At 67.0% G+C, this 54386-nt stretch carries 56 protein-coding genes, 1 pseudogene and 1 riboswitch (1 of these 58 running past the window's edge); of the genes and pseudogenes, 31 read left to right on the top strand and 26 right to left on the bottom strand.

Annotated elements, in window-relative coordinates; translation table 11 throughout:
* Positions 1 to 397, top strand: partial view of a peptidoglycan endopeptidase gene (locus AC5Y4H_RS18680; protein ID WP_499983905.1) — the 3' portion only. 158 nt of this gene lie to the left of the window's left edge; the window shows 397 of its 555 coding nt (coding positions 159–555); its start codon lies off the left edge, out of view; its stop codon occupies positions 395 to 397.
* A 368-nt stretch (positions 398 to 765) separates the two neighbouring features.
* A complete protein-coding gene (locus AC5Y4H_RS18675) occupies positions 766 to 1089 on the top strand; it encodes a putative quinol monooxygenase (protein ID WP_499983903.1) in 324 nt (107 codons plus the stop codon).
* Between the two features lie 7 nt (positions 1090 to 1096).
* Here the strand turns inward: AC5Y4H_RS18675 and AC5Y4H_RS18670 are convergent, their stop codons facing one another.
* A complete protein-coding gene (locus AC5Y4H_RS18670; RefSeq protein ID WP_499983902.1) occupies positions 1097 to 1777 on the bottom strand; it encodes a guanylate cyclase in 681 nt (226 codons plus the stop codon).
* Between the two features lie 155 nt (positions 1778 to 1932).
* On the opposite strand from AC5Y4H_RS18670, the gene AC5Y4H_RS18665 reads away from it, so the two are divergent.
* Positions 1933 to 2097 (top strand): hypothetical protein, encoded by a 165-nt coding sequence (locus AC5Y4H_RS18665; protein ID WP_499983900.1) that lies wholly within the window; start codon positions 1933 to 1935, stop codon positions 2095 to 2097.
* Here AC5Y4H_RS18665 and AC5Y4H_RS18660 read toward each other — a convergent pair.
* Entirely contained in the window at positions 2094 to 2927 is an 834-nt protein-coding gene (locus AC5Y4H_RS18660; protein ID WP_499983898.1) for an adenylate/guanylate cyclase domain-containing protein, read from the bottom strand. The two genes, AC5Y4H_RS18665 and AC5Y4H_RS18660, sit on opposite strands and share 4 nt — an antisense overlap.
* A 121-nt stretch (positions 2928 to 3048) precedes the next feature.
* Between AC5Y4H_RS18660 and AC5Y4H_RS18655 the strand changes: the two genes are divergently transcribed.
* A complete protein-coding gene (locus AC5Y4H_RS18655; RefSeq protein WP_499983897.1) occupies positions 3049 to 4458 on the top strand; it encodes a glucose-6-phosphate dehydrogenase in 1410 nt (469 codons plus the stop codon).
* Between the two features lie 13 nt (positions 4459 to 4471).
* Positions 4472 to 5494: a phosphogluconate dehydrogenase (NAD(+)-dependent, decarboxylating) gene (gnd, locus tag AC5Y4H_RS18650; protein ID WP_499983895.1), complete on the top strand. Its 1023-nt coding sequence runs from the start codon at positions 4472 to 4474 to the stop codon at positions 5492 to 5494.
* Positions 5495 to 5536: 42 nt separating this feature from the next.
* On the opposite strand, the gene AC5Y4H_RS18645 is transcribed toward gnd, so the two are convergent.
* A complete protein-coding gene (locus tag AC5Y4H_RS18645) occupies positions 5537 to 6400 on the bottom strand; it encodes an alpha/beta fold hydrolase (protein ID WP_499983893.1) in 864 nt (287 codons plus the stop codon).
* A gap of 121 nt (positions 6401 to 6521) precedes the next feature.
* Between AC5Y4H_RS18645 and AC5Y4H_RS18640 the strand changes: the two genes are divergently transcribed.
* The 3 genes from AC5Y4H_RS18640 (at position 6522) to AC5Y4H_RS18630 (ending at position 9273) form a co-directional block, all read left to right on the top strand.
* Positions 6522 to 6995 (top strand): VOC family protein, encoded by a 474-nt coding sequence (locus AC5Y4H_RS18640; protein ID WP_499983891.1) that lies wholly within the window; start codon positions 6522 to 6524, stop codon positions 6993 to 6995.
* 111 nt (positions 6996 to 7106) lie between these two features.
* Entirely contained in the window at positions 7107 to 8015 is a 909-nt protein-coding gene (locus AC5Y4H_RS18635; RefSeq protein ID WP_499983889.1) for an alpha/beta fold hydrolase, read from the top strand.
* 31 nt (positions 8016 to 8046) lie between these two features.
* Positions 8047 to 9273 carry a WS/DGAT domain-containing protein gene (locus AC5Y4H_RS18630; protein WP_499983888.1) on the top strand — a complete coding sequence of 409 codons (1227 nt, stop codon included), beginning with the start codon at positions 8047 to 8049 and terminating at the stop codon, positions 9271 to 9273.
* Here AC5Y4H_RS18630 and AC5Y4H_RS18625 read toward each other — a convergent pair whose 3' ends face one another.
* On the bottom strand, positions 9274 to 9888 hold the full coding sequence (locus tag AC5Y4H_RS18625; RefSeq protein WP_499983887.1) for a MarR family transcriptional regulator: 615 nt from the start codon (positions 9886 to 9888) through the stop codon (positions 9274 to 9276).
* Complete coding sequence (locus AC5Y4H_RS18620) at positions 9888 to 11477, bottom strand: pyruvate, phosphate dikinase (RefSeq protein WP_499983998.1); 1590 nt, start codon at positions 11475 to 11477, stop codon at positions 9888 to 9890. The genes AC5Y4H_RS18625 and AC5Y4H_RS18620 overlap by 1 nt, the downstream gene beginning before the upstream one ends.
* A gap of 209 nt (positions 11478 to 11686) precedes the next feature.
* On the opposite strand from AC5Y4H_RS18620, the gene AC5Y4H_RS18615 reads away from it, so the two are divergent.
* Entirely contained in the window at positions 11687 to 12208 is a 522-nt protein-coding gene (locus tag AC5Y4H_RS18615) for a DoxX family protein (RefSeq protein WP_499983885.1), read from the top strand.
* Positions 12209 to 12244: 36 nt separating this feature from the next.
* On the opposite strand, the gene AC5Y4H_RS18610 is transcribed toward AC5Y4H_RS18615, so the two are convergent.
* Both AC5Y4H_RS18610 and AC5Y4H_RS18605 read right to left on the bottom strand, forming a co-directional pair.
* Positions 12245 to 12541: a hypothetical protein gene (locus tag AC5Y4H_RS18610; protein WP_499983883.1), complete on the bottom strand. Its 297-nt coding sequence runs from the start codon at positions 12539 to 12541 to the stop codon at positions 12245 to 12247.
* Between the two features lie 131 nt (positions 12542 to 12672).
* A complete protein-coding gene (locus AC5Y4H_RS18605; RefSeq protein ID WP_499983881.1) occupies positions 12673 to 14037 on the bottom strand; it encodes a flavin monoamine oxidase family protein in 1365 nt (454 codons plus the stop codon).
* A 384-nt stretch (positions 14038 to 14421) separates the two neighbouring features.
* Between AC5Y4H_RS18605 and AC5Y4H_RS18600 the strand changes: the two genes are divergently transcribed.
* Complete coding sequence (locus tag AC5Y4H_RS18600; RefSeq protein ID WP_499983879.1) at positions 14422 to 16161, top strand: DUF3556 domain-containing protein; 1740 nt, start codon at positions 14422 to 14424, stop codon at positions 16159 to 16161.
* Here AC5Y4H_RS18600 and metE read toward each other — a convergent pair whose 3' ends face one another.
* From metE to AC5Y4H_RS18560, 8 genes are all read right to left on the bottom strand, one after another.
* Positions 16162 to 18432 (bottom strand): 5-methyltetrahydropteroyltriglutamate--homocysteine S-methyltransferase, encoded by a 2271-nt coding sequence (metE, locus tag AC5Y4H_RS18595; protein ID WP_499983878.1) that lies wholly within the window; start codon positions 18430 to 18432, stop codon positions 16162 to 16164.
* A 154-nt stretch (positions 18433 to 18586) separates the two neighbouring features.
* Positions 18587 to 18751: riboswitch (cobalamin riboswitch) on the bottom strand.
* Positions 18752 to 18811: 60 nt separating this feature from the next.
* Entirely contained in the window at positions 18812 to 19453 is a 642-nt protein-coding gene (locus tag AC5Y4H_RS18590; RefSeq protein ID WP_499983876.1) for an SDR family oxidoreductase, read from the bottom strand.
* A gap of 41 nt (positions 19454 to 19494) precedes the next feature.
* Positions 19495 to 20337 carry an SDR family oxidoreductase gene (locus AC5Y4H_RS18585; protein WP_499983874.1) on the bottom strand — a complete coding sequence of 281 codons (843 nt, stop codon included), beginning with the start codon at positions 20335 to 20337 and terminating at the stop codon, positions 19495 to 19497.
* 93 nt (positions 20338 to 20430) lie between these two features.
* Entirely contained in the window at positions 20431 to 21711 is a 1281-nt protein-coding gene (locus tag AC5Y4H_RS18580) for a TetR/AcrR family transcriptional regulator (protein WP_499983873.1), read from the bottom strand.
* 138 nt (positions 21712 to 21849) lie between these two features.
* Positions 21850 to 22497, bottom strand: coding sequence for a nitroreductase family protein (locus tag AC5Y4H_RS18575; protein WP_499983871.1), 648 nt, complete (start codon positions 22495 to 22497; stop codon positions 21850 to 21852).
* Complete coding sequence (locus tag AC5Y4H_RS18570) at positions 22497 to 23600, bottom strand: acyl-CoA dehydrogenase family protein (protein ID WP_499983869.1); 1104 nt, start codon at positions 23598 to 23600, stop codon at positions 22497 to 22499. The genes AC5Y4H_RS18575 and AC5Y4H_RS18570 overlap by 1 nt, the downstream gene beginning before the upstream one ends.
* Positions 23597 to 24745 (bottom strand): acyl-CoA dehydrogenase family protein, encoded by a 1149-nt coding sequence (locus tag AC5Y4H_RS18565; RefSeq protein ID WP_499983867.1) that lies wholly within the window; start codon positions 24743 to 24745, stop codon positions 23597 to 23599. Before AC5Y4H_RS18565 ends, AC5Y4H_RS18570 begins: the two co-directional genes overlap by 4 nt.
* 107 nt (positions 24746 to 24852) lie before the next feature.
* Positions 24853 to 25827 carry an SDR family NAD(P)-dependent oxidoreductase gene (locus tag AC5Y4H_RS18560; protein WP_499983866.1) on the bottom strand — a complete coding sequence of 325 codons (975 nt, stop codon included), beginning with the start codon at positions 25825 to 25827 and terminating at the stop codon, positions 24853 to 24855.
* 82 nt (positions 25828 to 25909) lie between these two features.
* Between AC5Y4H_RS18560 and AC5Y4H_RS18555 the strand changes: the two genes are divergently transcribed.
* The 8 genes from AC5Y4H_RS18555 (at position 25910) to AC5Y4H_RS18520 (ending at position 35305) form a co-directional block, all read left to right on the top strand.
* Positions 25910 to 27676, top strand: coding sequence for a nitric oxide reductase activation protein NorD (locus AC5Y4H_RS18555; protein ID WP_499983996.1), 1767 nt, complete (start codon positions 25910 to 25912; stop codon positions 27674 to 27676).
* 50 nt (positions 27677 to 27726) lie between these two features.
* A complete protein-coding gene (locus tag AC5Y4H_RS18550) occupies positions 27727 to 28593 on the top strand; it encodes a CbbQ/NirQ/NorQ/GpvN family protein (RefSeq protein WP_499983865.1) in 867 nt (288 codons plus the stop codon).
* Between the two features lie 85 nt (positions 28594 to 28678).
* Positions 28679 to 29797, top strand: a complete 1119-nt coding sequence (locus tag AC5Y4H_RS18545; RefSeq protein ID WP_499983863.1) for an ABC transporter substrate-binding protein — start codon at positions 28679 to 28681, stop codon at positions 29795 to 29797.
* Positions 29798 to 29800: 3 nt separating this feature from the next.
* Complete coding sequence (locus tag AC5Y4H_RS18540; RefSeq protein ID WP_499983860.1) at positions 29801 to 30955, top strand: spirocyclase AveC family protein; 1155 nt, start codon at positions 29801 to 29803, stop codon at positions 30953 to 30955.
* Positions 30948 to 31952 (top strand): SDR family oxidoreductase, encoded by a 1005-nt coding sequence (locus tag AC5Y4H_RS18535; protein ID WP_499983857.1) that lies wholly within the window; start codon positions 30948 to 30950, stop codon positions 31950 to 31952. The genes AC5Y4H_RS18540 and AC5Y4H_RS18535 overlap by 8 nt, the downstream gene beginning before the upstream one ends.
* A 10-nt stretch (positions 31953 to 31962) precedes the next feature.
* Positions 31963 to 33180: a cytochrome P450 gene (locus AC5Y4H_RS18530; protein WP_499983855.1), complete on the top strand. Its 1218-nt coding sequence runs from the start codon at positions 31963 to 31965 to the stop codon at positions 33178 to 33180.
* Between the two features lie 114 nt (positions 33181 to 33294).
* A complete protein-coding gene (locus AC5Y4H_RS18525; RefSeq protein WP_499983853.1) occupies positions 33295 to 34779 on the top strand; it encodes an aldehyde dehydrogenase family protein in 1485 nt (494 codons plus the stop codon).
* Between the two features lie 286 nt (positions 34780 to 35065).
* Positions 35066 to 35305, top strand: a complete 240-nt coding sequence (locus tag AC5Y4H_RS18520) for a hypothetical protein (protein ID WP_499983851.1) — start codon at positions 35066 to 35068, stop codon at positions 35303 to 35305.
* Positions 35306 to 35427: 122 nt separating this feature from the next.
* Here AC5Y4H_RS18520 and AC5Y4H_RS18515 read toward each other — a convergent pair.
* Positions 35428 to 35582: pseudogene (locus AC5Y4H_RS18515) on the bottom strand (wax ester/triacylglycerol synthase family O-acyltransferase); the annotation flags it as partial.
* A 178-nt stretch (positions 35583 to 35760) separates the two neighbouring features.
* Between AC5Y4H_RS18515 and AC5Y4H_RS18510 the strand changes: the two are divergent.
* Positions 35761 to 36909, top strand: coding sequence for a thiolase family protein (locus AC5Y4H_RS18510; protein WP_499983850.1), 1149 nt, complete (start codon positions 35761 to 35763; stop codon positions 36907 to 36909).
* Positions 36906 to 37709, top strand: coding sequence for a crotonase/enoyl-CoA hydratase family protein (locus tag AC5Y4H_RS18505; protein WP_499983847.1), 804 nt, complete (start codon positions 36906 to 36908; stop codon positions 37707 to 37709). Before AC5Y4H_RS18510 ends, AC5Y4H_RS18505 begins: the two co-directional genes overlap by 4 nt.
* Here AC5Y4H_RS18505 and AC5Y4H_RS18500 read toward each other — a convergent pair.
* From AC5Y4H_RS18500 to AC5Y4H_RS18490, 3 genes are read right to left on the bottom strand one after another with little or no spacing between them, the layout of a single operon-like run.
* Positions 37706 to 38722 (bottom strand): NAD(P)/FAD-dependent oxidoreductase, encoded by a 1017-nt coding sequence (locus AC5Y4H_RS18500; protein WP_499983845.1) that lies wholly within the window; start codon positions 38720 to 38722, stop codon positions 37706 to 37708. The two genes, AC5Y4H_RS18505 and AC5Y4H_RS18500, sit on opposite strands and share 4 nt — an antisense overlap.
* Positions 38719 to 39219 carry an isoprenylcysteine carboxyl methyltransferase family protein gene (locus tag AC5Y4H_RS18495; protein ID WP_499983844.1) on the bottom strand — a complete coding sequence of 167 codons (501 nt, stop codon included), beginning with the start codon at positions 39217 to 39219 and terminating at the stop codon, positions 38719 to 38721. Before AC5Y4H_RS18495 ends, AC5Y4H_RS18500 begins: the two co-directional genes overlap by 4 nt.
* A gap of 20 nt (positions 39220 to 39239) precedes the next feature.
* A complete protein-coding gene (locus AC5Y4H_RS18490) occupies positions 39240 to 39404 on the bottom strand; it encodes a hypothetical protein (protein WP_499983842.1) in 165 nt (54 codons plus the stop codon).
* Positions 39405 to 39475: 71 nt separating this feature from the next.
* Here AC5Y4H_RS18490 and AC5Y4H_RS18485 point away from each other — a divergent pair, with 71 nt between their 5' ends.
* Together AC5Y4H_RS18485 and AC5Y4H_RS18480 are read left to right on the top strand one after the other, a co-directional pair.
* Positions 39476 to 40624: an NAD(P)H-binding protein gene (locus AC5Y4H_RS18485; protein ID WP_499983841.1), complete on the top strand. Its 1149-nt coding sequence runs from the start codon at positions 39476 to 39478 to the stop codon at positions 40622 to 40624.
* The gene (locus tag AC5Y4H_RS18480) at positions 40621 to 41343 is read left to right on the top strand and encodes a CPBP family intramembrane glutamic endopeptidase (protein WP_499983839.1); all 723 of its coding nucleotides are present in this window, start codon (positions 40621 to 40623) and stop codon (positions 41341 to 41343) included. Before AC5Y4H_RS18485 ends, AC5Y4H_RS18480 begins: the two co-directional genes overlap by 4 nt.
* On the opposite strand, the gene AC5Y4H_RS18475 is transcribed toward AC5Y4H_RS18480, so the two are convergent.
* Both AC5Y4H_RS18475 and AC5Y4H_RS18470 read right to left on the bottom strand, forming a co-directional pair.
* Positions 41306 to 42688, bottom strand: coding sequence for a DUF2867 domain-containing protein (locus AC5Y4H_RS18475; RefSeq protein WP_499983837.1), 1383 nt, complete (start codon positions 42686 to 42688; stop codon positions 41306 to 41308). The two genes, AC5Y4H_RS18480 and AC5Y4H_RS18475, sit on opposite strands and share 38 nt — an antisense overlap.
* Positions 42689 to 42783: 95 nt before the next feature.
* Positions 42784 to 43596, bottom strand: coding sequence for an enoyl-CoA hydratase (locus tag AC5Y4H_RS18470; RefSeq protein WP_499983836.1), 813 nt, complete (start codon positions 43594 to 43596; stop codon positions 42784 to 42786).
* Between the two features lie 119 nt (positions 43597 to 43715).
* Between AC5Y4H_RS18470 and AC5Y4H_RS18465 the strand changes: the two genes are divergently transcribed.
* Positions 43716 to 44810, top strand: coding sequence for a CaiB/BaiF CoA transferase family protein (locus AC5Y4H_RS18465; protein ID WP_499983835.1), 1095 nt, complete (start codon positions 43716 to 43718; stop codon positions 44808 to 44810).
* 48 nt (positions 44811 to 44858) lie between these two features.
* The gene (locus AC5Y4H_RS18460) at positions 44859 to 45611 is read left to right on the top strand and encodes a 3-hydroxyacyl-CoA dehydrogenase (protein ID WP_499983834.1); all 753 of its coding nucleotides are present in this window, start codon (positions 44859 to 44861) and stop codon (positions 45609 to 45611) included.
* A gap of 136 nt (positions 45612 to 45747) precedes the next feature.
* On the opposite strand, the gene AC5Y4H_RS18455 is transcribed toward AC5Y4H_RS18460, so the two are convergent.
* A complete protein-coding gene (locus tag AC5Y4H_RS18455; RefSeq protein ID WP_156655929.1) occupies positions 45748 to 45870 on the bottom strand; it encodes a hypothetical protein in 123 nt (40 codons plus the stop codon).
* A gap of 310 nt (positions 45871 to 46180) precedes the next feature.
* On the opposite strand from AC5Y4H_RS18455, the gene AC5Y4H_RS18450 reads away from it, so the two are divergent.
* A complete protein-coding gene (locus tag AC5Y4H_RS18450) occupies positions 46181 to 48502 on the top strand; it encodes an MMPL family transporter (RefSeq protein WP_499983832.1) in 2322 nt (773 codons plus the stop codon).
* 55 nt (positions 48503 to 48557) lie between these two features.
* Complete coding sequence (locus AC5Y4H_RS18445; RefSeq protein WP_499983830.1) at positions 48558 to 49187, top strand: class I SAM-dependent methyltransferase; 630 nt, start codon at positions 48558 to 48560, stop codon at positions 49185 to 49187.
* A 12-nt stretch (positions 49188 to 49199) separates the two neighbouring features.
* On the opposite strand, the gene AC5Y4H_RS18440 is transcribed toward AC5Y4H_RS18445, so the two are convergent.
* Positions 49200 to 49913: an NAD-dependent deacylase gene (locus AC5Y4H_RS18440; RefSeq protein ID WP_499983829.1), complete on the bottom strand. Its 714-nt coding sequence runs from the start codon at positions 49911 to 49913 to the stop codon at positions 49200 to 49202.
* Positions 49914 to 49950: 37 nt separating this feature from the next.
* Between AC5Y4H_RS18440 and AC5Y4H_RS18435 the strand changes: the two genes are divergently transcribed.
* Entirely contained in the window at positions 49951 to 50316 is a 366-nt protein-coding gene (locus AC5Y4H_RS18435; RefSeq protein ID WP_499983827.1) for an Rv1152 family transcriptional regulator, read from the top strand.
* Between the two features lie 58 nt (positions 50317 to 50374).
* Here AC5Y4H_RS18435 and AC5Y4H_RS18430 read toward each other — a convergent pair whose 3' ends face one another.
* Positions 50375 to 50896: a DUF1697 domain-containing protein gene (locus AC5Y4H_RS18430; RefSeq protein WP_499983824.1), complete on the bottom strand. Its 522-nt coding sequence runs from the start codon at positions 50894 to 50896 to the stop codon at positions 50375 to 50377.
* A 75-nt stretch (positions 50897 to 50971) separates the two neighbouring features.
* Between AC5Y4H_RS18430 and AC5Y4H_RS18425 the strand changes: the two genes are divergently transcribed.
* Positions 50972 to 51415 carry a PPOX class F420-dependent oxidoreductase gene (locus AC5Y4H_RS18425; protein WP_499983822.1) on the top strand — a complete coding sequence of 148 codons (444 nt, stop codon included), beginning with the start codon at positions 50972 to 50974 and terminating at the stop codon, positions 51413 to 51415.
* Between the two features lie 50 nt (positions 51416 to 51465).
* The gene (locus AC5Y4H_RS18420) at positions 51466 to 51690 is read left to right on the top strand and encodes a DUF5302 domain-containing protein (protein WP_499983821.1); all 225 of its coding nucleotides are present in this window, start codon (positions 51466 to 51468) and stop codon (positions 51688 to 51690) included.
* A 233-nt stretch (positions 51691 to 51923) separates the two neighbouring features.
* Here AC5Y4H_RS18420 and AC5Y4H_RS18415 read toward each other — a convergent pair whose 3' ends face one another.
* The gene (locus tag AC5Y4H_RS18415; RefSeq protein WP_499983819.1) at positions 51924 to 52457 is read right to left on the bottom strand and encodes a nuclear transport factor 2 family protein; all 534 of its coding nucleotides are present in this window, start codon (positions 52455 to 52457) and stop codon (positions 51924 to 51926) included.
* A gap of 90 nt (positions 52458 to 52547) precedes the next feature.
* On the opposite strand from AC5Y4H_RS18415, the gene AC5Y4H_RS18410 reads away from it, so the two are divergent.
* Both AC5Y4H_RS18410 and AC5Y4H_RS18405 read left to right on the top strand, forming a co-directional pair.
* Entirely contained in the window at positions 52548 to 53120 is a 573-nt protein-coding gene (locus tag AC5Y4H_RS18410; RefSeq protein ID WP_499983995.1) for an HhH-GPD-type base excision DNA repair protein, read from the top strand.
* Positions 53121 to 53148: 28 nt separating this feature from the next.
* Positions 53149 to 53295: a DUF1059 domain-containing protein gene (locus AC5Y4H_RS18405; RefSeq protein WP_066951537.1), complete on the top strand. Its 147-nt coding sequence runs from the start codon at positions 53149 to 53151 to the stop codon at positions 53293 to 53295.
* Between the two features lie 86 nt (positions 53296 to 53381).
* On the opposite strand, the gene AC5Y4H_RS18400 is transcribed toward AC5Y4H_RS18405, so the two are convergent.
* Positions 53382 to 54386 (bottom strand): Rv1157c family protein (locus AC5Y4H_RS18400; protein WP_499983818.1); only part of this gene is annotated, 1005 nt, incomplete at its 5' end.

Raw genomic sequence — 54386 nt, 5'->3', positions numbered from 1 at the left:
CACCGGAAACGAAGAAGGCGCATTGCTGGCGCGCGGCTTCCAATATGGAACCGCCCCCAACGCTGTGGTCATCGGCTGGAACGGTGGCCACACTGCAGTGACGTTGCCGGATGGAACGTCTGTCTCCAGCGGGGAGCGTGGCGGCGTGCACTTGGGCGGCGCGGGTGCCTACCAGGCCGGATTCACCCACCACATGTTCCTTCCGATGGCTCCGGACGAAGGCGCTCCGTCGCCGCTGTTCGCTCCGCCGCCCCCGCCGGACGCACCGCCCCCACCTGTGCCAGATGCGCCACCCCCGGCGGCACCGGATGCGCCGCCCCCTCCGGCGGACGCCCCGCCGCCCCCGCCGGCCGTTTTGATCGACGCCCCGGCGCCAGCGGACCCGCCGGGTGCCTGAATCGCCCTTTATCCCGGATACGCGAGAATTGCGGATCTATAACAAATAGAAAGCAATTTCTGCCGATTAAATGGGATCGGGAATTCCCGCGGTGCCGCGGGCGATCCGGCCCGTTCCGGTAGAAAAGTGAAATGCCGCCGCACACGACTATTTTGTGAGCTACGCCACGGGTATGGTGCGGCAACAGTGGGCTCATGTGTCGCTTGTGACGCATGAGCCCACTTTGCTCTAACCATTATTCAAGCAAACTACGTCCGCCGCTCGGCCGCTGGACGTCGTCGCCGCACCCACCGCGCGGCCGCTAGGCTGGCGCTGCCCGCGAAGACCGGGCGGGCGTAACTGGAAGCAGCGAACCGAGCGGGGCCGCAATGATCTTCATCGTCGTCAGGTTCGAGACCAAACCCGAGTGGACCGACCGCTGGCCGGACTTCGTCGCATCGTTCACCTCGGCGACCCGGGCCGAGGAAGGCAATCTGTGGTTCGAATGGTCCCGCAGCCTCGATAACCCGGCGGAGTACGTCTTGGTGGAGGCGTTCCGCGACGACGAGGCGGGCGGCAACCACGTCGGCAGCGACCACTTCCAGCGCTTCATGCAAGAGCTCCCGCAGGCGCTGAAGTCCACGCCCAAGATCATCAACCAGACCATCGACGCCACAGGCTGGTCGGAGATGGGCGAAGTGGCCGTCGACTAGTCCTCGACTAGCCGACCGCTATCTCGATTTCGTCGCCGAGAGCGTAGCCCGGTGTGAGCGGAAGCTTGTCACCGCTCCAGAACGAGCCCGGGTCGAAGAAGTTCGAATACTTCTCCGTGGCCAGCAAACCCATTTCCTCGTAGGTGATTGCCACCGTCTCCGCGCAGTACGCCGCTTCCAGGCCGAGTCGCTGGCGCTCCTTGCGTCGCTCCGTCGACTCCCGAACCCTTCTGTCCACCAGCGGGATTCCGCGCACCCAGTCGTAGGCATTCGGCAGCCGGCCACGCAGCCACCGGCCGGTCAGGCGCATGGTGGTCGGGAACGCGGTGCCGTCCATCCGCGCGATCACGCGCAGCAACTTGTTCTCTTGCTCGCGATTGGCCGGCGGAGTGAGCTGGCGTAGCCAGCATCGCTGGTGGTAACGCTGCGACCATTGCAGCACCGATTGCCCGAGATCGTTGAGTTGCACGCCACGATGATTGGTTCCCGTCCACAGGTCGACGAGCTTGTCACCCAATTCGGCGTGCCAGATCAACGGCGGCAAATCATCGATGGCCACCGTCATGCCGACGTGGTTCACCGGGCTGTTGGTCAACGTCTGGATGGCGCGGTCGGGTCCCGAACCGCCGCGAAACAGCCACAGATCGCCGGTCCTGGTCTCTTCGAGCGCTTGGTCCAAGGTGAGCATCTTCGTGTAAGCCCGTTCGCCGCTGCAGCTTTCGTCATATCGTCGCCATCATGCACCCGGGAAGCACGTCACGATCGGCGCGTCATCGTATGGTGCGGGCACACAAGTCAATCACAATCGAGGCCCTAGGACTCGGCGGCGCATAGCCTGGTGCCATGCGCAACGTGTGGAAGTGGGTGGGACTGGCCGGGGCGGCCGGCGTGGTCGCCGGGGGCGTGCTGGTGGTTCGCGACCAACGCAAGCGGCGTGCGTACACCGCGGACGAGGTTCGGGATCGCCTGCATCAGCGGTTGGCCGAATACGACGGGGAAGGCGCCTAGCTCGCATCGGGCTCGACCGGGGTCTCAACTGCAAACAACCGGTAGGTGCCCGAAAATCCTTTCAGCTCAACGTTGCGCCCATCGTCGAACCGGATGCCATCAGAATCGGAAAGCGCGTCTCGCACCGGCTGACTCACCAGAATCTGGCCACCGACCGCTTGAGCGGCGACGCGCGCCGCCATTGCGACATTGCGGCCGAACAGGTCATCGCCGCGACGCACCGAACGGCCCATATGGATGCCGATCCGAACGCGAATTTCCTCGCGGCGCTTGCGGTTTGCTTCCTTGCGCAATGCTTGCTGCAGATCCATCCCGCAGCGGACCGCTTGTTCGGCGCGCGCGAACGCGATCATGAATCCGTCGCCCTGACTCTTCACCACGTGACCGGACCGCCGCTGCACCAGGTCTGAGACCAGCTTGTCGTGCGAGCTGATCAGCTTGACCCACGCCCGGTCGCCGATCCGCTCGTTGAGCTTGGTGGACTCCTCGATATCGGAGAACAAGATGACCACCCGCCCGTCCGGGGTGACGCGGGCAAGGTCGGGTCGCTCGACTTCGGCCCAGTCCGCCAGGTCTTCGATGCTGCTGCGCACCGCCGCGCCGAAACCTTCCTTGCGCATCAGGTTGGCGGTGTTCCACACCCTTTTGACGGCCTCGCGACCCCCCGACAGCAGCTGAGTGCGGGTGTCGACCCGCTGTCGCATCTCATCGAGCTCCTGCTGGCTGTGCACCAGCATCCGCCACAGCACGATCAGCGCGACACCTTCGATCACGGCAATCCCGGCCAGGACATAGGCCGTGAGGTGCAGCGGGTCAGTCATGCCGGTCATCCTTTCAAGGCGCAGTCGACCCCGGTTGTCGGGTCTCTAAGCAGTGTCTAGTGTTGACTCCGCCAGCCGCGGGTAGTGATCTCAAGGGAGCCGGATCAGGTGACTTTCGGGAGGAGCGGTTTTGGCCGAGGACGACAGTAACCCATCTGACCTGCTGGTGATCTTCGGAATCACCGGTGATCTGGCTCGCAAGATGACGTTCCGGGCGTTGTACCGCCTCGAGCGCCGCGACATGCTGAACCACCCGATCGTGGGTGTCGCCAGTGACGACATCACGATCGAGCAACTGCAGGATCGGGCACGCGACGCCATCAAGGCATCGGGCGAGGCGTTCGACGACGCCGTGTTCGACCGTCTGGCGGACCGGCTGTCTTACCTGCACGGCGACGTCACCGACGCCAGTCTCTACAAACAACTCGCCAAGAAGATCCCGTCGGACTCCCATCCGCTCTACTACCTGGAAATGCCGCCTGCCTTATTCGCGCCCATTGTGGAGAACCTGGCGAAAGCCGACCTGCTGGAGCGCGCCCGCGTGGCGGTCGAGAAGCCGTTCGGCCACGACCTGGACTCGGCGCGCGACCTCAACGAGCGGCTGCGCGCGGTGCTCGACGAAGACCAAATACTGCGGGTGGACCACTTTTTGGGCAAACAACCCGTCGAAGAACTGCAATACCTTCGGTTCGCCAATCGAGGGCTCGCCAAGCTGTGGGACCGCGACAGCATCTCCGAGATCCACATCACGATGGCCGAGGACTTCGGCATCGAGGACCGCGGCAAGTTCTACGACGCGGTGGGCGCCCTTCGCGACGTCGTACAAAACCACCTGCTGCAGGTGCTTGCCCTGGTCGCCATGGAGCCCCCGGTCGGCGCCGGCGCCGCCGACGTGAACGACAAGAAGGCCGAGGTTTTCCGTGCGATGCCGGCGCTGGATCCGCAACGTTGCGTCCGAGGGCAGTACCGGGGCTACACCGACGTCGCCGGTGTGGCAAAGGATTCCACCACCGAGACCTATATTGCGCTGCGGACCGAGATAGACAACTGGCGCTGGGCCGGAGTGCCCATCTTTCTGCGGGCCGGAAAGGCGTTGCCGGAGAAGGTGACCGAAGTGCGGATGTTCCTTCACCACGTCCCCGGATTTTCGTTCCTGCCCAACCGCCGGCCGCCTGAGTGCAACCAGATCGTGCTGCGCATCGATCCCGATCCCGGGATGCGGCTGCAGTTGTCCGCCCAGGCTGGCGATTCGTGGCACGACGTTCACCTGGATTCGTCATTCGCCGAGGATCTCGGCGAACCGGTCCGTCCCTACGAGCGGTTGCTCTACGCCGCGTTCAACGGAGATCGCCAGTTGTTCGCCCGCGAAGATGCCATCGAAGAGACCTGGCGAATCGTCCAGCCGGTGCTGGACAAGCCGGGCCGGATTCACCATTACGACCAGGGCTCGTGGGGCCCCGAGGCCGCACAGGCGCTGGTGCGGGGTCACCACAGCTGGCACGATCCGTGGCTGCCGCGTAGCAAGCCCAACGAACAGTAAGGAGACACCCACGATGCAGCTTGGGATGATCGGCCTTGGCCGGATGGGCGCGAACATCGTCCGCCGCGTCGCGAAGGGCGGGCACGAATGCGTGGTCTATGACCACAACCCCGACGCGGTCAAGGCGATGGCGGGGGAGGAGAGGACCACCGGGGTGGGCTCCCTGCAGGAGCTCGCCGAGAAGCTGACGGCTCCGCGGGTCGTCTGGGTGATGGTGCCGGCCGGCACCATCACGACGGGTGTCATCGGGGAACTGGCCAAGACGCTGGACTCCGGAGACATCGTCATCGACGGTGGCAACTCCTACTACCGCGACGACATTCGCCACGCGAAAACGCTGTCGGAGAAAGGCATTCACCTACTCGACTGCGGCACCAGCGGGGGCGTGTGGGGCCGCGAACGCGGTTACTGCCTGATGATCGGCGGCGACGACGAGGCGTTCCTGCACGCCGAGCCGATCTTCGCCACCGTCGCACCCGGCGTCGACGCCGCGGCCCGCACGCCGGGTCGCGATGGCGAGGTCGCTCGGTCGGAGCAGGGCTACCTGCACTGCGGACCGGCAGGTGCCGGGCACTTCGTGAAGATGGTGCACAACGGAATCGAGTACGGCATGATGGCCTCGCTCGCGGAGGGCCTGAACATTCTGCGCAATGCCGACATCGGCAAGCATGTGCAGGAAAGTGACGCCGAAACCGCGCCGCTGGAGCACCCCGAGTTCTATCAGTACGACTTCGACATCCCGGAAGTCGCCGAGGTGTGGCGGCGCGGCAGTGTCATCGGCTCTTGGTTGCTGGATTTGACGGCGATCGCGCTGCATGACTCGCCCGACCTCAAGGAGTTCTCCGGACGGGTCTCCGACTCCGGGGAGGGCCGGTGGACCGCCATCGCGGCGATCGACGAGGGTGTCCCCTCGCCGGTGCTGACGACCGCACTGCAGTCCCGATTCGCCTCGCGTTCACTGGACGACTTCGCAAATAAGGCACTTTCGGCGATGCGCAAGCAATTCGGCGGCCACGCGGAGAAGCCGGCGAACTAGCGGCCAGCGCGGCGCGGCCGGGCAACGCGGGTCGCCATAGCGTCAACGGCGATTGACGAAGGCAACCACCGCGTCGCTGAACGCGTCGTTGTCGTCGCCGGCCGCGGTGTGCCCGGCGTTGGACAGCTCGACGAACTCGGCGCGCGGCACGGTAGCCAGGAAGTGCCGCACGCCCTCGGGGCTCACCACGTCGGACAGCTTGCCGCGGATCAGCAAGACGGGGATCGTCAGGTTCTTGGCGGCCTGCTCGAAGCTCTCGGTGCGCAGTTCGGGATCGTCGCCGGGCTTGGTCATGAACGCGGGGTCCCAGTGCCAATACCAGCGGCCGTCGCGCAGGCGCAGGTTCTTTTTCAGGCCCTCGGGGCTGCGCGGCTTGCTCCGGTAGGGCAGGTAGGCGGCGACGGCGTCGGCGGCCTGCTCCAGCGAATCGAAGCCGTCGAGGCCGCTGAACATGAAGTCGCGGATGCGGGCGCTGCCGCCCTTTTCGAATCGGGGGACCACGTCGACCAGCACCAACCGGGTGACCTTGGCGGGACCGGCCCGGTGCGCGGCGAGGATGCCGGTCAGCCCGCCCATGCTGGCGCCGATGATCGTCACAGGCCGCCCGATCGCGTCCAGCACCCGCATGACGTCGCCCGTGAGCGTCTCGATCTCGTAGTCGGCATCGGGGGAGCGTGAGCTGTCGCCGTGACCCCGTGAATCCAGCGCCACCACGTGCAGCCCCTCGTCGGCCAGCGTCTGGCCGGTGTTTTTCCACGAAAAGCGGTTCTGGCCGCCGCCGTGCAACATCAGGATGCTTGGGCGCCCGGCACCGTCGGAGCCACGATTCCATTCGTCGGCGACCAGGGTGATCCCGTCGACGCCGGCAAACTCCACCGTCTCGGGACTGCTGCTGACGGTACTCATGCGACCTGACGTTACATAGGCCGGTTAAGCACTGTTGCGCGGGTGGACAGCGCGGTGAGTTTCCGTCGGTGGCGGGGTCTATCAAGGGCAGAGACCACGACCCGTCAAGGAGGCCCTGAACATGCCATCGATCACCCCGTCGTTGTGGTTCGACGACAACCTGGAGGAGGCCGCCAGGTTCTACACCTCGGTGTTCCCCAACTCCCACATCGAGGGCTTAAACCAGACCACCGACGCCGGACCGGGCGAACCCGGTACGGTCCTGTCCGGCAGCTTCGTGCTGGACGGCACCCGGTTCATCGGCATCAACGGCGGTCCGCACTTCCAGTTCACCGAAGCGGTATCCTTCACAATCCACTGCAAGGACCAGGACGAAGTCGACTACTACTGGGACCGGCTGGCCGACGGCGGCGAGGAATCGCAATGCGGCTGGCTCAAAGACCGCTTCGGGATGAGCTGGCAAATCGTCCCGGACCGGCTTTACGAACTGATCAGCGACCCCGATCGCACGCGGGCGGCGGCGGCCACCAACGCGATGTATGGCATGCGCAAGATCATCGTCGCCGAGTTGGAGCGAGCTGCCGCCCTGCAATAGTGAAAACCGCTCTCACAGTGTCGGTTTGACCCCCTGGCCACCGGGGTCGGTGCGTCGTGAGGCCGCACAGGTTAGGTTGATCCCTGCGGAGACGTCGAGCAGGGAGTGGACATGGCTGAACCAGGCTGGATCGACGTGACCGGCTCTGCGGGGGACATCAAGGCCCTCACCTGGGGGCCGAAAGACGGTCCCATCGCGCTGTGTCTGCACGGCTTTCCCGACACGCCCTACTGCTGGCGCAAAATCGCCCCCCGGCTCGCCGAGGCGGGGTGGCGGGTGGTCGCGCCGTTCATGCGCGGATACGCGCCGTCGTCGATCCCGGTCGACGGGGGCTATCAGGTGGGTGCGCTGATGGACGACGCCCTGCGCGTGCGCGAGGCGGCGGGCGGCACCGAGAACGACGTGATCATCGGGCACGACTGGGGTGCGATCGCCGGCACCGGCCTGGCCGCCATGCCCGACAGCCCGTTCGCCAAGGCGGTGATCATGTCGGTCCCGCCGTCGGCGGCATTCCGGCGGCGCGGCGGTGGCGCGCCCGAGCGCGGCCGGCTGGCCGCCCACCTGGCACGGCAGGTGTTTCGCAGCTGGTACATCATGTACTTCCAATTGCCTTGGCTGCCAGAGCGTTCCGCGTCCTGGGTGTTGCCGCTGCTGTGGCGGCGGTGGTCGCCCGGCTATCGCGCCGATGAGGACTTGCGCCACGTCGACGCCGCGATCGGAGCGCCTGAGAGCTGGCGCGCCGCGCTGGGACCGTACCGCGCCACCATCCGCAACACCCGCCCGTCGGCGCAGTATGCCCAACTGAACCAGTTGTGGACCGAAGAGCCCGTGCTGCCGTGCCTGTACTTGCATGGCCGCGACGACGGTTGCATGACACCGGCTTTCGCGCGGTGGGCCGAAAAGGTGCTGCCCGCGGGCAGCGAGGTCGGCATCGTCGAACACGCCGGCCACTTCCTGCAGCTCGAACAACCCGACAAGGTCGCCGACCTGGTCCTCGGGTTCATCGGCTCACCCGGCTGACGCCGTGGCTCGGGCCGGGTCGGGACACCGGATGGCTGCCGTCGATGCGCAGTTCTACTGGATGTCGGCCAAGATCCCCAGCGACGAGTTCCTGCTCTATGCATTCGACGGCGAGCCAGCGGATTACACGGATAGCCTCGAGCAACTCCGCCGCCGGGCCAACGCCGAACCGGCACTGACGATGCGGGTGCGGGACCGGGGCCGGATGTGCTACCCGCAGTGGGTACCGATGAGCGTCACGCACGACCAGGTTGTACGCCACGAGCTCGCCGAAGACAGCTGGGACGGCGTCCTGGCGAGCGTCGCCGGCCTTGCCGACGACCAACTGGACGTTCGCCGGGCGGCCTGGCGGCTGCACGTCTTCACCCCGGTCCGCAACATTCCAGGGGTCCCCGGGCCGGGAACCGTCGCGGTGCTGCAGGTCGCGCACGCGCTCGCCGACGGCGCCCGCTCCGCGGCGATCGCGGCGTGGCTGTTCGGCCGGCCCCAGCCCGTGCCCGCGGTGCCGAGCCCACGGCCGGGCTTTTTGCCCTGGCGCGCCGCGCAAGCGGCTCGCACCCATCGCCGGCTGGAGCGCGACATCCGTGCGGGCCTACTGGCCCCCGGCGCCGGGTCGCGGCCGGTGCTGCCGACGAATGCGCGACCCGACGGCGCCCGTGCGGTTCGGACGTTGGTGCGACGTCGTTCGCAGCTGCCCGGTCCCACGGTCACCGTCGGCGTGCTCAGCGCCGTATCGCAGGCGCTGTCCAATCTGCTTGATGGGCAATGCGAATCGCTGGGCGCCGAGGTGCCGATGGCCAAGCCCGGTAGTCCGCCGGCGCACAACCACTTCGGCAACGTCGTAGTGGGGCTCTATCCCAGGCTCGGGCCGGACGCGCGCGCCGAGCGGATCGCGGCCGATTTGGCCAACGGCCGGCGCCGCTTCCAGCACCCGGCCACCCGGGCTGCCGATCGCGCGTTCGCGGCGGTGCCGGCCGGGCTGCTGCGTTGGGGCATCGCGCAATTCGATGTGCAGGAGCGTGCGACGCAGGTGTCGGGCAACACCGTGGTGTCCAGCGTCAACCGCGGGGCGGCCGATCTGAGCATCGGCGGTGCCCGGGTCGTACTGACGTCGGGATACCCCGCGTTGTCGCCGATGATGGGACTCACGCACGGGGTGCACGGCATCGGCGACACCATCGCGATCAGCGTGCACGCGGCGGCGTCGGCCCTGCCCGATATCGATTCCTACCTGGCGCTGCTCGACGCGGCGCTGTAGCTACTGCGCATCGCCGGATCTGGCCGCCTCTTCGCGCGTCAGACCGACGGCGATGATCAGCTCTTCGTGCAGCTCGAACCACACCGTGTGGTAGGAGTCGATCAACGGCCGCGACAGCCAGGTCGTCTCGCCTACCCTCACTTTGTCCAGTGCGGCAGCGAGTTTCGTCGCGTAGGCACTCAGCCGCGGCAGTTGCTCCGCGGCCGCCGCGATGATCGGCATCGTGCGGGCGTGCACGTCGCCGAGCCGGGCCAACACCGCGGCGTCGTAGTCGGCGTCGTCGTGAGCGTTGGGAACGCCGCCCGGTCCGCCCTTCAGCTGCCAATCCGTGACGAGGCGTTTGAAATCGGCGTTGACGGCGCGGAAGTCGGCGTAAGCGGCGGCGATCGCGGCCTGATCGATGCCTTTGCGTTCCTCGGCGAGCAGCGCCGCGAGCCTGTCGCTGCCGGTACCGGTGATGCGCAGCGTCGCCCCTTCCGTCAGCAGTCCCGCCGCGGTCAAGCGCTCGAGGAGGGGGGCGATGTCGGCAACGTCGGTGCCCAGCGTCGCGGCCAGGTCGGCCGGAGTTACCCGGCCCTTGAGCCGAACCCCTTGCAGCACCGCCAATTCAGTCATCACACCGGCCCCGGCGCCAGGCGCAGGGCGGTCAGCATCACAGCCAAGGGGGTCGTCGAAACCACGTCGGCATGCCCGCTTGCCAACACGGCGCGCACCGCGGCCTCGGAGCTGTCGTCCAGTCGCATGTGCTCGCCTTCCGAGTGCGCACGCAGCGGGCTGATCCGCCGCGCGATGTCGGTCAACTCGCGCAGTTCCGGCGTATCGTCTTCGGACCACGCGGTCAGGCTCAGATTGCCTTCGCGCACTTCACCTTCGGCGCCGTCGACGGTGATGTGTTTGCCGGCCAGCGCCGCGGCGACTCCCCGGCCGCAGCCCACCACGGCCACGCGGCCCAGTTCGCGGCTGACCACCGCCGCATGGCTGGCGGCGCCGCCGACCTCGGTGACGACGCCCTGCGCGGCCAGCATGCCCGACACATCTTCGGGCCGCGTGTGGTCGCGCACCAGGATCACCCGCTCGCCGCGGTCGACGGCGCGTAGCGCCTCGTCGACGTCGGTGTACGCCTTGCCCGAAGCCACTCCCGGGCATGCAGGCAGACCTTTGGCCAGAAGCGGTGCCGCCAAACGGATTTCGGGCTGCAGCGCGGGCCGCAGCAGGGTCTCGACGTGCGCCGGGGTCACCCGCCGCAACGTCTCCACATCGTCGATGAGTCCCTCGCGCCGCAGCTGCAGCGCCGTGCGCACCGCCGCCTGTGCCGACCGTTCCGCCGCGCGCGTCTGCAACAGCCACAGCTTGCCGCCCTCGACGGTGAACTCGATCTCCTGGATGTCGGAGTCCAGCCGCTCCAAGGTGCGGGCGGCACTGATCAGCTCGTCGTAGACGGCCGGTTGTTCGTCGCCCAGCGCGACGATCGGTTCGACGTCCACCGATCCCGACACCACGTCGTCGCCTTGACCGCCGGGCAGCCATTCGCCGAATGGTTCGTTGTCCCCGGTGATCGGGTTGCGGGAAAAGAACGCCCCGGCACCCGAATCGGGGCCGTGGTTGCCGAACACCATCGCCTGCACGACCACGGCGGTGCCGTGCTGATCGCCGATTCCGTAGTGGGCGCGGTAGGCGAGCGCGCGCGGTGAGTTCCACGAGGCGAACACGGCCTCGATGCCGGCGCGCAACTGCGCGTACGGGTCGGAGGGCACCGATTCGTGCTCGGCGAGGCCGACGATGCGCCGGTACATTTCACAGAACCGCCGGCGGGTGTCGCGGGCGAAGGCTTGGTCACCGGCCCCCGCCAGCGCCTGCTCGACGGCATCGTTGATGCCGAGGTCCAGGATGGTGTCCATCATGCCGGGCATGGACTGGGTGGCTCCGGAGCGCACGCTGACCAACAGGGGATCCGGGCCCCGGCCGAACGTGCGCGAGGTCTGCTCCTGTAGCCAGCGCATCCGGTCGAGCACGCCGTCCCAGATGGCGTCCATGGTCGCCGCGGGGTCTGCCAGATAGCGCAGGCCCACCGCGGTGGTGATGCAGAACGCCGGTGGCACCGGCAGGTTGTGTCGGCGCATCACCTCGATGCCGTGGCCCTTGTTGCCCAGCAGCTCCCGGGGGTGGCTCGATGTGCCGTCCAGCAAGACCACGGAGTGCTCGATAGGCGCAGACCCACGGCTGCTTGACGCATTGCGGTGGGCGCCGCTACCTCGTGCGGTGCCGGCCGTGCTGCACCCCCTTGGTGGTGTGGCCACTGATGGGGCCGACGTCGGAACGCCCGCTATGTTCCCACACGGACCAGCGGATAAAGCGACGTAGCTGCTCGGCGGCTCTTGTCTTGCCACCCGCCCCATGATCTAGGTTTACAGTCATGACTTCATATGACACGTTCCATGACGTCGGAGTACTGATTCTGCGGCTGGTGTTGGGCGTGACTTTGGCCGCGCACGGCTACAACAAGTTCTTCGGCGGCGGCCGCATCCCGGGGACCGCCCGCTGGTTCGAGAGCATCGGCATGAAGCCCGGCAAGTTCCACGCCACCGTGGCGGCGACCACGGAAATGACCGCTGGCCTCGGCCTGGCCGCCGGATTTCTGACCCCGATCCCGGCGGCGGGCTTCGTCTCGCTGATGCTGGTCGCGGCCTGGACGGTGCACCGCGCCAACGGCTTCTTCATCGTCAAGGAGGGTTGGGAATACAACCTGGTGCTGGCTGTGAGCGCCGTGGGCGTGGCCACCCTTGGCGCGGGCAAGTTCAGCCTGGATCACCTGGTCTTCGGTAAGAACTGGATGGACGGCTGGCACGGGCTCGCGATCTCGCTGGTGCTCGGCTTGGCCGGCGCCATCGGCCAGCTGGTGATCTTCTACCGACCGCCCGCCAAGCAGGCCGGTTAGGACCGCCCAGATCTGCCTGATCGACAGACTTTGATCTCACATGTAAGAGCTGATTTTCGCGAGCGGTGAATGATCCGCGGCCTCGGGCTTGTCCGGATGCTCCTCCGCTGAGGTCTGCATCCCCGCCATTACGGACTCCTTTTGCTCGTTGAGACGACCGGGACCGTCATTCGACGGGACTGCCATGTGGTGTCGTGCGCCGGCTGGCCGGCCTCGTGACATCTCCGGCGGCAGGACCTTGAGCAGCGCCGCAAGTGTCAACAGCGCCCCGGCCGCCATCGCGGCGAAGACGGCCTCACCGACGAATGCGTAGACGATGAATTCTGCATTCATGAGCCTAAACTGTAGGGACACTAAACCATGAGTCGCCGATTCTCTTTCCTTCGCAACTCATTTGGAATGCTTTCTTTATTTTGCGCGCACGACTCGCGCCGCAGACAAAAAAGTGGCACGAGCGGTTTTCGCTATGCGACCGCCGCGGAATCGGCTGCGGCCACCTCCGCCGCGGCGCGCTCGCCCGACCGAATCGCGCCGTCGATCCACCCGCACATGACGGCCGAGCTTTCGGTACCGGCCCAATGGACTCGGCCGCAGGGCTCGCGCAGGGTGTAGCCGAATTCGGTCAGCACGCCGGGAGGGGCGTGGCCGATCATTCCGCCGCCGGAATAGCGGTCGACAGTCCAGTTCTGTTCATGAAATTCCAGTGGCGCGTTGGCTTTGCCGCCGAATCGGTCGACGAGTTCGCCGATGATCACCGCTTTGCGCTCGGCCTCGTCGAGTTCTGTCAACCGCCGTGCCGCGCGTCCCTCTGTGATGACGCACATGATTCCCGGGTCGCCGGTGTCCGTGCAGGCGTCGATGGTCAGGGTGGCGGGCGAGTTCGGCGCGGCGGATTGGCCGGACAGTCCGTCGGCGCGCCAGAAGGGCTCGTCGTAGACGACCGAGATTTTCACGACCGCGCCGCTTGGCATGCGCTGGTGCAGAAATGCCCGGTCGACCGGGAGCATCGGCTCGTAGACGATCGATGTGGCGATCGCCAGCGGGATCGCGACAATGACTCGGCGCGCGCGCACCGTCATATCGTCGGCATCGACCGTCACGCAGTCGGCATCCTGAGTGATCTGCCGGACCGGCTGCGAAAGGTGCAGCGCCTCAGCCAGTTCGGCCGCGATCGGGCGGTGCAGTGCGCCCATCCCACCGACCGGGCGGGCGTCCTGAGAACCCCCCTTGCCCGAGATCGCGAAAGTGAGTCCACCCGCGGAGGCCGTCTGCAGCAGCCCCCACAGCAACGACGTCTCCGAGCCCGCCGAGGTGTAGAGGCCGGCGAAGGCCATGTCCAGCATCTCGGCGGCGTCCTTGGACATGGATTTCTTGTGGATCCATTCCCCAATGCTGATGCGGTCCCACTCCTGGGCCTTCTTTGCGTCCCAAGGGGCTTCGCGCGGAATCTCTTTGCACATCCTCTCGATGGCGGCCAAACCGAACCCGAGGTTGGCGACGGCCCACGGGCTCACCGTCCACGGGATGGTGCCGCCGTAGCGGTGCTTCTTGCCGCCGACGATCATCATGGCGTCGCCGTCGTTGTGCTGCTTGTACTCCGGCACGCCGAACTCGTTCATCAGCGCATGAATTCGGTCCTGTCCCGGCCCGATCCAGGCGCCGCCGCGATCGATCCACGTACCGTCCGCGCGGGTCTCGGTGAAGGTGCGGCCACCGACCCGATCCCGCGCCTCCAGCAAGGCCACCGAATGCCCCGCCTGTTTGAGCCGCAGCGCGGCCGTCAGCCCTGCGAAGCCCGCTCCGACCACACAGAAATCGACCTCAGACACGGCTGGCTCCTCAAACCTGGTCCACCCCAGCAGCAAACTACACCGACCGGGTGCCGGCGGTGGCCGGTTAACCCACATTTCCGCGGTAGTCGGTGCGCCCGGCTGCCCGGTTCAGGCTGGCGCTTGCGCGGACAGGCCTGAAATGAGTTGGCGCACAGGCAGTTAACAGCCGCTAGGAAGGCCGCCATACCGCCACATCGGGGCGTGGGGTCCAGCGGTCATCGGGTTGGATCACATTGGTCTGTCGTCGACGTCCCGCGCGGCCGGGCGCAAGACCGTCCACTCGTCGCCGGCGCAGGTGGATCACCGCGAAAGCCGCGGTCAAAGATTTCTTCTTCGAGGTTGCAGCACGCGCCGCTAGAACACGTTCTAATGTGAGGAACCATGGGATTTCTGAAGCCCGAGCTGCCGCAGCTCGACATGGCCGAATGGAACAAGGGCACCCGTAGCGACAAGATCCGGCCGATGGCCAAGCACTGGGCCGAGGTGGGCTTCGGCACTCCGCTGGTGCTGCACCTGTTTTATGTCGCCAAAATCCTGCTCTACATCCTCGGCGCGTGGCTGTTCGCGTCCGCTACCGACGGCCTCGGCGGGTTCACGCGTGTCGCCTCGTGGTGGTCGGAGCCGATCGTTTTCGAGAAGGTCGTGCTCTACACGATGCTCTTTGAGGTGATCGGGCTGGGTTGTGGCTTCGGGCCGTTGAACAACCGGTTCTTCCCGCCGATGGGCTCGATCCTGTACTGGATGCGCTTCGGCACCATCCGGCTGCCGCCGTGGCCGGATCGGGTCCCGCTCACCAAGGGCACCAAGCGCACGCCGATCGACGTCGCGCTGTACGGGCTCTTCCTGTTGGTGACGCTGGCAGCGTTGTTTGCAGACGGCACCGGACCGATACCCGAACTGGGCACCACGATCGGGCTGCTGCCCGCATGGAAGATCGTGTTGATCCTGCTACTTCTGGCGGTGGCCGGGCTGCGCGACAAGGTGATCTTCCTGGCCGCCCGCGGCGAGGTCTACGCGACCATGGCGGTGACGTTTCTTTTCGCCGCGCCGGACATGATCGTCGGGTCCAAGGTGGTGTTCCTGGTGATCTGGATGGGTGCCGCGACGTCCAAGCTGAACAAACACTTCCCGTTCGTCATCTCGACGATGATGTCCAATAACCCATTGGTGCGCCCCCGCTGGCTGAAACGGCGCTTCTTTGAGAGCTTCCCGGATGATCTGCGGCCCGGGCGCCTATCGCGGTGGCTGGCGCACCTGAGCACAGCCATCGAGATGTTGGTGCCGTTACCGCTGTTCTTCTGTCACGGTGGGTGGCCCCTCACGGTGGCGGCCGTCGCGATGGTCTGTTTCCACCTGGGAATCCTGGTCTCGATTCCGATGGGCGTGCCGCTGGAATGGAACGTCTTCATGATCTTCGGTGTGTTGTCGTTGTTCGTCGCGCACACCCACATCGGGTTGCGCGACCTGAGGCACCCGGTGGTGGTGGCGGTCCTGTTCGTCGTCATCGCGGGAATCGTCGTGTTGGGCAACATGTTTCCGCGCAAGATCTCGTTCCTGCCGGGGATGCGCTACTACGCCGGCAATTGGGACACCACCCTGTGGTGCATCAAGGGATCGGCCAACGACAAGATCAGCAGGGGCATCGTGGCGATCGCCAGCATGCCGCAGGCCCAGCTCGAGCGGTTCTACGGCAGCCCGGAGGCTGCGCAGATCCCGATTTACATGGGATATGCGTTCCGCGGCTTCAACACTCACGGCCGGGCGCTGTTCACGCTGGCACACCGCGCCATGGCGGGGCAGAACGAGGACGACTACGTCATCACCGATGGCGAGCGGATCTGCAGCACGGCCATCGGCTGGAACTTCGGCGACGGCCACATGCACAACGAGCAGCTGATCACCGCCCTACAGGAGCGCTGCCACTTCGAGCCGGGCGAGGTCCGAGTGGTTCTGCTTGATGCGCAACCCATCCACAAGCAGACGCAGGCGTACCGGTTGGTCGACGCGGCGACCGGTGAATTCGAGCGCGGCATTGTCCGGGTTGCCGACATGGTCGTTCGCCAACCGTGGGCCGATGACGTTCCGGTCCAGGTGGTTTCGGAGGAGAGTAAGGCGGAGTGATCAGTCGCGGGCCCGGACCTCCTGGGCGGCGGCGACCATGTTCTTCAGCGACGCGCTCACCTCGTTCCAGTTGCGGGTCTTCAACCCGCAGTCGGGGTTGACCCACAGCCGCTCGGCGGGAACCGCCCGCAGCGCCGCGCGCAGCGACTCGGCAATTTCGGCGGTGCTGGGCACCCGCGGCGAGTGGATGTCATAGACGCCCGGACCCACGCTGTTGGAGAAGCCGATCGAGTTCAGATCGTCCAGCACCTCCATGTGTGAACGCGCCGCCTCGAGGGACGTCACGTCGGCATCCAGATCGGCGATGGCTCCGATCACTTCACCGAATTCCGAATAGCACAGGTGGGTGTGGATCTGGGTGGAGTCCTCGACGCCGGAGGTGGCCAAGCGGAAAGACCCTACGGCCCAACGCAAGTAGTCCTCTTGATCGGCGCGACGCAGCGGCAGCAGCTCGCGCAGGGCGGGCTCGTCGACCTGGATGACCGCGATGCCGGCTTCCTGCAGATCCACGGTCTCGTCGCGGATCGCCAGCGCCACTTGGTTGGCGGTGTCGGCCAGCGGCTGATCGTCTCGCACAAACGACCACGCCAGGATCGTCACCGGCCCGGTCAGCATGCCCTTGACCGGCTTATCGGTCAGCGATTGGGCGTACTTCGCCCACTCCACCGTCATCGGGTGCTGGCGGATCACGTCGCCGAAGAGCACCGGAGGCCGCACGCAGCGGCTGCCGTAGGACTGCACCCAGCCGTTCTTGGTGGCGAAGAATCCGTCCAGCTGCTCGGCGAAGTACTGCACCATGTCATTGCGCTCCGGCTCGCCGTGCACCAGCACGTCAATCCCGAGGCTCTCCTGCAACTTGATGACGTCGGCGATCTCCTGCTTCATCCGCCTCTGGTACTCCGCCTCGTCGATCTCGCCGGCGACCAGCGCGGCGCGCGCCTTGCGGATCTCGACGGTCTGCGGGAACGACCCGATGGTGGTCGTCGGCAACGGCGGCAGCTGCAGCCGCGCCTCCTGGCTGGCACGGCGCCGGGCCGCGTCACCGCGGTGCGTACCCGACGCGACGATCGAGTCGATACGGGCCCGGATGTGGTCGTTGTGCAGGCGGGGGTCGCTCTTTCGGGATGCCACCGCGTCGTTGGCTGCCGCGATCTCGTCGGCGACCGCGTCACGGCCCTCGTTCAGTGCGCGGGCGAGCGTCACCACCTCGACGACCTTCTCCCGCCCGAACGCCAGCCAGCTGCGCAGCGCGTCATCCAGGCCGGTCTCGGGCTCCAGCGAGTACGGCACGTGCAGCGTCGAGCAGGACGTCGAGACCGCCACGCGGGCCGCCGATCCCACCAGCGTGGCCAACTTGTCCAGCGCCGACTCCAGGTCGGTGCGCCAGATGTTGCGCCCGTCGACCACACCGGCCACCAGGGTCTTACCGGCCAGGTCGGGCACCGCCGCCACCGCAGTGTCGGGCCCATAGACCAGATCGACACCGATCGCCTCCACGGGCGTGCGGGCCAGCCCCGCCAGCGAGTCGCCGGGGTCGCCGAAATAGGTGGCGACGTAGATGGCGGGACGGTCGCTCACCTTGCCCAGCGCGTTGTAGACCGCTTCGGCCAATGCCGGTGTGTCGGGGGAGATGTCGGTCACCAGAGCCGGCTCGTCGATCTGCACCCACTGCGCGCCGTTGTCGGCCAGTAGTGACAGCAGCTCGGCGTAGATCGGCACCAGTTCCTGCAGGCGTTCGATCGGCGCGCCGCCACCATCGACGGCCTTGCTCAGCAGTAAAAAGGTGATCGGCCCAATGACCACCGGGCGTGCCGGAATGCCTTGCTCAAGAGCCTCTTTCAGCTCCGAAAGCACCTTGTCCGGGTTCAGCGCGAATTTCGTCGCGGGCGCGATTTCGGGAACGATGTAGTGGTAGTTGGTGTCGAACCACTTGGTCATCTCCAGCGGCGCGACGTCTTTGTTGCCGCGCGCCGCGGCGAAGTAGCGGTCCAGGTCGTCGGGAACCTGCGCTGCGCGGTCCGGCAGCGCACCCAGCAAGACCGCGGTGTCGAGCATCTGGTCGTAGTAGGAGAAGGTGTTCACCGGGACCGAGTCCAGGCCGGCGTCGACGAGCCCCTTCCAGGTATCGCGGCGCAAAGTGGCGGCAACGTCTTCCAGCTCGGCTCGGCTGGTGCGTCCGGCCCAGTAGCCCTCGGTGGCGCGTTTGAGTTCGCGCTTCGGGCCGATGCGTGGCGAGCCGACAACCGTTGCGGTGAATGCTTGAGGGGTCACGATATTCGTCCTTCAATCGGCGTGGTGGTCACCGCCGGCGGACGTGCAGCCGATCCGATAGCGATGCGTACCCGGGTACCAACCGCAACGGCTGCAGCCTTACGCCCATTCCACGAGGCGATGAGCCGCCGGACGCGGCGCGCCCGGCACAGCTGGCAGGTCTCCGGACTCGCAGGCGTGCGCCGCGGCGCTCCTAGTGGCCGTCGCTTCCCAGTCGTGGCGACCAGTGCTTGTGACGGCGGTCGTTCCTGCATACCGTTGCGGGACAGTCCCGGATTCTCACCGGGTTCCCTCTTACGAAGCGTTACTAACGTTTGCCTCGCTCGATGCCCGCGCCGCGGTTGCGGCGCAAGCAGACCAGCTGCGAGGGGTAGCTTAGTCAGTTCGCCAATGCCTCTGCGATCGGGATGTCGCCGTTGTTGAACTCGATGGTCCGCCGGATGGTCGAATCGTCGGCCAGTGCGGCGGCCGCGACGAGCGCGACGTCGGCGCGCGAAACCTGTCCTTTCGCCTGGCCGACAGCGACCTTGCCGGTCGCCGGCTCCAGGGTGAGCCGGCCCGGGCCCAGCACCGTCCAGTCCAGGTCGCTGTCGCGCAGGTGGGCATCGGCCGCGGCCTTTGCTTCGGCGTAGGCGAAGAACGGGTCATCTTGCGGTACGCCATGATCCGGGCCCGCGCCAAAGTAGGACACCATGACGAACCGCTTGACGCCCGCCTGTGCCGCGGCGTCGATCACGCGGATGGCGGCGTCCCGGTCGACCGCATAGGTCCGCTCCGGATCGCCCCCGCCCGCCCCGGCCGAGAAGACGACCGCATCATGCCCGGTCACCAGATCCGCCAGGGCGTTCGTGTCGAGCCGCTCGATGTCGGCCACCACGGGCTTGGCGCCGGTGGCAGCGACGTCGTCGGATTGATCGGGATTGCGGAAGACCGAGCACACCCGGTCGCCGCGCTGGGTCAGGTCGCGAGCCAGCTGCAGTGCGACCTTCCCGTGTCCGCCGAAGACGATGATCCGTGCCATGCCCCCGACGTTAGCGCCACCGGAGCGTTACGCGACTTACGTCAGAGCTTCACCCGTCCCATGATGATGTCGATGATGGGCTTGCCGGGCGGGTAGGCGTTGGTGAGCGAGGCCATCGTGTGCCCGTAGTCGACCAACAGCGTGATGCCGTTGATGCCGAAGGCGGCGGCGCTGTTCAGGAACGCCATCACGTCGCCCATCTGCTCCGGGGTGTGCACCTTGGAGCCGGTCTCGTCGCGATAGTCCTGGGCGAAGGTCAGCCACAGGTCGGCGTTGGACTGGGCCAGCGGGGTGTCGGTGGGACCCGGGCAGATCGCGTTGATCCGAATGCCCTTCTTCAGCAGGGGGTAGCCCTGGGTCGCGACGTAGGCGTTGACGACCTTCTTGGAGAAGCCGTAGTGGATGATGCCCTCGGCTTCGTGCGCCCTGACCCACTCCTGGGCCGACGCGAAGTCCGGCGTGGCCAGGAACTCGTTCAGCAAATCCAGGTCGTTCTCCCAGCCCATGCCGGCGACCGAGGAGATGAAGCAGATCGCCGAGCCCGACGGGAGCTGGTTACGCTCCAGCAGGCGCTCGATCAGGTGCCGGTGGCCCAGGAAGTTGATCGCCATCAGGTCGGTGGTCCCGTCGGCGATACCGGCGGCGGAGAACACGGCGTGGATCGGGCCATCCAGCTGTTCGATCGCGGCGTCGATCGACGCGGTGTCGCGCAGGTCGACCTGAATGGACTTGGCGACGTCATACTTCACCGGCGCGTAGTCCATCACGATGACTTCGGCGCCCAGCTCGGCCGCTGACTTGGCCGCCGCGGCGCCCATGCCAGTCGCGCCACCGACGACGAGAGCGCGCTTGCCGTCGTAGCGCAACCGATCGACAATGGTCATGGAAATCCCCTTCTCGGATAATGCCAACGCGGTTCTAATCGCTCAACTGTATGGGTAACAGTTATTTGGTTCAATACCGGGGCGGATTGACGTCTACTTGCTGCGGACCGCGACGCCGCGCAGCACGGTGTCGCGAGCGTGCACCAGACCTGCGCGGGTGCCGATGTCTTGAACGATGTTCTCCGGAATCCACTGCAGGCCGACGACGCAGCGGGACAACATCGCCGTGGACGGTGGGTCGATACCTATTTCGCCCGACCGGATGCCCTCGGAAAGAAGCGTTCTCATCTGCCGCAGCCGTGTGGCATAGAGCCATCCCGGGTTGGGCGTGTCCGGGGGCGATTGGCGCATCCAGGCCAACTGGATCCTGAACTCGTCGGAAAACCGGTCGAGCGCATTGACGTTGACCCAGCTCAATGCGTCCAGCTTTTCGATCGGTGTGGCGTCTGAGCGCAGGACGCTGACCCAGCCGGCCTCGACCTTCCTGCCGAACGACTCCATGATCGATGCGAGGAGTTCGTCCTTGGACCCGATCACGCGATACACCGTTCCGGTGCCCAGACCGGCCGCCGAGGCGATGTCCCTGATGGTGGTTACCTCGTATCCTCGGCGGCCGAATTCCGCTCGTGCCACCGCACGCACCGCCGCGGCCTTGTCGCTCGGGTCCGCATCGCTGTCGTCGGACCATGTCGCGATGACCTCGCTGGCGGCGGTGAACGCTTTGGAACGGTCCAATGCCGAGTCTGTCGGGGGGCGAGTTGCCAAGCCTTCCAATATGATTCGGCACAGCAATCGGGCCACCTGGTCGGGGGCGGACTTGTGCCGCATGACGTCGAGCCCGACCTGCAGCATGGTTTGGCAGATCCGGTCGGCCAACGTGGGAAGGTCGATGTCGGGTTTGACGTAACCGCTCCACCGGGCGGCGCGCAGCGTCTGGAGCATGGCCTCCTGGATCGCCACGGGTCGTTGCTGAGTCAGCTTGATCAGCTCCGGGTCCGTACTCGGCCCCTCATAGAACGACATCTGCAAAGCGGCGCGGTGTTCGACTGCGCAGTGCGCGATCGCGGATCCGAGTTCGATGATCTGTTCGGCGACCGGGCGGGTGTCGGGTTCGTCCAATCTCGCCTGGGCCGTCCGCCCGATGCGGTCCAGGTCGTCCTGGTAGCGACGGATCAGCTCGACGAGGATGGCCTCTTTGGACTCGAAATGGTGATACAGGCTGCCCGGAAGAATGCCTGCGGCATCGGCGATCTCCTGCAGCGACGTCCGCAAGCCCGACGATGCGATCAACGACGCGGCGGTGGCCAGGATCTCGGCGCGGCGCGTCGGGGAATCAGCAGTGCTGCCGGCTCGCAGTGACTCGGCCTTCGCCATGGTTAACGACGTGCGAATCTGGACGACTGCGGCGCGGCGACCATTCGCATTCGTCCTCTCTTGCCGAACCAAATCTTTGTTAGAGGCTATCAGACCGGGCGCGGTGAATGCCCTGTACAAGGCGGTGAAAGCCCCATTCTAGAGCGCCGGGCCGTCCCAGCGGTCGCACGCAACCACCTCCTCGAGCGGCCGCCTGCGGGCCGGCGAGAACGTGCGTCCCGCCCGCAGGCGGGCGACCGGCAACAGACAACCCTGAACGTAGGCCGGCGGAATCCCGAGCAGGTCGCGGATTTCCTCTTCGTGATGCAGATGCAAGGTGGTGATGCACGTCCCGTATCCGCGGGTGTGCAACGCCAGCTGAAAATTCCACACCGGCGGGAAGATCGAGCCGTACAGCGTGGCCAGGTGAAACGATTCGTCGCCGTCGATGCGAGGCAAATACGGTTCATAGCAAGGGATTATCAGCAGCGGCACGCTCGCCATGTTCTCGACCAACCATTCCGTCGACGACATGACCCGGCCCTCCGGAGTTCCGGCGGGCATGAGGTCGGCGATCAGCTGTCCACCGACCCGCAGCAGGTAGGCCTGGCGATACAGCTCGGCGATCTTGGTGCGCAGCGCCGCATCCGAGATCACCAGCCAGCGCCATGCCTGAGCATTCGACCCGTTCGCCGCCTGCAGGCCGATTCGCAGGCAGTCGCGAACGTCGTCGAGGTCGACCGGCGCGTTGAGGTCGAGCGATTTGCGCGCCGACGGGGTCGCGGTGAGCAGATAGTCGATCTCCATCACTTGCAGCCTCTCTTGGCAAGGCGCGCACCGAGTTCGGTGAGGTAGCCATCGGGACCGCCGAGGAACGCGCTCCAACTCAGCAGGCGCTTGAGGTACAGGTGAGCATCGTGCTCCCACGTGTAGCCGATGCCACCGAATACCTGGATGGCGGTGTCGGCCACGGTGGCCAGCCGTCCGGCGAACGCCTTCGCCCGCAACGCGGCGAGATGGCGCTCGTCGGGGTCGGCGTTATCGCTGGCCCACAGCGCGTGGATCACGCCGCTGCGGGCCAGCTCGACCGTCTCGAACATGTCCACACACAAATGCTGGATGGCCTGGAAGGAGCCGATCGGCTGCCCGAATTGTGTTCTGCTTTTCGCGTATTCGACGGCCAGACCCATGATGGCGCGCGCGGCGCCGAGCGCGTCGGCGGCGGTGGCGATCAGCACGTCGTCGACCACCGCGGCCAGGTCGTCCGCGGCTGCCGCGGCCAGTCGTTGCGCGGGCGCCGCGTCGAACGTGACGCGGAAGCGCTTGCGGGTGGGGTCAATGGCCTGCTCGGCCGTGACTGAAACGCCGGGCGAGCCGGTCCGCACCGCGAAAAGCGCAGTGCCGGCAGCATCTTCGGCGGCCACCAGTAGCACGTCGGCGGCCGCGGCGTCCGGCACCGCGGCGATTTCGCCCCGCAACACGGTCGCATCATCCTGCCGGTTGGCGGAAACCGACGGGCGCGGCGAATCCGGGAAGCAAACGGCGGCCACCGTGGTGCCGTCCGCGATGCCGCGCAGCAACTTCGGTGCGATGTCGTTGTCGCCCAGCCGGGTCAGCGTCCGGGCGGCGGCCACGGCGGTCGACAACCATGGCCCCGGATGCAGCGCGGCGCCCAGCTCTTCGGCGACGATGCCGGCCTCGACCATCGTCATGCCGGCGCCACCGTAGTCTTCCGGCACCAGTAGCCCGGTGGTTCCGAGCGCGGCGAGGCCGCGCCATACCCCCTCGTCCGTTCCGGTCGGATCCTCGAGCAGTGGCCGGACGTGTTTCGGAATCGATGCCTTCTCGGTGAGGAAGCGCCGTGTGGTGTCGCGCAGCGCCGCCTGCTCGTCGGTGAGTTCGAGGTTCATTTGCGCGGCAGCCCCAGCACGCGTTGCGCGGTGATGTTCTTGTTGATCTGAGTGGTGCCGCCCGCGATGGTCAACGAACGCGACGTCAGACGGTAGTTGGCCCACGGCGCGCCCACGCCCTGGCTGCCGAGGGCGTCGAAGGCCAGTGACGCGAGGTCCTGGCCGATCTCGCCCCATACGGTCTTGGCGAGGCTGGCGGACCCGAACGCATCACCGCCGTGCAGTGTCGCCGAGATCGATCGCTGGCACAGGACCTCGAGATATTTGATGCGGACCGCGATTTCGCCGAGGCGCCGCAGCGTCACCGGATCGTCCAGCGCGCCGTTGTCGGCGGCGGCGAGGTCGTTGACCAGCTCTTCGAGCCGGGCCTGCATCTCCGCGTACAGCCTGGCGGCCCCGGCGCGCTCGTGGCTGAGAGTCGTGGTGGCCACCTGCCAGCCCGCGTTGAGCGGACCCAGCAAGGCGTCGGCCGGCACCCGCACGTCGTGAAAGAACACCTCGGCGAAATCGGCGTCACCGTTGAGTGTGACCAGCGGACGGACTTCGATGCCGGGCAACGTCATGTCGACGATCAAACAGGAGATCCCTTTGTGCTTGGGCGCGTCGGGATCGGTGCGCACGTAGAGCTGACACCAGTCGGCACGATGCCCCAGCGAGGTCCAGATCTTCTGGCCGTTGATGACGAACTCGTCACCGTCTCGCACGGCACGGGTGCGCAGCGCCGCGAGATCGGAGCCCGCCTCGGGCTCCGACATCCCCTGGCACCAGATGTCGTCGGCGCGCATCATGCGGGGGAGCAGGATGAGCTTTTGGGACTCGGTGCCGTACTGCATGATGGCTGGGGCGATGTTGTTCAGCCCAATCACGTTGAGCGGCATCGGAGCCCGAGCGCGGGTGGTCTCTTCGGTGTAGACCAGCTGCTCGAGCACCGTGGCGCCGCGTCCGCCGTACTCGGGGGGCCAGGACACGGCCGCCCACCCCGCGTCGGCCATTGTCGCGTTCCATGCGCGCAGCATCTCGAACGCTGCGTCGTTGCGGCCGGTGGGCCGGCGGGCCGCCACCAGCTCGTCGGTCAGGTTCTCCTCGAGCCAGTCACGCAGCTCGCTGCGGAACCGTTCCACTTCCACCGGGTATGAAAAGTCCACGTTCCTCTGTCTTCAGCTTCGTAAACCGTGTGACCAAGGCGGACTTTACGGTTGAGCGGATATCTGGTCAACGATGTCGGTGGCCACGCGCGACTCCTCGTCCACGATCAGCTCCCCCGGGGTTGGGGGAATGCGACCTCGGCGTTGTCCGGCATCGGGCTGACGCCGCGCCGTTCACACACTTCCAGCACCTCATCGACGATCGATGCGGGCACGATGAACTTCTGAGTCGATGACATCTGCTCGAGATGCGCCTCGATGTCCTCGGCCGTCGGCCGGCTCTCGGCGTCGGCGAGCCAGCCTTCGGTGAGGCCGACGAACACCCGCGCATAGCGGCCGGCGGCCGCGGAATAGTTTCGGTGGGTGAATGTGCACGCGGTGCTGGCAAGAAAAGTCACCAGCGGCACGACGAGCTCCGGCCGGATGGCTTGCATGAAGCCGGATTCCGCGAGGAACTTCTCGTCGCCGACGGTCTCGGTCACCATCCGCGAGAAGCCGGTGGGCATAACGGAATTGGCGAGTATCCCGTGCGCCTCGCCTTCGATGGCGATGACGTTCGTCAATCCGACCAATCCGGCCTTGGCGGCCGCGTAGTGGGCCTCCATCGGCTGGCCGAAGATCCCGGCAGATGACGAGATGAACACGAATCGTCCGCCCCCGTTGCTCTTCATCACGCGATAGGCGGGCTGGGACAGGTGAAAGCCGCCGTCGAGGTGCACGCGCAGCATCCGCGTCCAGTCGTCGTGCGAGAGGTCCTCGAAGGGCACGCTGCCGAAGATGCCGGCGTTGCTGACGACGGCGTCAAGGCGCCCGAATGCGTCCATCGCCGCATCGACGATCGCCTGACCGCCCGCCGGGCTGTCCACGGAGTCGTACGAGGCGATCGCGGTGCCGCCGGCCTTCTTGATCTCCTCGACCACATCGTCGGCGACGCCTCTGTCGGAACCGTCGCCGCGCATCGAGCCGCCGAGGTCATTGACCACCACGGCGGCACCGCGGCGGGCCAGGTCCAGTGCGTACAGCCGACCGAGTCCCCGACCGGCGCCGGTCACAACCGCCACCTGGCCGGTGAAGTCAATCATCGTGTGCTCCTGATTCATTGACTGCTGTGCTGCCGGACTTTACGGTGGAACAGATATTTGGTCAACAATCCGGAGGTTGAGCGTGGGGGACGGTGCCCGAGCCGACCGATTGCAGGTCCTGGGCATGCTCGCTTCCGCGCTGGCGGGTCAAGCCGTCGCGGTCGACGGGCTGGCACGGGGTGAACCGGCGTGGACCGATGGCCGGACTATTTTCGTCGACGCCGCCGGGGCTCCGCTCGCGCAACTCGAGGCCGTGGCCGTGCAGGCGTCGATGATCGCCGCGGGCAGCCTGGGGCCCGAGGTGGTGGACGCCCTGGTTCGGCGCCGCAAGCTGGCCAAGCGCTACCTGGCGATCGAGGCCCACCGCGCACTGGTCGCGAACGCGCCTTTGCTGCCAAGTGTTTTGGCGTCGCTGGGTGACCGTGACATCGCGCGTCGCAGCGCTTCGCCCGGAGCGTCGCTCGCCATCGCCGCCTCTCGGGAGGCGCTCGAGGACCCGGGGCCGGAGTTCGGTGTGATCCGTGCGGCGAAGGTCATTGCCGCGCGCACCCGGGTGGCGAGACAAGACGACGAGGCGAAGCCCGCGCATGTGCCGCCCACCAACCGCTCAACGGAACTGGAGGAGCTCGACGACGGCGAGGTGGACGACTCCGGCGATCCCGACTTGTTCACCAGCCCGGTTGGCGGGGGCGGATTCATCGGCAAGTGGTTGAAGAAGATGTTGTCGTCCGCGCGCAAGACCGGAAGCGGCGGCGGCCCGCCCGGCGCGGACAACCCGACCCATCGGACCAACTCCGGCAAGCGCGGCGCCTACGCCGTCACATCGCTCGCCTCGACCTCCGGCGACGACGGCGGGGACGCCGACCACGATGGGCAGACCGCGGCGGACGGCGTGCGATATCCGGAGTGGGACGCCGCACGCAAGAGCTATCGGCCGGCCTGGTGCACGGTGCGTGAGGTCGAGCCACACATCAAGGGGTCGGCCACCCAGGCCATCGACGACGCCATTGGGATGCGGCGACCGCTGTCGCGGCTAGGCATGGGTCTGCACCGTCGCCACCGGCAGGCGCAGGGCGACGACATCGACATCGATGCCGCCGTCGAAGCCCGCGTCGAAGTGCGGGCCGGATCAATGCCCGACGAGGCCGTGTACCTCGACAGCCTGCGGCGCCGACGCGACCTCTCGGTGCTGTTGCTGCTCGACGTGTCGGGCTCGGCGAGCGAACCCGGGACGGTCGGGCGCACGGTGCACGAACAACAGCGCGCCGCGGTCGCCAACCTGACCGTGGCGTTGCACGATCTCGGCGACCGCGTCGCGCTGTACGCCTATTACTCCCAGGGCCGGCGCGCGGTGAGCGTGGTGCCCGTCAAGCGGTTTCACGACCACCTCAACGCCGGAGTCATCAGGCGGCTCAACAGCTTGGAACCCGGCGCGTATTCACGCCTGGGCGCGGCGATCCGCCACGGTTCGGCGACCTTGGAGGCGCGCGGCGGTACGTCACGGCGGCTGCTGGTGGTGCTCTCCGACGGGCTGGCCTACGACCACGGATACGAGCGGGCTTACGGTGCGGCGGACGCGCGCCGCGCGCTCACCGAAGCCCGCCGCCGGGGGACCGGCTGTGTCTGCCTGACGATTGGTGCCGGAACCGACGTGCAGTCGCTGCGCCGGGTGTTCGGGAGCACCGCGCACGCGACCATCGCGCGGCCCGACCAACTGGCCGGTGTCATCGGGCCGTTGTTCCGCTCCGCACTCCGCTCGGCGGAGGTCCGTCGCAGGGTGTCGGTGATGCCAAGTCCCAGAACGCAGTTGGCGCCCGAAGGCGTCGGCACCGGTCGGCTGCGTACTTGAAACAAACATCTGTTCCGGCTAGGCTCCAATCGCCTGGCAGAAGGGAAGCTATGGCCAACGAGTCCGGGCTTGCTCACGTCAACGGCGGTCCGTCCGGCGCGGACGGAGAGGAAGACGTGCGGCCCTATTATCAAGCGGTCGGCAGCGAAGAGGCCGTTTTCAAGGCGGCCTACCGCCAGGGCCTATCGCTGGTCCTGAAGGGTCCGACGGGATGCGGCAAAACCCGATTCGTCGAGGCGATGGCGTACGACCTGGGCCGGCCTCTGATCACCGTCGCCTGTCACGACGACCTCACCACCGCGGACCTCGTCGGCCGGTATCTGCTGCGCGGTGACGAGACCGTCTGGGTGGACGGCCCGCTGACCCATGCGGTGCGTGAGGGAGCGATCTGCTACCTCGACGAAGTGGTGGAAGCCCGGCAGGACACCACCGTGGTGCTGCACCCGCTAGCCGACTATCGGCGACAGCTGCCGATCGAGCGACTCGGCGTCACGCTGGACGCGGCCCCCGGATTCGGCCTGGTCGTCTCCTACAACCCCGGCTATCAGAGCGTGCTGAAGGATCTCAAGGATTCGACACGGCAGCGCATGGTGGCCATCGAATTCGATTTCCCCGCGGCCGATATCGAGGAGTGCATCGTCGCACACGAGGCGGGCGTGGACGGGTCCACCGCGGCGGAGCTGGTGCGTTTCGGGCAGGCCATCCGCCGGCTGGAAACGGGCGGCCTGCGCGAGGTCGCCTCGACGCGGGTGCTGATCGCCGCGGGAAGGCTGGTCGCCGAGGGCCTGAGCATGCGAGAGGCGGCCCGCGCCGCGATAGCGGGCCCGCTGACCGACGACGTCGCGGTCGGCAAGGCGCTGGCCGAAATGATCGAGATCTACCTGGCGCCGGACGGGTCCGGCGGGTCCGGCGATTGACGCTGCATACCGCCACCGCTAGGGTCTGAACAAATATTAGGTTTTCCGGATCGGCGCGCGCAGATCTAGTCACCTGGGAGGTCGGATGTCCTACGAGAGCAGCGCAGAGCCGATCAAGGTCGGCTACCTGATGGACTTCAAGCTCCCGCCGGGCTTTCCCGAGGAGTTGTTCGCCTCCTTCACGCAGACTTTCGACCTCATCTTCGAGGAAGCGGTCGCTCAAGGCCTGATGGACCGTCCCGTGCAGATGATCTATCGCGAGGTGGAAGGTCTGCCCAAGGGTTCGGTCAAGGCGGTGATCGATGCGTATGGCGAACTGGTCGACGAGGGTTGCCTCGTCGTCTTCGGTCCGAACATCACCGACAACTGCGTGCCCTTGCGAGAAGCGATCGAGGAACGGTTCAAGGTGCCTGCGATCAGCGTGACCGGCACCGACGACTGGTTGGGTGAGTGGACATTCGCCTTCCCGCAGGGGTCGATGACCGATGAGCCGATCTTTTTGGCCGACCTCATCGCCAAGCGTGGACTCGCCGAGATCGGGGTCTTGGTCGAGCAGAGCCTCATTGGCGAGAGCTACTTGAAGAACCTACGAAGTGCCTGTCGGCGCAAAGGCATTCGCATCGTCGCGGAGGTATCGATTGCCCAGACCGCTCAGGACATCAACGCCGCGGTCCAGACGCTTCATGAAGCAAAGTCCGAGGCGATCGTGCACCTGGGATTCGGATTCGGAATTGTGTTCATCAACCCGGCGCTCGAGGCACTCGGTTGGGATCCACCACGCTTCACCACCACCGCGTGGCAGAACGCCTGGGTCAACCCGATCATGTGGAACGCGTTCATGGGCTGGACCGGTGTCGACCAATACGACGAGGCGAACCGGATCGGCCAGGACTTCCTCGACACCTACGCGAAGAAGTACAACGGGAGTCGTCCCGAGTTCTGCGTGACGGTGGTCAACCGCGACGTCGCCGCGACGCTGGTGCGCGCGTTCACCGATGCCCATCCGCTCAGCCCGCGCGGTGTCAAGGAGGCCCTCGAACGGGTCAAGATGATGCCCGCCGCCTCGGGTGCTCCCGGGACGCGGGTGTCCTTCGGCAAGTGGACCCGACGGGCGTGGATGGGCGCCGGCTACCTGGTGGCACGCACCCTCGATGCCGACGGCGTCAATTCGCATCTGGTCGATCGTTTCGGAGAGGAAGGCTGACTCTTGAGCACCGACCCGTCCACCGAACAAACCACACCGCCCGCCGCGCAGGAGGAACCGGCCGCCCCGCAGCGAACGGGCAAGCGCGGCTGGGGCGGTTGGATCGCCGGTGCCGCCCTGGCGGCCTTCGCGCTCTTCTTCATCGCCAATTGCCGTGTGGCCCTTGACCCTCGCGTAGCCAATCCGCATGTGGTCGGGCGGCCCCGCCCGGTGAAGTTCACGTTCGGGCTGGACTACATCGGGTTCCTGGATTGGGCCACGGTCGTGGCGCTGATCGTGCTGTTGATCGTCTTCATCAGGGGCTGGCGCCGCAATCCCGGTAGCCCGGTGATGCTGATGTTCCTGTGCACCACGCTGATCGTGTGGCAGGACCCGATCATGAACTGGTCACCGTTCGCGGTCTACAACCCCGATCTCGTTCACTGGCCGGAATCCTGGCCGCTGGTCTCACTGTCGCCGACCGTCGAACCTTTCGTGGTCTTCGGTTACGTGATGTTCTATTTCGGGCCCTACTTCCCGGCGGTCTGGATCCTGCGCAAACTGCAGGCAAAGTACGGACCCACGAGTTACGTGTCGCGGCACCCCCTGGTCAGCCTGGGCCTGATCACGCTGGTGATCGGTTTCATTTTCGATGCCTTCCTGGAAAACATCCTGATCCACTGGGGGATGTACATCTACTCCCAGGTGATCCCGTGGGGATCGGTGTTCACCGGTACCACCTTCCAGTTCCCGCTGATCTGGGAGTCGTTCTCGGTGTGCTTCGTGATGGTGCCGGCCGCGATCCTGTGCTACCGCGACGACACCGGAAAGTCGGTGGCGGAAAAGCTTGCCGCGAAGGCGAAGTTGTTCCCGACGCGCCCGGTGCTGGGCACGTTTCTGGTGATGTTCGTCATCATCAACGTGTCGTACTTCGCCTACGGGGCCTGGTTCTGGGCCATCAAGGCCAGCCATGCGGCGACCTCCGTCGCCTGCCCGTGGCCGTACCCGGAGGCGAAAGTGTATGACCCCCAAGGCTTTTACGAGAAGGAGGGTGCCCAGGGGCCGTACTCGGTCGGCATCTGGTCGACCTGGGCGAGCGGGGAGCCCAACGGACGGCCGCAAGTGCAGCCACCGCCAGCCGGCCAAGGGCCCTGTGCAACCCAGGGCAACAATGGCTGAGCCGCGCACGGTCGTCATCACCGGCGCGTCCCGCGGACTGGGCTTCGCCTCGGCGGTGCGGATGTATCGCGAAGGATGGCGCGTGGTCGCGGCGATGCGCACCCCCGACCAGGGAATGCCGCTGCTGCGCAGCGCTATCGGGGCCGACTCCGACGACGAACGCCTGATCGGCGTCCAGCTCGACCTGACCGACGGCGCGTCGATCGCCGCGGCGGCCAAGACAATCGAAGAAGCCGTGGGCGCACCGTACGCACTGGTGCACAACGCGGGCATCTCCGCCGCCGGCATGGTCGAGGAGACCGACATGGCGCTGTGGCAGCGGATGCTCGCCACCAGCGTCCTCGGCCCCGTCACGCTCACCCAGGCCCTGCTGCCGTCGATGCGGGCGGCGGGCCAGGGACGCATCGTCCTGGTGTCCAGCGCGGCCGGGGTGCGGGGCCAGCCCGCCACCGCGCCGTACTCGGCGGCCAAGGGGGCGCTGGAGCGCTGGGGGGAATCGATGGCGGGCGAGATCGCGCCGTTCGGTCTCGGTGTCACCGTCCTGGTGGCCGGCACGTATGACACCGAGATCATCACCGACGCCGGCACCACCGATGACCGAAACTTCAACGGGCCGTATGCCCGGCTGCATAACACCATGAACAGCCGCGGGCGCTTCGCGATGAAAATGGCACGGCCGCCGGAGCGGTTCACCGACGGCCTGCTCAAGGCGATCGACGATCGCGGGGCTTTCCGCCGCCGGGGCGTCGGACCGGATGCCGCGATGCTGTTGGTGGCCAACAGGATCCTGCCAGCGTCGGGCATGCATCACATGTCGCGGATCGTGCTGGGCATCCCCCGGCAGGGGTCGATGCGCGATGGGGCGTGGCCGTTGACGACAAGTCAAAAGGCGATGGTCTTCGTCGCCCGTGTTCTTCCGCAGCCGGTACTGCAGCGCTTGGCTGCAGTGGCGGGGCGGTTCTCGTCGCAAAAGAATGCGGCGCCGCAAGGGCATTGAAGGGGCAATCATGGAGCAACTTTTCGACGATCTAGAAGACTTCGGCGCATTCGACGATGCGATATCAGGTGACGTGCGTGACCCGTACACCGAGTTGGCGCGGTTGCGCCGCGAGGAACCGGTGCAACGGCTCGAGACGTCGGGCGCGCTTCCCCACGAGGAGTCGCTGCCGATGTTCATCGTGTATCGGCACGAGGACATCCAGCAGATGTTGCGCGACAACGAGACGTTCTCGTCGTCGGCGGTGATCGCCGCGTTCGGCCCCGTGCTGGGCGAAGGCGTGATGCTCGGCATGGACGAGCCGGTCCACGGGCGGCTGCGCTCCCTGGTTTCAAAGGCGTTCTCGCAGAAGTCATTGGCGCGCTGGCAGGACGAGCTGGTCGCCCGCGTGGCCAATGGCCTGATCGACAAGTTCGCGCCCAACGGCAAGGCGGATCTGGTGAAGGAGTTCACCTTCGACTATCCGAGCCAGATCATCGCCGGCCTGCTGGGCCTGCCCGAGGAGGACTACCCGCAGTTCCAGCGGTGGTCGATCTCGCTGCTGAGCTGGCTGATGAACCCGGAGCGCGGGCTCGCGGCCTCGGCCGCCCTGTGCGAGTACTTCGCGCCGATCCTCGAGGCCCGCCGTGCCGAGCCGAAGGACGACCTGATCAGCGCACTCGCCGTGGCCGAGATCGACGGGGAGAAGCTGGCGGACGAGGAGATCTTCTCGTTCCTGCGGCTGCTGCTGCCCGCCGGCGTCGAGACGACGTACCGGTCGCTGGGCAGCCTGCTGTTGGCGCTGTTGAAGGATCCGGCGCAGCTGGACGCGATCCGCGCGAACCGGTCGCTCCTGCCACAGGCGATCGAGGAGGGCGTGCGCTGGGAATCACCGCTGTTGACCATCACCCGGGTCGCCACCCGCGACACCGAACTCGGCGGCGTGGCGATCCCGGCCGGGGCGACGGTGATGCCGATGCTCGGTTCGGCGAACCGGCAAGAGGACCGTTATCCCGATCCGGATACGTTCGACATCCACCGCGAGGCCCGGGCGCACCTGGGCTGGGGGCACGGCGTGCACGTCTGCCTCGGCATGCACCTGGCGCGGCTCGAGATGCGCACCGCCATCAACCTTCTGCTCGACCGGTTGCCGAACCTGCGGCTGGACCCCGAGGGGAACGACCCGCATATTCGCGGCCAGATCTTCCGGTCACCGACGTCGGTCCCGGTGCTGTTCGACCCCCAATAACCGGCCCCGTCCGGGGCTGCACTTGCCAATCGGCTAGTTTCCAGCAAGGCTCCCCGTAGAGTAACCAGCGCACTGCGGGACGCCCCTCTAACGAGTCAGAAGAGAGTGACAGATATGACTGAGGCTGTAAAGGTCCGCTTCGAGCCGAAAATGATGATCGACGGCAAGCTCGTCGAGGGCCAGGCCGGCACCTTCACCAACATCAACCCGGCGACCGAGGAATCGCTCGGCGAGGTTTCGGACGCGTCGAAGGAGGACATGCACCGGGCCATCGACGCCGCCCGGCGCGCCTTCGACGAGACCGACTGGTCGACCAACAAGGAGCTGCGCAAGCGCTGCCTGCTGCAGCTGCACGAGGCGATCGAGTCGGAGATCGACGAACTGCGCGAGGAGCTCATCCTCGAGGTCGGGTCCCCGCGGGCCATCACGTTCGGCCCCCAGCTGGACGCCCCGCTGGAAGACGGGCTGAAGTACCCCGCACGCCTGATCGACGAGTACGCGTGGGAAACCGACCTGGGCGACAAGGTGATCAGCCTGACCGGCACGCTGACCACCCGCAAGGTGTGGCGGGAACCGGTGGGCGTGGTCGGCGCGATCGTGCCCTGGAACTTCCCGTTCGAGGTCACCCTCAACAAGCTCGGCCAGGCGCTGGGCACCGGCAACACCGTGGTGCTCAAGCCGGCTCCCAACACCCCGTTCAACGCGAACCGGCTCGGCCGCCTGATCGCCGAGAAGACCGACATCCCCGCCGGCGTCGTCAACGTCGTCACCGCGTCGGACCACTTCGTGGGCGAGGAGCTCACGCTGTCGCCGAAGGTCGACCTGATCTCGTTCACCGGCTCGACGGTGGTCGGCAAGCGGATCATGGAGAAGGGCGCCGCGACCATGAAGCGGCTGTTCCTCGAACTTGGCGGGAAGTCGGCCACCATCGTGCTGGAGGACGCGGACTTCGGGACGGCGTGCATGGTCGGCATCGCGCCGTGCATGCACGCCGGTCAGGGTTGTGCGAACCCGACCAGGCTGCTGCTGCCGCGGTCTCGCTATGACGAGGGCGTCGAGATCCTCAAGAACATCTACGAGAACGTCACGTGCGGCGACCCGCAGGACCCCGGGACGCTGTGCGGGCCGGTGATTTCGCAACGGCAGTACGAGCGGGTGACCGGCTACATCCAGAAGGGTGTCGACGAAGGTGCCACGGCGCTGGTCGGCGGGCCCGGTGCCGAGACGGGTTTCGACAAGGGGTATTACGTCCGCCCAACGCTTTTCACGAACGTCGACAACAAGATGACCATCGCGCAGGAGGAGATCTTCGGGCCGGTGCTGTCGGTCATTCCGTTCGATGACGAGGAAGATGCGATCCGGATCGCCAACGACAGCGTGTACGGGTTGGCCGGCAACGTGTTTGCGGGTTCTCTCGAGCGGGCGCTGTCGGTGACGCGCCGGATCAAGGCCGGCTTCATGGGCATCAACGGCGGAGCCCCGTACGGCGCCGACACACCGTTCGGTGGCTATAAGGAAAGCGGTGTGGGACGCCAGAACGGTGTCGCCGGGTTCGATCAGTACACCGAGATCAAGTCGGTCGCATACCCCGCCGGCTAGGAATCACCCTCCGACGAGAGGACCCCGAGCGGTATGGAGGGGCCGGCGCTAGCGTCGGGCGGATTGTGATTCGTGTGCCATCCGACGCATGGTCGCCAATACTGGTTCGTAGAGCTTCACGACGGCAGCTTGACGGGCTCACACGGCGTTGTGCTACGACCGTTAAGGATTGTTACCGCAATCGCGATCTCGCACTCGTATCTTTGGATACAAGAAGGCCGTAGCTTTCGATCTTCCCATGACGCCTATCGGCGTCCGTAAGCCTGGAGGAGCCTGGAGGGCTGATATGACGACCGCAATCGCCGCGCACGAGCCAGTCGAGAAAGACTCGGACGACGGGCATGACGATGTCCTTTTGGCGGTCGCAACAATGAACGCACTTGCCGGTCGAGGCGACACCGCTCCCGTCGAAATGAACCCGCGCTGGCGACTTACGGAAGAAGAGATCGTGCGCGCGGTGATCGCGGTGATTTTGGTGGTCCTGGTGGCGGTGATTGGCGTCGGTGCGATCCTGGCAATGGGTTAGCAGCGGGTTGGCAATCCTACGATATCGACTTGCGTTGTGCGCCAGCAGCTCTCGGTACGGCGGCGCTATCGGTCCTCGTCTAAACAGCTTGACACTCGACCGTCTGCAGCGACTCATGGGCGATGCAGTCGCTGGCGAAGCGTGTGCCGAAATGTGTCAAAGCTAAGCTCGCCGTCGTAGTCTGCGGCGTCGACGATTGCCACCTTCAAGGTGTGCGTATGCAGGTTCGGCGTCTCGCTGTACAACAGCACGCATCCATACCGTTGAGCCGCTTCACTCGACCATTATCGCCCTGTGCCGCGAGCGATCGGAACTAATTCTGGTTCGTGAGGGACAGCGCTGAGCGCCGGCTTCCGTACCTGAACCACCCCGGGCGGCCCCCGCCCAACCCCTTGGTTGACAATCGACGCAAGACTCCACCCGTTCGAAGTCCACATGTCAAAGGAGACAAGACCATGGCTGAAGCCGTCATCGTCGAGGCAGTGCGTTCACCGATCGGCAAGCGCAACGGCGGATTGTCCGGGGTACACGCGGCGGATCTGTCCGCACAGGTGCTCAACGGCCTGGTCGACAAGGCCGGTGTCGACCCGGGCCTGGTCGATGACGTCATCTGGGGTTGCGTCATGCAGGCCGGTGAGCAGGCCCTCGACATCGGCCGCACCGCACTGCTTACCGCGGGTTGGCCCGAGACCGTCCCGGGCGTGACGGTGGACCGCCAGTGCGGGTCGAGCCAGCAGTCCATCCACTTCGCGGCCGCCGGCGTGATCGCCGGGCACTACGACGTCGTCGTCGCCGGTGGTGTCGAGTCGATGTCGCGGACCCCGATGGGGGCATCGCTGGCCAACGGTGGGCGCCCGTATCCCCAGGCCTTCCTGGACCGTTACGAAGGCCAGATCCCCAACCAGGGCATTGGCGCGGAGATGATCGCCGAGCAGTGGGGGTTCGATCGCACCGCGCTCGACCAGTTCTCTCTTGATTCTCACGAAAAGGCCGCTGCTGCACAGGATGCCGGTGCCTTCGATGACCAGATCGTGGGTATCAAGGATCAGGACGGCAATGTGGTGCTCAAGGACGAAGGCATCCGCCGCGGTACGCCGATGGAGAAGATGGCCTCGCTGAAGCCGGCGTTCAAGGAAGACGGAGTGATTCACGCCGGCAACTCGTCGCAGATCTCCGACGGTTCGGCGGCGATCCTGTTCATGTCCGCCGAGAAGGCCAAGGAGCTTGGACTCAAGCCGATCGCCAAGGTGCACACCGCCGCCCTGGCCGGCGCCGACCCGGTGATCATGCTGACGGCGCCCATCCCGGCAACCCAGAAGGTGCTCAAGCGCTCTGGGCTGTCCATCGGCGACATCGGCGCCTACGAGGTCAACGAGGCGTTCGCGCCGGTTCCGCTGGCCTGGCTCAAGGACATCGGCGCCGACGAGAAGAAGCTCAACCCCAACGGCGGCGCCATCGCGCTGGGTCACCCGCTCGGCGGATCCGGTGCCCGGATCATGACCACCCTGCTGTACCACATGCGGGACAAGGGAATTCAGTACGGTCTGCAGACCATGTGCGAGGGCGGCGGCCAGGCCAACGCCACCATCGTGGAACTGTTGTGACGGAGGCTGATGCCCTTGAGAAGGGGGCCCTGGCCGAGCGCCGGGGCAACGTGATGGTGATAACCATCAACCGCCCGGAAGCGCGAAACGCGGTGAACGCCGCCGTCAGCATCGGACTCGGGGATGCGCTCGAAGACGCGCAGCACGACCCGCAGGTGCGGGCGGTAGTGGTCACGGGCGCGGGCGACAAGTCGTTCTGCGCGGGGGCCGACCTCAAGGCGATCGCCCGGCGGGAGAACCTCTATCACCCCGACCATCCCGAGTGGGGTTTCGCCGGATACGTCCACCACTTCATCGACAAGCCCACGATCGCCGCGGTGAACGGGACCGCCTTCGGCGGTGGCACCGAGCTGGCGCTGGCCAGCGACCTGGTGGTGGCCGACGAACGGGCGCAGTTCGGGCTCCCGGAGGTCAAGCGGGGATTGATCGCCGCCGCCGGTGGCGTATTTCGCATCGCCGAGCAGCTGCCGCGCAAGGTGGCGATGCGGCTGCTGTTGACCGGCGAACCGCTCAGCGCGGCCGCCGCCTGCGAATGGGGCCTGATCAACGAGGTCGTCGCGCAAGGCTCGGTGCTCGAAGCCGCGCTGGCCCTGGCGGCGCGGATCACCGTCAACGCGCCGCTGTCGGTGCAGGCCAGCAAGCGGGTCGCCTACGGCGTCGATGACGGCGTCGTGGTGGGAGACGAACCGGGGTGGGAGCGCACCATGCGCGAGATGAAGGCTCTGCTCAGGTCCGAGGACGCCAAAGAAGGACCGCTGGCGTTCGCCGAGAAGCGGGAGCCGGTCTGGAAGGCGCGTTAGCCCGCCAGGATGTTGACGCCGCGGCCGAACACCGTGGGTAGCAGCGTGCACGCCGGCACGACGGCGCGCCGCACGGGCCGCGGCGAACTGCCCAGCACCAGCGCGCGGGTGAGCAGCCGGTAATCGCGGGTGATCCGGTGCCATGCCCGCTCGTAGGACGCCGGCGTCTCGTTGACGATGGCGTCTACGGCCGCCGCGGCCTGCTTGAACGCCAGGCTGATGCCCTCGCCGGTGAGCGCGTCCTCGTAGCCGGCCGCATCCCCGACCAGCAGTACCCGCCCCGCGACCCGGCGGGAGACCACCTGGCGCAACGGGCCGCAGCCGCGGGGGTGTCCCGAGCCGGCACCGCGCAGGCGGGCGGCCAGCCGCGGGAACCAAGCCAGGTCGGGCCGGCCACGCGACAGGATCGCCACACCGACCAGATCGGGTTCCACCGGCGTCACGTACGCCTCACCCCAGCGCGACCAATACACCTCGACGAAGTCCGACCATGCCGGCACCCGGTAGTGCCACCGCACCCCGTAGCGCCGCGGCGTCCCCGCCGTCGCCCTGATCCCAGCGGCGCGCCGGACCTGCGAATGCAGGCCGTCGGCCCCCACCAACCATTTCGTCCGCACACCGGCGGCCGAGATCCCATGGGCGTCTTGCGCCACACTCGTCACCCGCGTGCGGATCCAATCGGTGTCTTGCTCTTTCGCGCGCGCGGCCAGCGCGGCGTGCAATGTGGTGCGCCGCACGCCGCGGCCCGGCCCGCCCCGAAAGCGCGCCTGGGCCCGCCGTCCTTCGCTCACGTAGGCGATCCCGTGAAACGGCATGCCGATGGGATCCACACCGAGCGAGGTCAGTTCGGCCAGCCCGCCAGGCATCAACCCCTCGCCACACGCCTTGTCGATCGGGCTGTCCCGCGGCTCGGCCACGATCACCGAGAGTCCGTGCCGGCGAGCCTGTAACGCCGTGGCCAGGCCGCCCGGGCCGCCGCCGGCGATCAGCAGGTCCGCGTCGTAGTCGGTCACGTGTAGCCCAACGCGGAGTTCTCCACCTGCAGTCGCACCCTGAGCAGCGCGGCGTTGGCCAGCGTGAAGACGGCGGCGGTCAGCCAGGCCGTATGCACCAACGGCAACGCGAACCCCTCAGCCACCACTGCAACGTAGTTCGGATGGTGCAGCCACCGGTAGGGGCCCTGACGCACCAGTGGTGCCCGCGGCAGAACGATCACCCGGGTGTTCCACCGGCGGCCCAGCGTCGTGATGCACCACCAGCGCAATGCCTGGCTGGCCAGCACAACCACCAGCATCGGCCAGCCCAGCCATCCGATGAACGGTCGGTGCAGCGCCCACGGCTCGACGAGGCAACCGACCAGCAGCCCGGTGTGAATGATCACCATGACCGGGTAGTGGGCTCGGCCAAACTCCTTGGCACCCTGGGTGAACGACCAGCGCGCATTGCGGGTCGAGACCACCAGCTCCGCGACGCGTTCGAGTCCGACCGCCAGCACCAGCAGGTAATACATGGCTACAGTCTTTACCAGCCCTACGTGCCCGGCAGCACCAGCTCGCTCGTCGGCGGATCGGCGACGACGGTAAGCGCTTCAGTTTGGGTATAGCGGTTGGGTGGACACTTCATCGCAAGCCCGGAACCGGACGGATTTCTCAGCGCAACGCCCGTCGAGGCGGCGAAATCACTGCTTGCCTCCATGTCGGGCTGACGGCGACGCCGCGCCGCCGGTTCACATGCCCGCCACGCTGCCGGGCCGCTAGGGTCGGGTTATGCGGGCTCTGGTCACCGGTGCCACCGGTTATGTGGGATCACGCCTGGTCACCGCGCTGCTGGACGATCAGCACCAGGTAGCGGCGGCGACGCGAAACCCGGCGCGCCTCAAGCGTTTCGGCTGGTTCACCGATGTCACACCGGTGGCATTGGACGCCGCCGACCCCGAGACGCTGGCCTCCGCGTTCGCCGATTGCGGGCCAGTGGACGTGGCGTATTACCTGGTGCACGCGATCGGGCAGCCCGGATTTCGCGACGCCGACAAGAGTGCGGCGGCGAACTTCGCGGCGGCCGCTCGCGAGGCCGGGGTGCAACGCATCGTCTACCTTGGCGGCTTCGTGCCGGCGGACGAGGACCTGTCCGAGCACCTGGCCAGCCGGGCCGAGGTGGCCGAAGCGCTCACCATCCCGGGCGGCCCGGAGCTGGTGTGGCTTGGCGCGGCGATCATCATCGGCGCCGGCTCGACGTCCTTCGAGATGATGCGTTACGTCGGCGACCGTTTTCCGCTGATCCCGATCCCAAGCTGGATGGACAACCCGATCGACCCGATCTCCATCCGCGACGTGTTGCACTATCTCGTCGCCGCGGCCGATCGCGAGGTGGTGCCCGCCGGGGCGTACGACATAGCCGGCCCGGACACCACGTCCTACCGGGGGCTGCTCAAGGCGTATGCGCGCGTCTCCGGCCGCTGGCACACCGGACTGCCCGTCGGCAGGATCGACACCACGCTGGCATCGCTGATCACGGGCGTCGCTCTGCCGGTGCCGCCGGGGCTGGCGGGCGACCTGGTCGAATCGCTGGACCACCCGATGGTGGCTGCCGCCAGCGGGCTGCGCGATCGCGTTCCCGACCCGCCCGGCGGCCTGCTCGGCATCGACGAGTCCATTGCCCTGGCCCTGGCCGGCCAGTCCACACACCGGCCGCGTCCCGTCAACGCGCTGGCCGATCCACACCACCTGGCCAACACCGATCCGACCTGGGCCGGCGGTGACGCGCTGCGCATCCGCCGGCTGGCCCGGCGGGTCACCCCACCGGTCGTGCGGCCAACCCTGGGGCTGGTGAACAAGGTTCCGGGCCCGGTGGCCGGAGCCGTGCGCACGGGCCTCGACATCCTGATCGCCCTGACCCCGAAGGTGCGCCCCGCATGACCCAGTCGACGAGTTCGTACCGCACCGGAGCGTTCAGCGAGTTGCGCCGTGCGATCACCAATGTTGCTGTGCCCCATCATGAGTCGCCCAGCGTGGTGCGGCGCCGGCGGGTACTGGTGGCCATCACGGTGGTCATCGGCGCCGGGGTGCTCGGGTTTTCGTTGCGGCGCCATCCCGGGGATGCAAGCTTCTACTGGCTGACCCTGGTACTCGCGGCGGTGTGGACCGCAGGAGCGTTGATCTCCGGCCCGCTGCACCTGGGTGGCATCTGTTGGCGGGGCCGTAACCAACGGCCGGTCATCACCGGGACGACGATCGGCCTCCTGCTCGGTGGGGTTTTCGTGATCGGCGGGCTGATCGCCCGGCAGATCACGCCGGTGGCCGAGTTGATAACCCGGGTGCTCCTCTACGCCCACCACGGGTGGTATCCGGTGATCGTGGCGATCACGCTCATCAACGGCGTCGCCGAAGAAGTGTTCTTTCGCGGCGCGCTCTATACCGCCCTGGGCCGCTATCACCCGGTCGTCATTTCGACCGTCCTCTATACGTGTGCGACCTTGGCCAGCGGCAACCCGATGCTCGGCTTCGCGGCGATCATCCTGGGGACGGTGTGCGCGTTCGAGCGCCGGGCCACCGGCGGCGTGCTGGCGCCGATGCTCACCCACTTGGTGTGGGGACTGATCATGGTTCTTGCGTTGCCCCCGATGTTCGGCGTCTGACCTCGCCGTCCGCGGACGCGACGACGGCGTGGTGCAGCGCGCGCATTGTGGCGGAGTGGGCAGGCCGGACGAGCAACCAGTACACCCGTCCCGGTATGCCCCTGGGCAAAAAGGTGGACCGCTGGGTATAGCGGGCGCCGCCGCCGTCTTGGCCGGTGACCGCAATCTCGAGCCACTCGCGTCCCGGCGCCCGCTTTGTGGAGCGCAGCCGTAGCAGCGCTCCCTCGGTGCGCTCCTCGACCTTCCAGTCGGTTGCCCGCGAGTTCACCTCGTCCTCGGCCGCCTTCCAAACGCTCGCGGGCGCGGCGGTAATTGCGGCGGTGCGGACATCGGTGTAGGTGATCTCGCCGGCCCAGGGCGGGTCCGTGGGCAGCGCCTCGGCCGGCTCGGTCCGCAACGACGCCCACGTGGGTTCGGGAACGCCTCGAGCGGCGCGCGCAAGCGCGAGTTCGACGGACCGCCGGTAGCCGGTCAGGCCGCCGGGCGGTGGCTTGATGATGCCGTCGATCTCGGAATTGCGCATCACCGCATCGCATTCCAGCGATTCGATCAGCGGCCGCGCCAGGCCGGGCGGGATGGGGGTCACCGTTCCCACCCAGAGGCTGGCGATCGTCGGGGTCAAGAACGGCAGCACGATGAGGTAGCGCTTGCCCAAGCCCGCCACGTCGGCGTAGATCCGCATCATGTCGCCGTATTCCAGCACGTCGGGTCCGCCGATATCCCAGGTGCGCGACGACGGGACTGGGGCCGTCGCCGCCGCGACCAAGTAGTAGAGCACGTCGTGCACGGCGATCGGCTGGATCTTGTTGTGCACCCATTTCGGGGTGGTCATCACCGGCAACCGGTCGGTGAGGTGCCGGATCATTTCGAACGACGCCGACCCCGAGCCGACCACCACCCCGGCCTGCAAGACCACCGTCTCGATGGCGGAGTCGATCAGCGCGTCGCCGACGGCCGTGCGCGAAGCGAGATGCGGTGAGAGATCGGTGTTTTCGGGATGCAGCCCGCTCAGATACACGATCCGCCGCACCCCGGCGCGCCCTGCGGCCGTCACGACGTTGCGGACGGCGCGGGTTTCCTCGGCGGTGAAGTCCTTCGATGTGCCCATCGAGTGGACGAGGTAGTACACCACGTCGATGCCGTCGAACGCGGCGCTCAGCGAATCGACATCACCGAGGTCGCCGCGCGCCACGTCGGCCTGTTGCCGCCATGGCACCTGCGCGAGTTTGTCGGGGTTGCGCGCCAACGCCCGAACGTGATGGCCCTCGTCCAGCAGCCGGGGCACCAGGCGCCCGCCGATGTAGCCGGTCGCTCCGGTCACCAGGCATCGCACTTGATCGGGCATCGATCCTCCGCCCTTCGTGAGTCATCGGGGTCTGACGGGGAGGATTACCTCTTCGAAGGCCGCTTAAGCGTTTCGGCCGATCACCGCAACACTTTTCAGCGGTCGGTGAAGATGGCGGTGCGCCGTTGCTGGAAGGCCGTTGCTCCCTCGACGAAGTCGGGGGATTTCAGCAGCACCGACTGTCCGTCGAACTCGCACTGTAGGGCGGGGTCCAACTGGGTCAGGGTGGCGGCGTTGATCGCCAGCTTGGTTTTGGCGAAGGCCACCGCCGGGCCGCCCAACAACCGGGCGATCACCTTGTCCACCTCGGCATCGAAGTCGCCGGGCGGATAGACCGCGGTGACCAGGCCCCACGACAAGGCCTCGGCGGCGGTCAGCCGCTCCGGGAGCAGCGCCATCTGCATGGCCCTGATCCGGCCGATCGCGGCCGCCACCAACGCCGACGCGCCACCGTCGGGCATCAACCCGATCTTGGTGAAGGCAAGCATGAAAAATGCGCTCTCCGAAGCCAATACGACGTCACACGCGAGCGCGATCGAGACGCCGACGCCGGCCGCGGGTCCCTGGACCACGGCGACCACCGGGTGCGGCAGCGCGACGATCCCGCGCACCAGCCGGTTGATCTCGAGGATGATCTCGTCCGGCGGGACGCCGCCGCCGTCGGAGACGTCGTCGGCGCTGATGCCCGCACCGGAGCTGAAGCCGCGCCCGGCGCCGCCGAGCCGCACCACCTTGACTTCGGGGTCGACGGCCGCGTACTCCATCGCGTCCGCGATTCCGGTGATCACCGGAACGGTCAGCGAGTTCAGGCTGTCGGGTCGGTTGATGGTCACCGACAGCACGCCGTCGGCCAGTGTGACGTCCAGGCCTGCGACGGGTGTCAGGGTGGCGATCGCCGATGAAGTCATGGGCTCACCATAAGTGACCGGGGTGTGCGGCCTGTCGGCACGGCTGCGAAGATGTCGAACGACCGGTTGTTTGGTTGTGATCGGTCGCGGCGTCAGAGCGGACGAAAGGTCGGTGGATCGTGGCTGGACCGTTGAACGGACTGCGTGTTGTCGAGTTGGCGGGCATCGGCCCCGGGCCGCACGCCGCGATGATCTTGGGGGATCTTGGCGCCGATGTCGTGCGCATCGATCGCCCGTCTTCTTTGGCCGCGGGTGGCGGCGGAGGCACAGCCAAGGACGCCATGATGCGCAACCGGCGGGTGGTGACCGCGGACCTGAAGTCCGACGAAGGACGCGGCCTCGTCCTCAAGCTGATCGCCAAGGCCGACGTGCTGATCGAGGGCTACCGGCCGGGCGTGACCGAGCGGCTCGGCCTGGGCCCCGAGGACTGCGCCAAGGTCAACGACCGGCTGGTCTACGCCCGGATGACCGGCTGGGGCCAGACCGGACCGCGCAGTCAGCAGGCGGGCCACGACATCAACTACATCTCGCTGAACGGCATCCTGCACTCCATCGGCAGGGCGAACGAGCGGCCGGTCCCGCCGCTGAACCTGGTCGGTGACTTCGGCGGCGGCTCGATGTTCTTGCTGCTCGGCATTCTGTCCGCCCTGTGGGAGCGGCAGACTTCCGGCAAGGGGCAGGTCGTCGACGCCGCGATGGTGGACGGCTCCAGTGTGCTGGTCCAGATGATGTGGCAGATGCGCGCCTCCGGCATGTGGACCGACGCCCGCGGCACCAACCTGCTCGACGGCGGCGCCCCCTATTACGACACCTACGAATGCGCCGACGGGCGCTACGTCGCGGTCGGTGCCATCGAGCCGCAGTTCTACGCCGCCATGCTGGCCGGACTCGGCCTGGACGGCGCCGACTTGCCCGGCCAGAACGACGTCAGCCGCTGGCCCGAACTGCGGGCGGTGCTGACCGAGAAGTTCGGCAGTCAGGATCGCGACCACTGGGCCAAGGTCTTCGCCGACTCCGACGCCTGCGTGACGCCAATCCTGGCGTTCGGCGAGGTGCAGACCGAGCCGCACATCACCGAGCGCAACACCTTCTACGAGGTCGACGGCGGTCTGCAGCCGCTGCCGGCGCCGCGGTTCTCCCGCACCGCGCCGGAGACACCGCGTCCCGCCGCTCCGGTGGCCGACGCCGAAACGGTACTCGAGGACTGGGTATAGTCCCAACCAACCAGTTGGCTGGAATCCAGAGAATCAGGAAGGACTCGGATGGAGATCAAAGACGCTGTTGCCGTCGTCACCGGGGGAGCGTCGGGCCTGGGCCTGGCCACCACCAAGCGACTGCTCGACTGCGGTGCCCAGGTGGTGGTGATCGACCTGCGCGGCGAAGAAGCGGTGCGTGAGCTGGGCGATCGCGCTCGTTTCGTCGAGGCCGACGTCACCGACGAGGCCGCTGTCGGTAAGGCCCTAGACGTCGCCGAATCGATGGGCACGCTGCGGATCAACGTCAACTGCGCCGGCATTGGCAACGCCATCAAGACCCTGTCCAAGGACGGTCCCTTCCCGCTGGACGGGTTCAAAAAGGTGATCGGGGTCAACCTGATCGGCACGTTCAACGTGCTGCGGCTGGCCGCCGAGCGCATCGCCAAGACCGAACCGCTCGGTGAGGAGCGGGGCGTCATCATCAACACCGCCTCCGTCGCGGCGTTCGAGGGCCAGATCGGTCAGGCCGCCTACTCGGCGTCCAAGGGCGGCGTCGTGGGCATGACCCTGCCGATCGCGCGCGACCTGTCGCGCGAGCTCATCCGCGTGGTGACCATCGCGCCGGGCCTTTTCAAGACCCCGCTGCTGGGGTCGCTGCCCGAGGAGGCTCAGGCGTCGCTGGGCAAGCAGGTGCCGCACCCGGCCCGGCTGGGTGATCCCGACGAGTACGGCGCCCTGGCCGTGCACATCGTCGAGAACCCGATGCTCAACGGTGAGGTCATCCGCCTGGATGGCGCCATTCGCATGGCCCCTCGCTGAGCCGCACAGACAAAACGAAAGCCCCCCGCGTCGCGGGGGGCTTTCGTGCTAACCAGGATCAAGGGTTACTTACGGAACCATCGACTGACGTTCGGTTCGGCCATCAACAGCCGTGCGAGCATGCTCATGGCTTGCCTCAGCTTGCCGCTTGCAGTTCGTCGAACTGCTCCGAGGTCTCACCTTCCACCAGCACGTCGCCGTGGTAGAGGGCATCGAAGTCAACTTTGATGACGTCGGCACTTGTGTCGTCGATCCACATGACATTGAGCGTATGGGCCACCATTAAGGAATCTTTGAGTCACGATTCGGAAAATGTTGGCAATTTACCGGCCAGTAGGTTGACCGTCGTCCACCGCGCAATTTAGGCCCTGAGCTGCTTACTTGTGACACATTTTTCTGGCCGGACTCTTACTGTCCAACCGGTTTGACAAGCGGCGTTGAACGATTCGGGCGGACGCTGCGTGTTAACGGAAGCGCACTGTTCGACGTGTGCAAATTAGCGTTTGTTACGTTGTCGCGGACAACCCAGCGGCCAGCGCAACGGGGCACCGGCGGCGGAAGGGCTGGAAATGCTGCAGAAGACCGCCCGAGTCGCGATCAGGGCGCCCCGCCGCATCATCGCCATCGGTGTCCTGGTTATCATCGCCGCCGCCGTCTTCGGAGTCCCCGTCGCCAAGAGCCTGTCGCCGGGCGGGTTTCAAGACCCGAACTCCGAGTCGGGCCGCGCCACGAGCGTTTTAAGCAACAAATTCGGCCAGAGCGGCCAGCAGGTGCTGATCCTGGTTACCGCACCGGGCGGCACCGGCAGTGAGCCGGCGCGCACGGTGGGCACCGACCTGGTGGATGGGCTGCGAATGTCCCCACTCGTCTACAACGTCTCCTCGCCGTGGACGGCGCCCCCACAAGCTGCAGCGGACCTCGTGAGCCGCGACGGCAAGTCCGGACTCATCGTCGTCAACCTCAAAGGCGGCGAGGACTACGCCCAGAGCAATGCCCAGTCGCTGGCGGACCAGTTCGTCCATGACCGTGACGGCGTCACCGTGCGGGCCGGCGGTGCGGCGATGCAATACGCGCAGATCAACACGCAGAACCAGACCGACCTGCTGACGATGGAGATGATCGCGCTGCCGCTGAGCTTCCTGGTGCTCATCTGGGTGTTCGGCGGGCTGCTGGCCGCGGCGTTGCCGATGGCGCTGGGCGCGCTTGCCGTCGTCGGTTCGATGTCGGTGTTGCGCCTGATCACCTACACCACTGAGGTATCGATCTTCGCCCTCAACCTGAGCACCGCGCTGGGTCTGGCCCTGGCCATCGACTACACGCTGCTGATCGTCAGCCGCTATCGCGACGAGTTGGCCGAGGGCCACGACCGCGACGAAGCGCTTATCCGGACCATGGCCACCTCCGGTCGCACCGTGCTGTTCTCCGCGGTCACGGTGGCGTTGTCGATGTCGGCGACGGTCGCGTTCCCCATGTACTTCCTCAAGTCGTTCGCCTACGCCGGCGTGGCGACCGTGGCCTTCGTCGCGGCCGCCTCGATCGTGATCACCCCGGCAGCGATCGTCCTGCTCGGCCCGCGGCTGGATGCCCTGGACGTGCGCCGCCTGGCGCGGCGGATATTGCGGCGCCCCGAACCGGTGCATGAACCGGTCGAGCAATGGTTCTGGTATCGGTCCACCAGGCTGGTGATGCGCCGCTGGGCGCCGATCGGCCTGACCGTCGTCGCCTTGCTGTTGCTGCTCGGGTACCCCTTCCTCCGCGTGACGTGGGGCTTCCCCGACGACCGGGTGCTGCCGCGGTCGGCGTCGTCGCATCAGGTCGGCGACCTGCTGCGCAACGATTTCGCGCATGACTCGGCGACGTCGGTGCCCGTCGTCATCCCCGACGCCTCGGGCCTGAGCCCCTCGGACTTCGACAGCTATGCCGCCGGCCTGTCGCGGGTTGCCGACGTCTCGGCGGTGTCCGGCCCCGGCGGCACTTTCACGGCCGGCAATCGCGTGGGTCCGCCGGCCGGGGCCACCGGGCTGGCCGACGGCAGCGCGTTTCTGACCGTCAGCAGCACGGCGCCCCTGTTCTCCAAGGCGAACGGCATCCAGCTCGAGCGGTTGCACGAGGTACCCGGGCCCGCGGGCCGATCCGTCGAGATGGGCGGGCTGGCGCAGGTCAACCGCGACAGCGTCGATGCCGTCACGGACCGGCTTCCGCTGGTCCTCGGCTTGATGGCAGCGATCACCTTCGTCTTGCTGTTTCTGCTCACGGGCAGCGTGCTGCTGCCGGCCAAGGCGCTGGCCTGCAACGTCCTGTCGTTGACGGCGGCGTTCGGCGCGTTGGTGTGGATCTTCCAGGACGGCCATCTCGGCGCGCTCGGAACGACGCCGAGCGGAACGCTGGTGGCGAACATGCCGGTGCTCCTGTTCTGCATCGCCTTCGGGTTGTCCATGGACTATGAGGTGTTCCTGCTCTCCCGGATCCGCGAGTACTGGCTGGCGTCCGGCGCCGCGCGGCCGGCGAAGCCGACACCGAAGCAGGCCCACGCCGCCAACGACGAGAGCGTGGCGCTCGGCGTCGCCCGCACCGGCCGGGTGATCACCGCGGCCGCGTTGGTGATGTCGATGTCGTTCGCCGCGCTGATCGCGGCACACGTCTCGTTCATGAGGATGTTCGGCCTCGGCCTGACGCTTGCCGTGTTCGCCGACGCCACGCTGGTGCGGATGGTGGTGGTCCCGGCCTTCATGCATGTGATGGGCCGATGGAACTGGTGGGCGCCCAAACCCCTGGCGTGGCTGCACGATCGCTTCGGCATCAGCGAGAAAGCGGCCGACGATACCGTCGAGAATCTCGAACCGAGTGGAGGACTCGTCGAGCTTCCCGAGCCGGTGGCCAATATCAGTTGACACCGCCGTCAGTCGGGGACCGTAAAGTGGGGCCCATCCGCGTCGGGAGGTTTGTATGACAACGACCGTTGACCACCCGTTGTTCGCGCGGATCTGGCCAGTCGTCGCCGCCCATGAAGTCGAGGCGATCCGGGCCATGCGCCGGGAGAATCTGGCCGGCCTGCGCGGCCGTGTGCTGGAGGTCGGCGCGGGAGTCGGCACGAACTTTGCCCACTACCCGGATTCCGTCGACGAGGTGATCGCGATGGAGCCCGAGCCGCGGCTGGCGGCCCGGGCCCGTGCCGCCGCCGACGCGGTGCCCACCCGCGTCGTGGTGACCGGCGAGACAGTCGAAACGTTCAGCGGCGCAGAGCCGTTCGACGCGGTGGTGTGCTCGCTCGTGTTGTGTTCGGTGAACAACCCGGGCGATGTGTTGGGGCGCCTGTACTCGTTGCTGCGGCCGGGCGGGGAGCTGCGCTATCTCGAGCACATCGCCAGTGCCGGGGCGCGGGGGCGCTTGCAGCGCTTTGTCGATGCGACGTTGTGGCCGCGGCTCTTCGGCAACTGCCACACACATCGGGATACCGAGCGCTCGATTGTGGCGGCGGGCTTCGAAGTCGACACGTCGCGGCGGGAATTCACGTTGCCGTCCTGGGCGCCGATGCCGGTTTCCGAGCTACTGCTCGGCCGCGCGCGCCGGCCCTGAGCGAGCGTCCCGTCAGTTCAGCAGGGCCGGTAGCCGCTGCAGCAGACCGGGCAAGGCCTGGCTGGCCGTCTCACGCATGCTGATCGTCACGCTGCCCGACAACGGCGTCACCTCTGGGTTGACCTCGATGACGGCGGTGCCGCGCGACAGCGCCAGCTCGGCCAGCCCGGCCGCGGGATAGACGATCGCCGAGGTTCCCACGACCACCATCACGTCGGCGGCCTCGGTCGCCTCGACGGCGCGCTGCCACGGCTCGTCGGGTAGCTGTTCACCGAACCACACGATGTCGGGACGAATGAGGCCGCCGCAGTGACACACCGGGGGATCGATCTCCAGAGCCGGTTCGGGCATCGCGGGCAGTGCGCCGGAGTAGCGCGTACCGCAACGCGCACAACGGAATTCGAACAGGCTGCCGTGCAGATGGTGGACCGAGTGGCTGCCCGCACGCTCGTGCAGGTCGTCGACGTTCTGGGTGATGACGCTGACCTCCGCGTCGTCCTGCCAGGCGGCGATGGCGCGGTGGCCCGCATTAGGTTGGACGTCGGCGACCAGATAGTGCCGCCACAGATACCAGCCCCAAACCCGCTGCGGGTTGTCGCGCCAGCCCTGGGTGCTGGACAGCTCGTAGGGGTCGAAGCGGGCCCACAGCCCGTTCTTGTCATCGCGGAAGGTCGGCACACCGCTTTCCGCGGAGATCCCCGCGCCGCTGAGCACCGCTACGCGCATTCCACCAAGATAGCCGGGAGTGAGGGATACTGGACGAGTGGAGCTGGGTGACTGGTTGAAGGTCGACATGAAGGCGGGAAAGCCGTTGTTCGACCAGCTCAGGACGCAGGTCATCGACGGGGTCCGGGAGGGCGCGTTGCCGCCCGGCACCCGCCTGCCTACCGTTCGGGATCTGGCCGGCCAGCTGGGCGTCGCCGTCAACACCGTGGCGCGCGCCTACCGCGAGCTGGAGACCTCCGCCATCATCGAAACCCGCGGGCGTTTCGGCACTTTCATCGCCCGCTACGACCCGACCGACGCCGCGATGGCGGCCGCGGCCCGCGAGTACGTGCGGGTTGCGCGCGGACTCGGGTTGGACAAGGGCGACGCGGTGCGCTACATCGAAGCGGTGCCCGACGAGTGACGGGTGCGCGACGGGCGCCGGAAAATCCTTGGCGCACAGACCTTCTGGTGGCTGCGGCTCAGCGCAACAATTTGTCTAGCGTGCGCAGGTTGCGCGTCGTGGTCGACGACTTGTACCGCGGCTTACCCATTGTCTTGCCGATGCTGCTGTCCAGCGTGCCACCCTTGGGCACCTGCCAGTAGACCACGCCGTCACCGCGGCGGATCTTCTCGTCGGGGCCCGCGTCCTGGCCCAGCGCGGCGAGCTCGTCCAGCACGGCCGGGTCGGCCACGAACGTGATGTAGGACTGATAGCCGTCGAGCTCACGCTCGAACGGGTAGGCATCGACCACGCTGCGCACCGTGTCGATGTCGTAGGCCAGCACCCACGCGTCGTAGCCGAACCGGTCCCGCAACGCGGCTTCGGCCTTTTTGCGCACCGACGCCACGCCGCCGGTCGACTCCAGCAGGACGTTGCCGGTCGCCAGGACGGTGCGGACCTCGGTGAACCCCGCCTCGGTGAGTGCGGCCGCCACCTCGGCCATTTTGAGATTGACGCCCCCGACGTTGACGCCCCGCAGGAAGGCCGCGTACTTGGTCATGCCCCGATTTCACCAGCTCGGTCACGCAACGAATATGCCGGGCCACGCCGGCCATGCGCGACGTAGGCTTTCGTCATGGGACGCCGAGTCTTCGACGACAAATTGCTGGCCTTGATCAGCGGACACTCCCTCGGGGTGCTGGCCACCATCAAGCGTGACGGGCGTCCGCAGCTCTCGAACGTGAGTTATCACTTCGACCCGCGCAGCGTGGTGATCCAGGTGTCGATCACCGAGCCGCGCGCGAAGACCCGCAACCTTCGTCGGGACCCGCGGGCGTCGATCCTGGTCGACGCCGACGACGGTTGGTCGTACGCCGTCGCCGAGGGCACCGCCGAGCTGACGCCCCCGGCGGCCGCGCCCGACGACGACACCGTGGAGGCGCTGATTGCGTTGTATCGCAACATCGCCGGTGAACACCCGGACTGGGACGAATACCGGCAGGCCATGGTCACCGATCGGCGGGTCCTGCTGACGCTGCCGATCTCGCACCTGTACGGCATGCCGCCGGGGAAGCGGTAGCCGCGGCGCCTACCGACCGGATCCGGCAAAGGCGGGCTAGGCTGCCCACTATGGCTGAATCGAATGCCCGGCAGGGTGCGAAGTCGGCGGAGTCTTCGGGCGTCGCGGGATCGTCCGGGTCGGACGACGACACCAAGCGCAAATTCCGCGAAGCCCTGGACCGCAAGAAGGCGAAATCTGCAAGCGGGTCCGACCACACGGACGGCGCCGCCAAGCAATCGCGGGCCCACGGCGCGGTGGGGAACCGCCGGGAATTCCGCCGCAAGAGCGGCTGACGATCGCCGGCCGTATGGCCAGGTGGTGTCGAGTGGGTTGGGGTGGATCGTGTTGAGCGCCAACGGGATTACGCAACGCGACCAAGAGTTGGTTCGCGATAGAACTCGATCGACGCCGGCCCGTCCGGGCCGAGAATTTCACAATGGATCACTGAACCGGGCACGCTACGAATTGATGCCGATCCGCGCCAACCGGGCCACCGTCGAGCCCAGGGGGACCGCTGATGACGGCCTCAGTCTTGCGGCGCTCCGAATACGCCGATCGACGGGTCGGCTTGGCCGGGCTTGCCGCGCAGGCTTCCCCGGGTGCTCGGATGTTCGAAGCTCACCCGGGACGGGTCGTTTTGGTATGCCCAGTCCGCGATGATGGTGCGTTGGCTGAATTTCCAGCGGCCGTCGTGTTTGGCGTAGCTGTCCAGGTATCGCCCGCCGATGATGACATCGATGTCGCGGTCGGGGCCGGCGAAGGTGTGGAACACCAGGCAGTAGATCTCACCCCGGGCAGTGTCGCCGACGACGGCGAAGTTCGTTGTGGTGATGTTGTGTTGAGACACACGCACATACGGTTCCGCGCCCACTAGTTGGGCGATGAATTGTTCGACGTCCCCGGTCGAAAACGAGCCGTGCGAATCGGTCGCCTCGGGGTGGTACAGGCTGCGCAGCGTGTCGTAGTCGGCGCGGTCGACGGCCCGGCAATAGGCATTGACGAGCTGATGCAATTCGTCTCGAGCCAGCATCAGTGCCAGCCTGCCCTCGTCCACCACCACGCCACGATAACGCGGTCATCGCTGGTGAGTAGTCTTGCGGCAATGGGTCCCCGGTCCCGCCGAGGTTCAGCGGAAGGAAGATCGTTGACGGTGAAACTTTGCCTCGCTCAAGATCCTGAGGCCGACAAGCTGCTGGACCAGAGTCCGTTGGCGTTGCTCATCGGGATGGTTCTGGACCAGCAGGTCCCCTTCGAGACGGCGTTCGCCGGACCGAAGAAGATCGCGGACCGGATGCGCAGCTTCGATGCCGCCGACATTGCGGAGTGCGATCCGGACAAGTTCGCCGCTTTGTGCACGCAAACGCCTGCGATACACCGCTTTCCGGGGGCGATGGCCAAGCGCATCCAAGCGCTGGCACAGATCATCGTGGACCGCTACGACGGCGACGCGGCGGGATTGTGGACTGCCGGCGACCCCGACGGAAATGAGCTGCTGAGGCGGATCAAGGGATTGCCTGGATTCGGGGAAGTGAAAGCGCGGATTTTCTTGGCGCTGCTGGGCAAGCAGTATGGCGTGACGCCGAAAGGCTGGCGCGCGGCCGCGGGGGAGTTCGGCCGGGCCGGTGCGCACATATCCGTCGCCGACATCGTCGACGCCCAATCGATGGGGAAAGTGCGTGCCTACAAGAAGCAGATGAAAGCGGCAGCCAAAGCGGCGAAGTAGAAGGTCCATAGAAGGGAAGGGCGACAACGTGAAGACACACATAACGTGTCCCTGCGGCGAAGCCATCGTCGGCAAGGATGAGGACGAACTGGTCGAGTTGACCCAAGCTCACCTCGCCAGCGACCATCCTGGCCTCGAGTACGACCGCGACGCCATCCTGTTCATGGCTTACTAGCGCAGCACCCGCGCGAAGCGAATGCGCGTGCCCCCGCTCGGGGACACGCGCATTCAGGGTGACGAGACGATGGCGGTGCCGGTCCGCTACGGCACCACCGTCGAGCCGATGGTGGGCAGGAACTGGCATTGCTTTTCCTTGGTGGTGACCTGCCCGAAGATCGTCGACATCACGCTGCCCGAGCCGGTGTCGGCGATCGCGCTCAGTGTCGTCGGCCCCTCCGGGTTGATGTCCGGGCGCGGCTTCAGTGCGACGGTCCCGGACTTGCCGGTGGTCAGGTTCACCCAGGTGACGTTCAGCGGCAGCTTCTGCACCTCGGCGGGTCCGGGTGTGCCGACCGCGGTGAACACGTAGGCGGTCTGCCCGGGCCCCGGGCCGGGGAGCGGAATCTTCGCCGGCCCCGCGACCGACAGCGCGGTGGCGATCGCATTGGTGCCGTCCGCCAGGCAGTTGGTGCCGATCGATGGGTACATGAAGTCCTGCGTGGGCGGCGTGTCGGCGCCGAACCCGGGAGCCGCCGCGGGAGCGGGTGCCGGCGCGGGAGCCGGTGCCGGTGCGGCTTGCGGTGCGGGATTGGCCGCCGGCGGCGCCGCGGCGGGTGCGGGTGGTGCGGGGACCGGCGCGGCGGCGGGCACGTTCGACCATTCGGCGGGACCGGGTGCGCCAGGCGCCGCAGCGGGTGCGGGGCCGGCCGCGTGGGCCGGGTCGATGCCGGCCGGCAGGTGTGCCTCGGGCGCCGGAGCGGCAGCGGGTGCCGGAGCATCGGGTGCTGGAGCGGCAGCGGGTGCCGGAGCATCGGGTGCGGGGCCGGCCGCATGTGCCGGGTCGATGCCGGCCGGCAGGTGGGCCTGCAAACCGGGTTCTACCCCTGTCGCGGGCACGTGCTGGGCCGGTGCGACAGGCTCGGCGACGAATTGATTGACCGCCGCCGCAACGTTTTTGGACTCATTAGGCGTGCTTGGGTTGTGGGCAAAAGCCTGCGCCGCGGCCATCAGCAGCTGCGTCGCTTGCTGCGGGTCGGTGGCCGCCTGCTGGATGAGAGGGCCCAGCTGCGATAAGGCAGGCAGACCCGGCAGCCCTTGGGCCGCATT

This window comes from Mycobacterium sp. NGS58 (genome assembly GCF_059812385.1).
Note: the sequence above shows the minus strand (reverse complement) of the source record. Positions and strands in the feature narration are given on the sequence as shown.

What these genes read in the sequence shown, in the direction of transcription:
- AC5Y4H_RS18675 (WP_499983903.1), top strand. Translation starts at nt 766, where the DNA reads ATGATCTTCATCGTCGTCAGGTTCGAGACCAAACCCGAGTGGACCGAC.
- AC5Y4H_RS18670 (WP_499983902.1), bottom strand. Translation starts at nt 1,777, where the DNA reads ATGCTCACCTTGGACCAAGCGCTCGAAGAGACCAGGACCGGCGATCTG.
- AC5Y4H_RS18665 (WP_499983900.1), top strand. Translation starts at nt 1,933, where the DNA reads ATGCGCAACGTGTGGAAGTGGGTGGGACTGGCCGGGGCGGCCGGCGTG.
- AC5Y4H_RS18660 (WP_499983898.1), bottom strand. Translation starts at nt 2,927, where the DNA reads ATGACCGGCATGACTGACCCGCTGCACCTCACGGCCTATGTCCTGGCC.
- gnd (WP_499983895.1), top strand. Translation starts at nt 4,472, where the DNA reads ATGCAGCTTGGGATGATCGGCCTTGGCCGGATGGGCGCGAACATCGTC.
- AC5Y4H_RS18645 (WP_499983893.1), bottom strand. Translation starts at nt 6,400, where the DNA reads ATGAGTACCGTCAGCAGCAGTCCCGAGACGGTGGAGTTTGCCGGCGTC.
- AC5Y4H_RS18640 (WP_499983891.1), top strand. Translation starts at nt 6,522, where the DNA reads ATGCCATCGATCACCCCGTCGTTGTGGTTCGACGACAACCTGGAGGAG.
- AC5Y4H_RS18635 (WP_499983889.1), top strand. Translation starts at nt 7,107, where the DNA reads ATGGCTGAACCAGGCTGGATCGACGTGACCGGCTCTGCGGGGGACATC.
- AC5Y4H_RS18630 (WP_499983888.1), top strand. Translation starts at nt 8,047, where the DNA reads ATGGCTGCCGTCGATGCGCAGTTCTACTGGATGTCGGCCAAGATCCCC.
- AC5Y4H_RS18625 (WP_499983887.1), bottom strand. Translation starts at nt 9,888, where the DNA reads ATGACTGAATTGGCGGTGCTGCAAGGGGTTCGGCTCAAGGGCCGGGTA.
- AC5Y4H_RS18615 (WP_499983885.1), top strand. Translation starts at nt 11,687, where the DNA reads ATGACTTCATATGACACGTTCCATGACGTCGGAGTACTGATTCTGCGG.
- AC5Y4H_RS18610 (WP_499983883.1), bottom strand. Translation starts at nt 12,541, where the DNA reads ATGAATGCAGAATTCATCGTCTACGCATTCGTCGGTGAGGCCGTCTTC.
- AC5Y4H_RS18600 (WP_499983879.1), top strand. Translation starts at nt 14,422, where the DNA reads ATGGGATTTCTGAAGCCCGAGCTGCCGCAGCTCGACATGGCCGAATGG.
- AC5Y4H_RS18590 (WP_499983876.1), bottom strand. Translation starts at nt 19,453, where the DNA reads ATGGCACGGATCATCGTCTTCGGCGGACACGGGAAGGTCGCACTGCAG.
- AC5Y4H_RS18585 (WP_499983874.1), bottom strand. Translation starts at nt 20,337, where the DNA reads ATGACCATTGTCGATCGGTTGCGCTACGACGGCAAGCGCGCTCTCGTC.
- AC5Y4H_RS18580 (WP_499983873.1), bottom strand. Translation starts at nt 21,711, where the DNA reads ATGGCGAAGGCCGAGTCACTGCGAGCCGGCAGCACTGCTGATTCCCCG.
- AC5Y4H_RS18575 (WP_499983871.1), bottom strand. Translation starts at nt 22,497, where the DNA reads ATGGAGATCGACTATCTGCTCACCGCGACCCCGTCGGCGCGCAAATCG.
- AC5Y4H_RS18570 (WP_499983869.1), bottom strand. Translation starts at nt 23,600, where the DNA reads ATGAACCTCGAACTCACCGACGAGCAGGCGGCGCTGCGCGACACCACA.
- AC5Y4H_RS18560 (WP_499983866.1), bottom strand. Translation starts at nt 25,827, where the DNA reads ATGATTGACTTCACCGGCCAGGTGGCGGTTGTGACCGGCGCCGGTCGG.
- AC5Y4H_RS18550 (WP_499983865.1), top strand. Translation starts at nt 27,727, where the DNA reads ATGGCCAACGAGTCCGGGCTTGCTCACGTCAACGGCGGTCCGTCCGGC.
- AC5Y4H_RS18545 (WP_499983863.1), top strand. Translation starts at nt 28,679, where the DNA reads ATGTCCTACGAGAGCAGCGCAGAGCCGATCAAGGTCGGCTACCTGATG.
- AC5Y4H_RS18535 (WP_499983857.1), top strand. Translation starts at nt 30,948, where the DNA reads ATGGCTGAGCCGCGCACGGTCGTCATCACCGGCGCGTCCCGCGGACTG.
- AC5Y4H_RS18530 (WP_499983855.1), top strand. Translation starts at nt 31,963, where the DNA reads ATGGAGCAACTTTTCGACGATCTAGAAGACTTCGGCGCATTCGACGAT.
- AC5Y4H_RS18525 (WP_499983853.1), top strand. Translation starts at nt 33,295, where the DNA reads ATGACTGAGGCTGTAAAGGTCCGCTTCGAGCCGAAAATGATGATCGAC.
- AC5Y4H_RS18520 (WP_499983851.1), top strand. Translation starts at nt 35,066, where the DNA reads ATGACGACCGCAATCGCCGCGCACGAGCCAGTCGAGAAAGACTCGGAC.
- AC5Y4H_RS18510 (WP_499983850.1), top strand. Translation starts at nt 35,761, where the DNA reads ATGGCTGAAGCCGTCATCGTCGAGGCAGTGCGTTCACCGATCGGCAAG.
- AC5Y4H_RS18495 (WP_499983844.1), bottom strand. Translation starts at nt 39,219, where the DNA reads ATGTATTACCTGCTGGTGCTGGCGGTCGGACTCGAACGCGTCGCGGAG.
- AC5Y4H_RS18490 (WP_499983842.1), bottom strand. Translation starts at nt 39,404, where the DNA reads ATGGAGGCAAGCAGTGATTTCGCCGCCTCGACGGGCGTTGCGCTGAGA.
- AC5Y4H_RS18485 (WP_499983841.1), top strand. Translation starts at nt 39,476, where the DNA reads ATGCGGGCTCTGGTCACCGGTGCCACCGGTTATGTGGGATCACGCCTG.
- AC5Y4H_RS18480 (WP_499983839.1), top strand. Translation starts at nt 40,621, where the DNA reads ATGACCCAGTCGACGAGTTCGTACCGCACCGGAGCGTTCAGCGAGTTG.
- AC5Y4H_RS18475 (WP_499983837.1), bottom strand. Translation starts at nt 42,688, where the DNA reads ATGCCCGATCAAGTGCGATGCCTGGTGACCGGAGCGACCGGCTACATC.
- AC5Y4H_RS18470 (WP_499983836.1), bottom strand. Translation starts at nt 43,596, where the DNA reads ATGACTTCATCGGCGATCGCCACCCTGACACCCGTCGCAGGCCTGGAC.
- AC5Y4H_RS18460 (WP_499983834.1), top strand. Translation starts at nt 44,859, where the DNA reads ATGGAGATCAAAGACGCTGTTGCCGTCGTCACCGGGGGAGCGTCGGGC.
- AC5Y4H_RS18455 (WP_156655929.1), bottom strand. Translation starts at nt 45,870, where the DNA reads ATGTGGATCGACGACACAAGTGCCGACGTCATCAAAGTTGACTTCGAT.
- AC5Y4H_RS18450 (WP_499983832.1), top strand. Translation starts at nt 46,181, where the DNA reads ATGCTGCAGAAGACCGCCCGAGTCGCGATCAGGGCGCCCCGCCGCATC.
- AC5Y4H_RS18445 (WP_499983830.1), top strand. Translation starts at nt 48,558, where the DNA reads ATGACAACGACCGTTGACCACCCGTTGTTCGCGCGGATCTGGCCAGTC.
- AC5Y4H_RS18440 (WP_499983829.1), bottom strand. Translation starts at nt 49,913, where the DNA reads ATGCGCGTAGCGGTGCTCAGCGGCGCGGGGATCTCCGCGGAAAGCGGT.
- AC5Y4H_RS18430 (WP_499983824.1), bottom strand. Translation starts at nt 50,896, where the DNA reads ATGACCAAGTACGCGGCCTTCCTGCGGGGCGTCAACGTCGGGGGCGTC.
- AC5Y4H_RS18425 (WP_499983822.1), top strand. Translation starts at nt 50,972, where the DNA reads ATGGGACGCCGAGTCTTCGACGACAAATTGCTGGCCTTGATCAGCGGA.
- AC5Y4H_RS18420 (WP_499983821.1), top strand. Translation starts at nt 51,466, where the DNA reads ATGGCTGAATCGAATGCCCGGCAGGGTGCGAAGTCGGCGGAGTCTTCG.